Here is a 54,593-nt window from a genome sequence, read left to right as displayed (position 1 = left end):
ATCAAATACATCCATCCATCCTCCAACCGCTTGACGGTGCCATGCTCACCATCCGTGACCTTCGTCGCAACGTCACGGATACTACAGCCCGGCCAGTTTCTGTCGTTGACAGCTGGGTCGCCAAACAGGCGGGGGGCTCGGAACTGGTGCCCCAGCTGTACGTCCGCTCTTCTGTTGACCTGCCCGAGGCCCTGCCCCGCCTGCGTCGGCTGAGTTTGTACCGCACCCTGGCTTATATGCTGGCTGAGCTGGGGGCCGCCGTGCTGCTGTTCACCAACGAAACCATTTTTGGCCTGCTGCGCTCGTTGCGGCCGGGCATGACGTGGCCGCAGTTGGCGCTGCTGCTGAAGGTGGCAGCGGCTACCGGGCTGGTGGTGTTTGGGCGGCGGTTGTGGCGAGCGTTGCGGCTCTACCTCACCTACCGCGACATTGGCCGCGACCTGCAACCCATTGCGCGGGCGCTGCTCGCGGCGCTGGGCTACGCAGGCCTGGTGCGCTCCGGGGCTGGCCTGGAAGCGGTGGTTGAGCTGAAACACGACGGCAGCGCCACCTGCTACCTGCGCGGGGGCAGCACCTACGAAACAGGCCTGTTTCTGCGGACCCTAAGCGAAGTGCTCGACCCGCTCGACAACCCCCGCTACGTGCTGGAGCGCCAGAGCCGCCTGTGGCAACTGGTGTCCCAGCACGACTACCATGCCGTGCCCGAAGTGCTGGGCCGCACCAGAAAAGAAGCCGAAGCCTATGCCCACTTCTGGCAGCGCTACGTGGGGCCCGGCCGGCTCATCTACACCCGCACCCTCGACGGCCGCGAAGAGCTGCTGCGGGTGCGGGGCCGCACCCTGGCCGCCGCCCTGGCCCCCCGCACCGAGGCCCGGAGCCGCTGGCAGTAATAGGTTGGAGGGATTGAGTAGGGTTTCGGCCGAGACGCCGGGGCCACGCAGGCATGCTATTGCGGGCCGTGCTAAAACAGCAGGCGGGCAGAGTAGCGTCTCGCCCTAAGTTGCTCTACGGGCAATTATAGTTTTACTATTCCCAAGGATAGGCAAACAACTATTCCTACTCTAACTTGCCACCTCATTTACCCACCCGCACGCATGGACACCGCGTTGCTGATTGCCAATCTGACCAATCCTACCCTGCTGTTCTTCGTGCTGGGCATCGTGGCGACCCTCGTGCGCAGCGACCTGGAAATTCCGGCCTCCACCGTCAAGTTCATCTCGCTTTACTTGTTGTTTGCCATTGGCTTCAAGGGCGGGCAGGAGCTGGCACATAGTCCGTTTGAGGCCGAAATTATCTACTCGCTGGGTTTCGGGCTGCTGCTGGCCTCCCTGATTCCGCTCTACACGTTCTTCATCCTCAAGCGCCGCCTCACCGTCAGCGACGCCGGGGCCGTGGCGGCGGCCTATGGCTCGGTCAGCGCCGTTACGTTCGTGGCGGCCGTCTCATTTCTGGATGCTCAAGGCCTGGCGTTCAGCGGGCACATGGTGGCCGTAATGGCCCTTATGGAGGCCCCGGCCATCATCGTGGGCATTATTCTGCTGATGCGCTACGACACGCCCGGCCCCGACGAGCCGCCCCGCATGGGCCTGGGCAGCGTGGTGCACCACTCCGTTACCAACGGCAGCGTGCTGATGGTGGTCGGCTCGCTGGTTATCGGCATCATTGCTGATTCCAAGCAGGCCGAGGGCATTAAACCTTTTACCACCGATATTTTCAAGGCTTTCTGGCCATTTTCCTGCTCGAAATGGGCATGATTACGGCCCGGCGCTTCGGCACTTTTAGCCGCTACGGCCGCTTCGTAACGCTGTTTGCCGTGCTCATGCCCCTGTTCAACGGCAGCGTGGTAGCCGTGGCCAGCCACTTGGTCACCAACTCGGTGGGCAACCGCTTCATCTTCGCCATTCTGGCCGCCAGCGCCTCCTACATTGCCGTGCCGGCCGCCATGCGGCTGGCCGCCCCCAAGGCCGACCCCGGCCTCTACATTCCGATGGCGCTGGGCGTTACGTTTCCCGTCAACATCACCCTGGGAATGCCCTTGTACATGGCGCTGGTGCAGCACTCGTAGCGCCTGCCAGACCGGGAAAACCGACGGCCTGCTGCACGGTAACGAGCAGTCGGTTGAAACCCGCGGCTCATCCAACTTTTTTCATTTCCCATCTTGAATATTGTAAATCCGGAGCGTACTTGCGGCCACAAACGCGCCGGGTACTGCCGATTTGCCTCCATGATGACTACCTTTTCCTCTTTCGCTTTACTTGGTTATGCCCGCCTTTCGGCCGGGGCCGGGATGAGCTGTGGGCAGGTAGTCGGCAGCAAGCTGATGGGCAAGAAATCGAAGAAACGCACCCCGACCCGACCGTCGCACTAGTTCACTACACCCGATTCTGAACGTTTTCCGCGCCGGTCCTTTCGAGGGTCGGCGCTTTTTTTGGCGCGGGCGAAGCGGTGTTTCGCCCCACAGTTGTTTCCTATGAAGATTATGAAGTTTGGCGGCACGTCCGTTGGGTCGGCGCCCCGGATGCGCGAAGTAGCGGAGCTGATGCACGCGCCTCACCTGCAGCGGCGCATCGTGGTGCTGTCGGCCATGAGCGGCACCACCAACGCACTGGTGGAAATTGCCGGCCTGCTCGGCGACGGCGACGCGCCCGCCGCCGCGGCCCGCATTGCGTTCCTGCGCCAACGCTACCACGAAGTTGCCCGTGAGCTGTTGGCCGATGCCGCCGAAACCCTGCTACCGACCCTCGACGCACACTTTCAGACACTGCTGAATTTTCTGGCGGCCCCGCTAACTCCCGCCGACGAGCGAATCATTCTGGCCCAGGGCGAGCTACTGAGCACCCGGCTACTGCACGGCTACGTAACGACGGTGCTAGGCCGCCCGGCCGTGCTGCTGCCTGCCCTCGATTTCATGCGCCTTGATGCCGACGGGGAGCCTGACGCGGCTGCTATCCGGCAGGGCCTGGCCGACGCGCTGCTCCCCTACCCCAACGACGCGCTGTTCATCACCCAGGGTTTCATCTGCCGCGACGTGCGCGGCGACATCGACAACCTGCGGCGCGGCGGCTCCGACTACTCCGCCTCGCTGATTGGCGCGGCGCTGGAAGCGGAGGAAATCCAAATCTGGACCGACATCGACGGGCTGCACAACAACGACCCGCGCGTAGTGCCGGGCACCTACCCGGTGCGGGAGCTCTCGTTTGATGAGGCCGCCGAGCTGGCGTATTTCGGAGCCAAGATTCTGCACCCCAGCTCGGTGCTGCGGCGCGGGCCCACGGTATTCCGGTGCGGCTGCTGAACACCATGCAGCCCGATGCGCCCGGCACGCTCATTTCGGCGCGCACCGGCCCCGGCTCCATCAAGGCCATTGCCGCCAAAGACGGCATCACGGCCATCAACGTGAAATCGAGCCGGATGCTGCTGGCCCACGGTTTTCTGCGCAGCCTGTTCGAGGTGTTCGAGCGCCACCGCACGTCCATCGACATGATTACGACCTCGGAAGTGGCGGTTTCGTTGACCATCGACGATGCCGGCCGCCTGCCCCAGATTGTGGCCGAACTGCAAAGCTTCGGCGCCGTGGCCGTCGATGAAAACCAGAGTATTATCTGCCTCGTTGGTAGCCTTACGCAGGACGCCAACGGCAGCGCCCACCGCGCCTTTGCCGCCCTGCGCGACGTGCCGGTGCGCATGATTAGCTACGGCGGCTCGCCCAACAACATCAGCATCCTGGTGAGCACCGAGGATAAGGTGCGGGCCCTACGGGCGTTGAATGCGGGGCTATTTGAGGAGCGAAAATAGCGAAGTAAAAGAACCGTGTCATGCTGAGCGAAGGCGTAAGCCGGAGTCGAAGCATCTCTACTGCAATGGTGACTTTGTCGGTTGATTTCGCTGCTGCAATGAAGTGGTAGAGATGCTTCGACTCCGCTCCGCTTCGCTCAGCATGACGCCGTTCTTTAACCAACGCCTGCTGTCTCAAATCACTCCAGACCCTCAAGAACCCCAATTACCCAACGCCATGTCCTTCCAGCTTCCAGCTGAATTCCAGCATCAGCCTACCCCATTTTACTACTACAACCTTGGCCTGCTCGACCAGACGCTGGCGGCGCTGGCGGCGGCGGCCCGGCCGGGCAATTTCCGGGTGCATTACGCCCTCAAGGCCAACTCCAACCTGCCCGTGCTGGCGCGCGTCCGGCAGGCCGGGTTGGGGGCCGACTGCGTGAGCGGCGGCGAGGTGGCGCGGGCCCTGGAGGCCGGTTTCGGGGCCGATGACGTGGTGTTTGCCGGCGTGGGCAAGTCCGATGCCGAGATAAACCTGGCGCTGGCGGCCGACATTTTCTGCTTCAACGCCGAGTCGGTGCCCGAGCTGCGGGTGCTCGACGAGCTGGCCCGCGCCCAGGGCCGGCGGGCCCGGGTGGCGCTGCGCATCAACCCCAACGTGGACGCCTACACCCACCCCCACATCACGACGGGCCTCGATGCCAACAAGTTCGGTATAAGCCTGCCCGATTTGGCCGGCGTGCTGGAGCAGCTGGAGCAGCTGCCCAACGTGGAGCTGATTGGCCTGCACGCCCACATCGGCTCGCAGATAACCGAGCTGAGCGTGTTTGCCGCCCTCAGCCGCAAGCTCAACGACCTGCAAACCTGGCTCGAAGACCGCGGCCACCACCTGCCCCACCTCAACGTGGGCGGCGGCCTGGGCATCAGCTACGAGCAGCCCGACGAGCACCCGATTCCCGATTTCGCCACCTACTTCGGCCTGTTCAACCAATACCTGCAGCGGCGGCCGGGCCAGCAGGTGCACGTGGAGCTGGGCCGCTCGGTGGTGGCCCAGTGCGGCACGTTGCTCAGCCGGGTGCTCTACGTGAAGGAAAGCCAGCACACGCGCTTCGCCATTCTCGATGCGGGCATGACCGAGCTCATGCGCCCGGCCCTCTACGGCAGCCACCACCACATCCAGAACCTGAGCAGCCAGCTCTCCGAACTGGCCTATGACATCGTGGGACCCATCTGCGAGTCGACCGACACATTCGGCCGCGCCCGGCTGCTGCCCGAAACCCAGCGCCACGACCTGCTGGCCATCCGCTCGGCGGGCGCTTACGGCGAGGTTATGTCGTCGGGCTACAATTTGCGCGAGAAGGCGGCGGCGGTGTACGGCGGTGAATGAGTGAACGGTTGTCGTTGAATAAGACCGGCCCACTCGTACAACGATTCCGTGCAACGGCGGGCGGGGGCGAGCCCCGCCCCTACAGCGTTCAACTCGGTTCTCACCAGTACACCACCCACTTGCCTAGCTTTTCCTGGTGCTGAAACGTGGCCAGCAGCCACTGGCGCTCGGGTTTCAGCTCGTCTTTTACCAGCAGCACCGGGTGTTGGGCCAGCAGCCAGCGGAGCGGGGCGGCGGATTCGGGCTGGTCGAGGTAGAGCAGGTAGCGGTGCCAGCTGGTGCCGAGTTCGAACTGGGTTTCGCGGTTGAGGCTGGTATTGCCGTCGTTGAGGAACACCGGCAGCGTGCCCAGCTCGAAAGCCAGGGAGGGCAGCAGCTGGTCATACACCACTATGGGGCGGGTTTGCAGGCGTTGCTGGGTGATGAACTCGGCCAGCGGACGGCTGCCGTTGAAAGCCAGCTCGTTCTGCTGCATAATGGGCTTGGCCGAAATCAGCAGAAAGACCGTGAAAATAGTGGTGGCCATCAGCAGCCGCGGGGCGACGCGCACTTGGTCCCAGATGCTGAGCGTGAGCACTAGCACGACCACCCCAATAGCCGGCCAGAGCGAGGTGAGCGGACGGAGCTCCAGCCCCAGATCGAATACAGCCGCGAAAATGGGCAGCAGGCACAGAAGCCCCAGCATCAACCCGAAAAAGCCCGTGATGCCCACGTACCAGCGCAACAGTACGTCCTCGGTGCAGCGGCCCAGGTAGTAAGTAGTCAGCAAGGCCACGCCGGGGAAAATGGGCAGCACATAGAGCAGCAGTTTCGACTTAGAGAGCGAGAAGAACAGCAGCGGCACCAGCACCCAGAAGATGAGCACGTTGCGCCACTGCCGCGACACCGTGGCCCAGGGCGTGCGCGCGGCCCGCACCACCAGCGCCACCGCCCAGGGCAGACTGGTGGCCGGGGCCAGCAGCACGTAAAACCACCAGGGCTTACTGCGGTTGAAAGTGGCAGCGTTGGCGAAGCGCTCCACGGTGTGCTCGTACAGGAAGTAGCGCACGAAGGCCGGATTTTCAGCCACCAGATACCCGTACCAGCTCAGTCCCACCACCAAAAAAAGCCCCAGCCCCAGCGCGTGGTGCACCGTGAACGGCCGCCGCGCCAGCCCCGTGCGCTCGGTGGCCGGCACCCGGAAGTAGGCACCCGCCACGGCCATTAGCGGCAGCACGAAGCCCACCGGGCCCTTAGTAAGGAAGGCCAGCCCGAGCCCCAGCCAGAACAGGTACAGCCAGCGCCGCCCACCATCATGGTAGTAGCGCAGAATGCCGTAGGCCGCCGCCAGCTCCAGCGTGGCCAGATACACGTCGGTAGTCACGTTGAGGGCCGAAATAAGCACCACCGGCAGCGTGCCGTAGATGACGGCCGCCGCCAGCGCCCGGGCCCTATCGTTGCCAAACAGCAGCAGGCCCAGCGCGTACACCAGCCCCACTTGCAGCAGCACAGCCAGCACCGGCAGCAGCCGCACACCCACCGTATTCACCCCAAACAGCCCCAGCCCCGCCGCCGTGAGCCAGTACGTGAGGGGCGGCTTGTGAAAATGCTGAATGCCCAGCAGCCGCGGGTGCAGCCAGTCGCCGCCCGTCAGCATTTCGCGCCCGATTTCCGAGTAGCGGGCCTCGCTGCTGTCTAACGGCCCCCAGCTGCCCAGCTGCCACACAAAAGCCCCGCCCAGCACCAGCAGAAACAGCCACAGCCAGCGGCGCGAAGTCATGGGGAAAGGCATGGGGCGGTGCGTGAGGTGATGGGGTAGTGAGGAGGGGATTGGCCAAAGGTATGGGACTGAAGAAAAGAACGTGTCATGCTGAGCGAAGCGGAGCGCAGTCGAAGCATCTCTACTGCTTCGTTGCAGTAGCAAATCAACCGACAGAATTAGCATTGCCGTAGAGATGCTTCGACTGCGGCTGCGCGCACTGGCTCAATTCGCCACATGCTCAGCATGACGTTCTTTTACCCCGCCCTCGCCGTACCTTTGCGGCATGAACCTTCTATCTGCCGAAAATCTTTCGAAAAATTACGCCGACCGTTGGCTGTTTAAAGACCTGAACTTCGGGTTGCTCCAGGGCCAGCGGGTGGCCTTTGTGGGCATCAACGGCACCGGCAAAACCACTCTGATGCGCATTCTGGCGGGCCTCGAAATTCCCGACACCGGTTTGGTGAGCGTGCGCAAGGGCATCCGCGTAACCTACCTGGGCCAGCAGCCGGTGTTCGATGAGAGCCTGAGCGTGGAAGAAACCATCTTCGCCAGCCAGAACGACACGCTCAAGGCCATCAAGGAATACGAGCACGTCGTCAACGACCCCGACCACAAATCCGACGACCTGCAGCGGGTGCTGGAGCGCATGGATGCCCTCCAGGCCTGGGACTATGAAGCGCAGGTGCAGCAGATTCTGAGCCGACTCGGGATTCTGGGCGAGCTGCTGACGCGCAACGTGAGCCAGCTTTCGGGCGGGCAGCGCAAGCGCGTGGCCCTGGCCCGGGTGCTCATCGAGGAGCCCGACGTGCTGCTGCTCGACGAACCCACCAACCACTTGGATTTGGCCACCATCGAGTGGCTCGAAAACCGCCTGTCCTCCCCCAGCCTCACGCTGCTCATGGTCACCCACGACCGCTACTTTCTGGACAGCGTGGCCAACGAAATTATCGAGCTCGACAAGGGCCAGATGTACCGCTACCAGGGCAACTACGCCTATTTCGTGGAGAAAAAGGCCGACCGCGAGATGCGCCAGGCCACCGAGGTAGAGAAGGCCCGCCAGCTGTTCAAAAAGGAGCTCGACTGGATGCGCCGCATGCCCCAGGCCCGCGGTACCAAGCAGAAAGCCCGCATCGACGCCTTCTACATCACCAAGGAGAAGGCCAGCACCAACCTGAGCAAGCAGAACGTGGAGCTGAGCGTGAAAACCACCCGTCAGGGCGGCAAAATCATCGAAGCCAGCCACCTCAACAAGCAGTTCGGCGACAACGTGGTGCTCGACGATTTCAGCTACGTGTTCAAAAAGAAGGACCGCATTGGCCTGGTAGGCCCCAACGGCGCGGGCAAATCCACGTTGCTCAACATGCTTACGGGCAAGCTCGCGCCCGATTCCGGCACCATCGAAGTCGGCCAGACCACCGTGTTCGGCTACTACACCCAGACGGAGCTGGAGTTCGACCCCACCCAGCGCGTGATTGACATTGTGAAGGAAGTGGCTGAAGTAGTGGAGCTGGCCAACGGCGACGTGCTCACGGCCAGCCAGTTCCTGAGCCTGTTCCTGTTTCCGCCGGCCCAGCAGTACACGCTGGCCAATAAGCTCAGCGGGGGCGAAAAGCGCCGCCTGCAGCTGCTGCGGGTGCTTATCCGCAACCCCAACTTCCTGATTCTTGACGAGCCCACCAACGACCTCGACCTGGGCACGCTCAACATCCTGGAAGACTTCCTGCTGCACTTCGGTGGGTGCCTGCTCATCGTCAGCCACGACCGGTACTTCCTCGACCAGCTGGCCGAGCACCTGTTCGTGCTCGAACCCGGCGGGGCCGTGCTCAACTTTCCCGGCAACTACACCGACTACCGCGAGTACCTGGCCGAGCGCGAAACCGAAGCCGCTTTAGTAGAAGAGGAAAAAGCCGCCAAAACGGCCCGCGCCGACGCTAAAATAGCCGCTGCCGCCCCCGCTCCGGCAGCCCCGAAACCCGCCGCTGCCCCCAAACGCCGCGCCTCCTACGCCGAGAAACGCGAGTACGAGCAGCTCGAAAAGGACATGGCGGCCCTGGAAGCCGAGAAGCAGGAAGTCACGGCCAAACTGAATGGCGGCAGTGGCAGCGCCGATGAGTTTACTGCCTGGGGCGCCCGCCTCGGCACCCTCACCCAGGAGCTGGAAACCAAGGAGCTCCGCTGGCTGGAGCTGGCTGAGCTGGTGTAAAGCAGAGTTAACGTACAGGAAAAAGTCCCAAATCACAGCTTCGGGACCTTCATTTTTTCCTGCTGAGCCAGCCTAGTTTACGGGTAAAGCCGAACCGCGCTAGTGCCCGTCGGAGGCCAACACGGACTGCATTTGCCGGGCCGCGTCGAAGTAGGAAAACACAATCGATTGTTGACTGAACAATTGACCATCCAATACGCTTAACCGTAGATTGCTATTTGGTAGCTTATTATTTTCTTCCACTTTCTTTTTCTAAACTCATGAAAACGAATCCCCTTTTGAGATTGATGCTGGTACTGCTCAGCGTTCTGACAGCTACCCAAACCTTTGCGCAGGATAAGAAGGCTCCGGCCAGCCCGCCCGCTACGGCCAATGGCAAAGTGGGCAATGCCACCGTCACGGTAGTTTATAGCAGCCCTTCGGTGAAAGGCCGGCCGGTTTGGGGCCAGCTCGTACCCTACGGGCAGGTATGGCGCGCGGGGGCTAACGATGCCACCACCATCACTTTCGACCAACCTGTAACCGTGGAAGGCAAACCGCTGGCGGCCGGCACGTACAGCCTGTTCACCATCCCCACCGAGAAGCAGTGGACCATGATTTTTAATAAAGAGGCCAAGCAGTGGGGCGCTTACAAGTACGATGAAAAGAAGGATGCCCTGCGCGTGACCGTAACCCCTCAGAAAGCCATTACTCCCGCCGAGCAGCTCATCTACGACGTAACGCCAACGGGCCTGACGTTACGCTGGGAAAACATGACCGTTCCCGTTGCCATCAAATAGTTGCGGTTGTTGCTATTAAAAAAGCCCCTCTCCATCAACTGGAGAGGGGCTTTTTGCTGGACGTTACCTATTGGGGGTGAAGTGGCGAAGCGCCGTGCCGCCGGCTCGGCTGTTGCAGGGCTAATGCTGGCTCGTTTTGCGCAGCTCCTAGGTGAAATCGAACTGCACCGGATGCTCGTCGAAGGCCAGTACGAACCGCAGCTGCCGGGCCGCATCGAGGCGGGGGAAGTAGACGAGGCCCACGGCCCGGTCGCCGGGCTGCAGGGTGGCGCGGCGCAGGCTGCTTACGGCCTGTTCCGCAACCACGGTAGCAAGATGCTGGGCCTGCACGGCCCGCACGACCCGCTGCACCTCAAAAAACGCCTGGCCGCCCTGTTGCCGCACCTGCCGGTTGGTTCTTTCGATTGGCGTTTCGCGCTTATTGACGCTGGCCACATTCTCGGCCGTGCTGGCTACCAGCAGCAGCACCTGCAGCATACTAACGTGGCTTGCCTTATCGGCCAGCTCGTCGCGACGGTGGGCCAATGAATCCAGCCGCATATCGGGGTTGAAAGCCAGCCGGCGGCTCGCTGTAGAAGCCGGGGAAGCGGCCGAAACGGCTGCATTTTTGGCCGCGCTGTCGGGTAGCGGCAGGAAGTAGAAACGCGCTGGGTCAACGGTAACCGGGTGGTTGGCGGCGTTGCTGAACTCGGCCTCAAAGACCAACTCTTTCGGGTCGGCCCGCACAAAATGGAAGCGCACGTACACGCTGTCGGGATGGCTGATGAGACGGGAAACCGGCCCGGAGCCCGCCCCCATCGGCGCGACGCTCAGCGTCTGGCTGGACGCGCAGGCCGTTAGCATTGAGCCCAGCAGCAGCGCCGAAGAACCGCCCAGCAACCGGCGCAGCATGGGGGAAACAGTAAAAATTGGGGGCATAAAATGGCGCTTTAGATTCGGTAGATAAATGACGGGGCGGCCTTACCGGCCCGGCGCTATATAGAGGTTTCGCGCAATAATAATACCGCTTTTATCCTTGCTTTCAGTTCATTACTGCGCCAGCAGCTCCGGTGGCAGCACGGCCGTACCGTAAGCACCTACCGGCAGCGGCCACACCCGGCGCACTGCCCCCAGCGGCACCGGCCCGAACACATGCGGAAACCACGCCTGCCGGCCCGCCGCCCACTCGCGCTCCACCCGCACCCCAGCGGCCAGCAGGGCTTCCTCCTCTATTTCCAGCAGCAGCGCCCCGGGGCTATTGGCGTAGTAAAGCCGGGCCGTTTCCAGCGCCTGCTCCAGCTCCGAAGCATGAATAAAACCCTCGGCCGCCAGGTCGGGGCTGGCAAAAAAGCCGGTCTGTTGCGCCCGTTGCCAATCGTCGGGCTGGCTGATGCGGTAGAGCATAGTTCATCAAGTAAATAGTCAAAGAGCAAAAGCAAAACGGGAGCCGACGACTCATGTCATCAGCTCCCGTTTTGCTTTTTACTTGGCGAAATCTACGCTTTCCACACGTCCTCTTGCACAGTTTTGCCTACCGTGAGCACCAGACGGATGGGGTTGGGCACCAGCGTCAGGCGGGCTTCCTTGCCCGAATATTTCTCCGAATCAATCCAGACTCCCTCCTTGGGGCCGGGCTTGGGGCCGGTGCCGGCGGGCAGGTAGGCAGTGGGCAGCAGCACGTCGGTGTCGGAGCTGAGTTCGTCGTGCACCTTTTCAAGGGCTGCCTCCAAGAACGGACCATACGCTTCGTTGAAGTCGTCTTCGAGGTCGTGGAGTTCCTCTTCTACGTCGTCGTAGCGGGCATCGTCGTAGGTGAGCTTCTGCAGCTCGGCTTTCTTATCGATGAGGGCCACGAGGGCACTGTTCAGCTCTTCCGAATTCATAAGGCTAATGGCAATAGGTTCGCCGGCAAAGGTAAGGGCTGGAAAAGAACTGTCATACGTAGCGAGTGAAAGAACGATGTCATGCGGAGTGGAGGCGCGGCACCTCTACTGCAACCCCAGCCCTGGCGTCAGAAGTTACCATTGTGGTAGAAATGCTGCGACTCCGCTTTGCATGACACTGTTCTGTAACGCAACTACCCCTTCACCAAAAACCTGTATTTTTACCCAACCCAACGAATTCCCCGCTAAACTACCCACCCTATGCAAACCATGACTTCCCCAGCCGTGCAGGCCCATCCGGCCGCCGACTTCCTGCCCCTCAACGGCACCGATTACCTTGAGTTCTACGTCGGTAATGCCAAGCAGTCGGCCTACTTCTACCAGGCCGCATTCGGCTTCGAGCTGGTGGCCTACGCTGGCCCCGAAACCGGCGTGCGCGACCGGGCCAGCTACGTGCTGCAGCAGAACAAAATCCGCCTGGTGCTCACCACTTCCCTCCTCCCCGACTCCGACATTACCCGCCACGTAGCCCAGCACGGCGACGGCGTGAAGGTGATGGCCCTGTGGGTGGACGACGCCCGCAAATCGTTCGAGGAAACCACCAAGCGCGGCGCCAAAGTGGCTTTTGAGCCTTATACCATTGAGGACGAAAACGGCTCGGTCACGCTGGCCGGCATCTATACCTACGGCGAAACCATCCACACTTTCGTGGAGCGCAGCAACTACACCGGGCCATTTCTGCCGGGCTTCGTGGCCCGCACCAGCGCCGTACCGCAGGGCAACCCGGTGGGCCTGCAGGTGGTCGACCATTGCGTGGGCAACGTGGGCTGGGGCGAGATGAACCAGTGGGTGAAGTTCTACGAGGACGTGCTGGGCTTCAAGCTACTCATTACGTTTGACGACGACGACATCTCAACCGAGTATTCGGCCCTGATGAGCAAGGTGGTCAGCAACGGCAACGGCTTCGTGAAATTCCCCATCAATGAGCCCGCCGAAGGCAAGAAGAAGAGCCAGATTGAGGAGTATCTCGACTTCTACCACGGTCCCGGCGTGCAGCACATGGCCCTGCTCACCGACGATATTCGGACCACGGTAACGGAGCTGCGCCGCCGCGGCGTGGAGTTTCTCAACGTACCGGCCAGCTACTACGACAACCTACTGGAGCGCGTGGGCCACATCGACGAGGACCTCGACAGCGTCCGTGCCCTGAACCTGCTCATCGACCGCGACGAGGAAGGCTACCTGCTCCAGATTTTCACCAAGCCGGTGGAGGACCGCCCCACCGTGTTCTACGAAATCATCCAGCGCAAAGGGGCCAAGAGCTTCGGCAAAGGCAACTTCAAGGCGCTCTTCGAAGCCATTGAGCGCGAGCAGGGGCTGCGGGGCAATCTATAGTTTTAGTGCTTAGCTGTTAGTGAGTAGTGCTTAGGTTGATGATTGAACATGCTGTTCGGTCATTAATCTAAGCACTATACATTAGCGGCCTGGCACTCCCTTTACCCCTGTCGCTGCTTCGCTCGTCGTTTAAGTATCAATCCGACCAACCGACCGAAGCGCTATCAACCAAGCCCGAAGCACCAAACCGGCTGCCTGACCTAAGCATTACGCACCAACAACTAAGCACTAAACCAATGCCGCTTTCCGACGACCTGCAAACCAAAATAAACGGCTGGCTGACCGACGATTATGATGCCGATACCCAGGCCGAAATTCGGCAGCTGCTGGCCAATAACCAGGACGACCAGCTGTCCGACGCCTTTTACCGCAACCTGGAATTCGGTACCGGCGGGCTGCGGGGTGTGATGGGCGCGGGCTCGAACCGCATGAACCGTTACACGCTGGGCATGGCCACCCAGGGCCTGTGCAACTACCTGCTGCAGTCGTTTCCGAGCCAGGAAATACGGGTGGCGGTGGCCCACGACTCGCGCCACAACAGTCCCGAGTTTGCGCGCATCGCGGCCGATATTTTCTCGGCCAACGGCATTACGGTGTTCCTGTTTGAGAGCCTGCGGCCCACGCCCGAACTTTCGTTTGCCATCCGCGAGCTTGGCTGCCAGAGCGGCTGCGTGGTTACGGCCTCGCACAACCCCAAGGAGTACAACGGCTTCAAGGTGTACTGGACCGACGGCTCGCAGGTGGTAGCACCGCACGACCAGAATATCATCCGCGAAGTCGAAGCCATCAGCTCGGTGCGGGAGGTGAAGTTCCAGCCCGAGCCAAGCCGCATTCACCTCATCGGGGCCGAGCTCGATGCGGCCTATCTGGCCCGGGTGAAGGGTCTGAGCATCAACCCCGACGCCATCCGGCGCCAGCACGACCTGAAAATCGTGTACACTCCCATCCACGGCACCGGCATTACCATGGTGCCGCCGGCCCTGGCCCAGCTCGGGTTCGATAACGTGCACATTGTGGCCGCCCAGGCTACGCCCGACGGCAACTTCCCCACCGTGCAGTCGCCCAACCCCGAGGAGCAGGCGGCCATGCAGCTGGCCCTCGACGAAGCAAAAGCCCTCGACGCCGACATCGTGCTGGCCACCGACCCCGACTCCGACCGCGTGGGCATCGCCCTGAAAAACCCGGCCGGCGAGTGGGTGCTCGTCAACGGCAACCAGACAGCTGCCCTGCTCACACACTACGTGCTCTCGGCCCGCCGCCAAGCCGGTAAAGCCACCGATAAGGACTTCATCGTCTACACTATTGTCACGAGCGAGGTGCTCGGCGACATTGCCCGCTACCAGGGCGTGAAGGCCTACCGCACGCTAACGGGCTTCAAGTACATTGCCGGCATCATCCGCGAGCTGGAAGGCCAGGAAACCTACGTGGGCGGCGGCGAGGAAAGCTACGGCTACATGCTCGGCGACTTCGTGCGCGACAAAGACGCTATTTCAGCCTGCGCGCTGCTGGCCGAAATGGCCGCCGTAGCCAAAGATCAGGGCCACACGCTGTATGAGGAAATGGTGGCCATGTACCTGCGCTACGGCTTCTACAAGGAGCATCTGATTTCCATCACCAAAAAAGGCCAGCGCGGGGCCGAGGAAATCCAGGAGATGATGCGCGAGCTGCGGGCCAACCCGCCCGCCACGCTGGCCGGCCAGCCGGTAGTGGAAATGCGCGACTTCAAAACCGGCAAAATCAAGGACCTGCGCACTGGCCTCGAAACCGAAACCGGCCTCGAAAGCTCCAACGTGCTCCAGTTTATTCTGGAGGACGGCAGCAAGATTTCGGCCCGCCCCAGCGGCACCGAGCCCAAAATCAAGTTCTACTTCAGCGTGAAGCAGCCCCTGGCCTCGGCCGTGGACTTCGACCTGGCCACCCGCCTTGCCGATGAGAAAATCCAGCACATTATTGAGGATATGGACCTGAAATAAAGCTCGCGCCAGTTGTACCTCTCAACTCTGTTTCACGGCACAGTTACTATCAACGCAAAGCCCCCGCACAGTTCCGTACGGGGGCTTTGCTTTAGCGGGCCGTGGGGCCGGACTTACTTCTTGTTCTGGTCGTCCTTGGCATCCTGGCGGATGGCTTTTTCGTCCACCTGGTCGCTGATGGGGGCGCTGGCGTCGGTTTCGCCGTCGGCGGCGGTAGTCATTACCTTGGTGGCTCCGGTCAGTTCGGTAGCGGTGCTACCGGTTTTGGTCGAATATACTTTATCGTCGTTCTGGTCAGTGGTCTTCTTGGAATCGGACATGGAGCGGGGAAATAATCAATGAATAAATCGAATCGACCCAATACTGGAATAGTAGCCGGGCCAACTATAAAGTCATACGGCTAGAGGCTATTTTGAGGTTATCTTCCGCTCGAAAAATATTCCGACAACCATCCGGCTACTCATGCCCTTACGGCCCCAACCTTCAGATAAACACATCCACCGCCTCCTCCTCAGAGGCACTAGTTATTTGAGAGCCACGCTGCTGGCTGCGGTGGCAATCTTGTGCTTCTACTACCACGAATTCATTTTTGGGTTACTGGCCCTGGCATTAGGTTTAGTAGAAGCTGGGTGGCGGTACGAGCTAACCATCGACACGGCCAGCCACCGCTACCGCTTTGCCAATTACATATTAGGGGTTTCACTCAACAGCTGGCATCCGCTGCCTACCATCGAACGGATCATGATCGTCAATATTCGAGCCTGAGCGGCCACCATACCGACGGTGGAACGCTGGAATACAGTCCTGAAAGCAGCTATTTAGTGCTTTTGTCAGTACCCGGCCAGAAGCTGGCCCTCGAACTACTCAAAACTCCACACTACTCGCAAGCCCTGCGACTCGGTTGCTTTCTGGGCAATGTGCTGGGCCTGCGTGTTTTTGGCTACGACCGTACCAAGCAGGAAGAGCTGCTGCAAGAAATTGAGTGAGCGGCCTTTATCACTCGTTCGGCCCTAAACAGATTCCAGCACCTTATGCAAGCTACTAAAACACGAAGCTGAACGAGGCTTGGTACAACAGGCCCCGCAGGTCACGGCGGCGCTTTTCGAGCAGGATAAAGGAGCTGACCTCGTCGTTGTCAAGCAGAACGTGACGGACTTTGACCGACTCCACGCCCAGACCCAGGTTGAGGTTGGGGATAAAGCTGTTTGCTGCTCATCGTTACGATTGAGGATAAAGTCGCCCACGTAGTAGCTGGCATAGAAGTTAAAAAGGTATCCCCGCCCCAACCGAAGTTACGCAGGTAGAAATCCTGCCCGAAATTGATGACGAACAGCTCGTTGATAAAAGCAGAATCGGTGCTGTTCCGTAGGTTTACAGATGCCCGAATTGGAGTAGCTTTTTTCCCGGGTAAAATGGTGTTTGATGGAGTATCCTCGGTAAAAGCGGTTCCTGAAGCCCGTGCGCGGGTTATCGAGGCGCAGCCGTACTCGATGCCTGGCATGTTAACAAAGCTAACCTCATGGTCGCTGAGTTGGGCCTCAACCATAGGCTGCGCTCCACGGGCCGGGTCCGGCAGCGGCCCGTGGCGGATGGCCTGACCGTTGCGGAAGCGAGCTACCGTAACTCCGGTGGCCTGAACCCGCACGTGGGGGCTTCGGCGGGAGTGGTGCTGCCGCTGGCAGGCAGGCAGGAGATACAGCTGAGCGCCGTTTATCAGCAAATTTTACCGAGCAACCTGCACATCTGGGGCCTGCGGGCGGCTTACATCTTTTTCCGACAATAAGACCCGCGCTCTGTAGCCTACTGTGGCTTGCGGCGGCGGGGCCGGCGGGTGCCCAGCAGCAATAGAATCAGCAGCAGCAGCGCGGCCCCGGCCAGCGCCCACCAGGTTATGGCGGGCAGCCCGCGGTAATAGGGCATTTCCGCCGAGTAGTTGCCCAACAAGCTCAGGCCCGCAAACAGGATGATGGCCACCGTAACGGCCGCCAGAATGCCGCGCCCCACCAAATCGTCGGCTTTGGCCATGAGCAGCTGGTAGCCACTAAGTTCCACGCGCAGCCGCAGGTCGCCGCGCGAGATTTTGCGCACGATTTGCCGCACATCGGTGGGCAGCGTTTGCAGCAGGGCCAGCAGCTGGGTACCGGTATAGAGGGCCTCGTTCTGGATGTTTTCGCGCGAGTACTGCTCGGCAATAATTTTGGCGCCGTAGGGCCGCACGAATTCGAAGGTGTTGAAGCGCGGGTGTAGCACCTTGCCGATGCCCTCCAGAATAACCAGAGCCCGCAAAATCAGGAACACCGCGCCCGGCACCTGCAGCTTGTAGCGGTAAATCACGTCCTGCAGCGAGTCGGCCAAATCCGACATACTCATCTCCTTCACATCGAGCGAGGCGAAATCCTCGATCAGCTGGCTCAGGTCGGCCTCAAAAGCCCGCATATCGGGTATTTCCGAAGTCAGGGCCAGGCGGCGGAAGTTGAGAGCCATGCTGCGCGCATCCTGCCGGGCCATGCCGATGAATACGCCCGCGAAGGCGTACTTCTGCTGCTTGGTCAGGCGGCCCACCATGCCAAAATCGATGAGCACCAGCGTACCATCGGGGCGCACCAGCACGTTGCCGGGATGCGGGTCGGCGTGGAAGGCCCCGAACTCAAAAATCTGAGTCAGATATACGTCCATACCCACTTCGGCCACCTTTTCGGGGCTTAGCCCCCATTCCAGCAACTGGGGTTTGTCGGTAATCTTGCAGCCGCTTACATACTCAATCACCAATATGTGGCTGGTGCTCAGCTCGCGGTAGGGCTTGGGAATGTAGAAGGTAGCATAGTCTTCATACAACAGCCGGAACTGCTCCATGCTGCGGGCCTCGGAGGTGTAGTCCAGCTCCTTGGTCATACTCCGCTCGAAGGCGTCCACAATGTCCTGGGGGTTGCTCAGGCCCTGCTTTTTGAGGAAACCAGCCGTCAGGCGCACCAGCTCGTGCAGTAGGCTCAGGTCGGTGCGCACCTTTTCCTGCACGCCGGGGCGCTGCACCTTCACTACCACTTTCTCGCCCGTCAGCAGCCGGGCGCCGTGTACCTGCCCAATGCTGGCCGAGCCCAGCGGCACCTCCTCAAACTCCGTGAACACCTCCTCCAGCGGCCGGCCCAGTTCGCGCTCAATAATGGCGCGGGCTTCGGCCACCGGGAAGGGCGGCACGTTGCTTTGCAGCTTCTCAAACTCGTCAATCAGCGGCTGGGGCAGCAAGTCGGCGCGGTTGCTCAGGGCCTGGGCCAGCTTGATGAAGGTGGGGCCCAGCTCCTCGATAATCATCCGGATTCGCTCCCAGCGGGTTGTCTCGAACACCGCCTGCTCGCCCTCCAGCCACGAGCGCCGCCGGCTCTGGGGCACCAGCCGCCGCAGGGCCGTGCTCGTTACCACATCCTCAAAGCCGTAGCGAATCAGCACTTCGGCCACCTGCCGGATGCGCGAAAGATTGGAGATAGTGTTCTTGAACATACCGAGGCAAGTTACGGCGAAAGTAGAGCGTAGGGGCGAGGCTTGCCCCTGCCCGCCGTCGAACCAGACTACTGGACAAAAAGCAGGTGTTATCAACGGGAGGCGGGCGGGGACAAGCCCCGCCCCTATCCCACAAAAAACCCCACCCGCGAAACACGGACGGGGTTTTTACGTCACTTCAGCTAAGCTTAAATGCTTACGACTTGTTGTCGTCGGCTTTGTTCTCGGCTTTCTTGGCCGCTCCGGCCGAGCCGGCGGCCGATTTCTGAGTTTTACCGGCGGCAGCGCTGGTTTTATCGGCGGCCTTCTTCACGGTGCTGGCGGCTTTGCTGGTCGCGCTGGCCACTGCTCCTTTGGCGGCACTACCGGCTTTCGAAGGCGCGGCTTTCTTGCTGCCCGAAGCGGCGGTGCTGCCCGTAGCCGACTTTCCGCCGGCTTTGGTGCTGCGCTTGAGCTCCTCCAACTCCGAATTCGGCGCAACGCCAACAGTTTTCAGCATTTTGGAAGCCAGGCTCTGGGCCTGCTTTTCCAGCTCTTTGCGCTTGGCATCGGTATTTTTCTTAAGGTCGTCCATGATTTTGGCACCTTCCTTCTCCGAGAGCTTGCTTTCCTTCACCAACGAATCAATGGTCTTCTGCACCCGGTCGTTGGTCAGCGAAACGAAGCCCACACCGGCGTTTACAAACTTCTTGAACAAATCTTCCATGATAAGTTGGGATTGAGTGAGTGGAAAGTGAAGAAAATCAGTGAAAACTACTGTCTGGCGGGCATCAGGCGGGAAAATAGTATGCAAGCCTACTATTTTCTACAAACCTACGAAATAGCTGCTATATAGTTGAGCTGCAATCTGCATTATTTCTCTCGATACAGCTCATTTTCAGGCTGCTTGCCGCGCCGGAACGGTGCTGGCAGCCGGAGCGGCGGCTGTTTCGGCCCATATTTGCCGCGTGAAATCGGCCACCCGGTCGAGGGCTATATCGGCTTCGGGCACGAAGCGCCAGAACAGGTGCCACCAATGCACCAGCCCATCAAAAATCTGCAGCGTTACGGGCGTGCCGGCCGCGCGGGCCTTTTCGGCAAAGCGGCGCACATCGTCGCTCAGCACTTCGGCATCGGACACCTGCAGCAGCAGCGGCGGCAGCCCGTGCAGCTCGGCGCGGGCCGGCGAAATGAGGGGGTTGCTTAGCGATGTTTCGGCGGCGTAGAGCGGGCCCCAGTTTCGGATTTCGAGCGCCTCCAGCAGCAGGCTTTCGTGGTGGCACACGCTGCGCAGCGTACCGACGGGCAGTTGCAGGTCGGTCCAGGGCGAAAGGCCGATAGCGGCGGCGGGCAGCGGCTCGTCGGCGTCGCGCAGGGCCAGCAGCACCGCCAAGGCCAGCCCGCCCCCGGCCGAGTCGCCGGCCACCATAATGTCGGCGGGCGCGTAGCCCTGGTTCAGCAGCCAGTAATAAGCGGTCAGCGAATCTTCGAGGGCGGCCGGAAACGGGTACTCGGGGGCTTTGCGGTAGTTAATGGCCAGCGCCGTCACGCCGCATTTCTGGGCCAGCCGGCCCACCAGGGCCCGGTGGGTGTTGAGCGAGCCCAGCACGTAGCCACCGCCGTGCAGGTAGAGCAGCACCCGGCCCGTAGCCGCGTCGGCCGGGCGCACCCACTCGGCCGGGATGCCCTCCACGTCGGCATCTTCCACAAATACATCCCAAGGGGCAAACTGCCCGAAGGCCAGCAGCTCGGCAAACAGGCGCATGGCGGGCAGCCGGGGCCGCCGCTCGGCCAGCGGCCCCGTGGCCGCCACTAGAAACTGTTGGAGTATGGCATGTTGGGGCGAGGCCATTTTTTTTGAGTTACGAACTAAGAATTAGGGATTGGGGATTCTCGTCCTCCATCAAACGGCATCCTTTTTATCCTTCTTTCTTACTTCCGGGTGAGGAGGATTGAGGCGGGAACTCAGGGCTTCAAAAGCAATTCTTACTTGTTCTTAATCCGGTGGTTTCGGTAGCCGCGGATGGCGATGGGAATCCAGCCCAGCAACGGAATGAAGAAGGCCAGCGTGAAGGGGTTGCGCCAGAGCATGCGCCAGTAGGCCCCGGGCGTGCGCAGGTCGAGGTCGAAGTGGCGACGGCCGGCGCGGATATACTGGCGCTCAAACTCCTGGTACAGCGCGGGCCAGGCCCACGGCAGGAAAAACGGGAAGTAGCGCCAGTTGGTTTTAACGCGCTGCCACAGCTCGCCCCAGCGGTAGGGCTGCTGCCCGTACTTGGCCACGGCGGCGTCCAGCTCGGTTTGCATGCGCGTGCGCAGCTGCTCCGAAATGGCCCGGTAATCGTCACGGGTGAGGTCGGCGGGGTCCTTATCGGTCATTTCGTAGGGCTTCACGCGGGTGCCCAGCACAAAGGTGAGCTTGGCCGGAAACGCCATGTAGAAAAACCAGGGCTGCAGCAGCACCAGCAGCAGCACCGGCCCCACCGGAATAAACGGAATCCCGATTTTCTTGCTCAGCCGGTTCACCCACTCCCAGCTGTAGGTGTGCGGGTTGAGGTACTCGCCGTTGATGGTGTAGAACGGGATGATATCGGTGCGGTGCTCGATGCCCAGACGCACAATGCTAGTGGCCAGCCGTTGGAGCCGGTACTTGTTGTTGAACCCCTTGCCGATGCCCGGCACGCCCTCGGGATACAGCATCAGGTTGTGGTCGTTGTAGTACATCATCGTCTCGAAATTGAGCGTCGTGGCATCCACGCAGCCGGCCCGCTTCCAGAAGTCTTTCACCAGAAACGGATTCATCAAAATCGATTGCGAGAGCATGGGCGCCGACAGGGGCCGGGGCAGGTCGCGCAGGTCGGGCAGGTAGCGCCACAGGTGCGCCAGGGCCACCATGGCATCCCACGGAAAAGCCATGCCCGAGTGGTTGGAGGCAAACAGCAGGGGCCGGTCGGGGCGGTTGCGCTGGGGGTAGTCGTCGAAACCCACCAGCTCGGAGCGAAACCACACCCGGTCGAGCAGCTGCATAATATTATGGTCGAGCGTTTCGACGAACTGCTCGTCGAAATAATCGGAGTAGATGTGCTGATTGGCCACAATGGCCGGCGGCGGCCCGGCAGGAGTCGCGGCGGCGGGGTTCGTCATAAAGGGCGGGAAGACGGTCGGGCTTCCAATGTACTGATTTTAGCCGCCTCCGAGTTGCGCGCTGGCCCGGCGTTTCGCAAAACAAGGCCGTCCGGCTCCGGCGAGCTGGCGGCGGAGCCTAAATCCGGCGGGTCAGGCGCACGCGGGCGGTTTGCAGCTCGTCGGTGCCGGCACGGCGCACGACAAACAGCAACTGGCGGCCATCGGCCGAGTGCAGCATCCGGCTGATGTCGGTGAGCGAAAAGAACTCTGCCGGAATCAGGTTGATGGATATAATTTCGTCGTTTACTTTCAGTCCGGCCTGTTCGGCGGGGCCGCCCGGCTCTATCCGCAACAATCGGTAGCGCTGGAATCCGGGCCCAAAAGCCAGCAAATCGAACCCACACATGTCGTGTTCAAATGGGTCGCGGAACAGGCTGTTTGGCTTCAGCAGCAGCTGGTTGTGCGGGTAGTCGATGATAGTAGTGAAGCGCTTGAGCAGCTCGAAGCCCAGGTTGCCGTTGCGAAACGTTTCGGCCCGCCCGGCTACATCGGCCGAATCGGGGTAAGACGTGAGCAGGTTGCTGATGCGGTAGCGGCCCAGCTGCAGGGCCTGTACCCGGCCCAGGAAGCCATTGATATTACCATTGAGGCCGCGCCCAAGCTGGGTACGCAAACGGGCCGGGGGCACGCGCAGGCGCGGGTCGGAGGTGGTTTCGAGCGACAGCGCATGGCCGGCACCGGTATCGAGCACCAGCCGCAGGGGCAGTTGCAGCGAGTCGGAAAGCTGCACGGGCAGGTTCAGAAAGGCTTTAGCCCCGTCGAACTCAAGCGGCAGACGGGCCCAGCGGCGGCCGCGCGGGGCCCGGTAGCGGGCCGGGTCGCGGAACACCAGCATTTGCTGCTCGGTATCAACCTGCACTACCAGGTGGCGGAACACATCGGCGCCCAGCAGACCGTGTACGGGCATTCCCACGTAGCCCGAAATATTCAGCACGTCTTCGGAAAGCATTAGAAACGAAGCGCGGGAGGCGCCCACCTGCCCCGAGAGCTGCACAGCCACAGCCGGCACCCGGAAAGCTTCCAGCGCACTTTCTTCGCCGGCACCCGACACCAGAAACCGGTCGGTAGTGGCCAAGTTCAGTTCGCGCCCCACGGCCGGATCGGTAATGAGCGAGCTGGCCAGGCCCGTATCGAGCAGAAAATTGTACGGCCCCTGTCCATTAAGCCGTGCTTCCACCACAATCAGGTTGCGCTGGAGGGCGAAGGGCACCTTGGCCTGCCGGGCCCGCGGCCGCAGCAGCCGAAACACGGGCTCGGTTATCTGCCCGCGGCTTGAAACAACAGGGCCGGCAAGCCCCAGCAACAGCAGCAGCCACCAACGCAGCCGCCACGGCCGGCGCTGGTGGCACGCACGCAATAAGGCCCCGAGTCGCAGCGGCATACAAGGAATAAACTTCCCGAGTAAGGTACTTAAAATTACACATGAAGCGCAACCGCAGGGCTGCCACCCGCCGCTACCCCGGCGCTTCCCAGGCACGGCCGGGTCGTAGTGCAATTTACCTCCCTCAATGCTGAGCGGAGCCACCAGGTTGTTGTGGTAGAGCTGGCCCGTACCCAGTCCCTGCGGGAATCCGGGCAGGGCCACCGTGCCGGCCAGCTGGCTGATGGCGTTCAGGCCCACATTCGACTCAAGGGCCGAAGTTAGCCACCACCCGATACTGTGGCGGTCGGCCAGCGCGGCCCAGTGCTGGCTGGCGGCCAGCCCGCCCAGCAGCGTGGGCTTAAGTACAAGGTAAGCCGGCTGCACCTGTTCCAGCAGCTCGGGCTGCCGCGCCGGCTCAGTCAGGCCAATCAGCTCTTCATCCAGGGCCACTGGTACGGGCGAGTGGCGGCACACCTCGGCCAGCGCCGCCCACTGCCCGGCGGCGATGGGCTGCTCGATGGAGTGAAGCCCGAAGCGCGCCAACTGTTCGAGCTTGCCCAACGCTTCGGCCGGCGCGAAAGCCCCATTAGCGTCTACGCGCAACGTAAGGCGGTCGGGGCCGGCCTGCGCCCGGATGTCGGCCAGAATGCGCAGCTCGGTGGCGAAATCGAGACCGCCGATTTTGAGTTTCAGGCAGTCGAAGCCCGCCGCCAGCTTGGCCTCAATTTGCTCGTGCATAAAGGCGGCGTCGCCCATCCATACCAGCCCGTTGATGGGCAGGCCGGTCTCGCCCCGGCTGAAGGCATTGTTGTAGAGCTGGCGGCGGGCGCCATGCTGGTAATCGAGGGCAGCCGTTTCAAGAGCAAAGCGCAGAGCCGGCCACTCGGGGCCGACCAATTCGGCGGCTTCTTGGGGCAGCAGTTCGCGCAGCTGGCGGTGGTTGAACTCGCGCACAAACCCTTCGAGCGTGGTCGCGAAATCGGGGCCGTAGTCGGGACTGAGGCCGGCCAGTGGGGCAGCTTCGCCCCAGCCGGCATGCTCAGGCGCGGCCGTATCGAAGAGCAGCAGGTAGTGGGCCAAGTGCTCGGTGAGGGCCCCGCGAGATGTGCGGGCCGGAAAGTTGAAGCGCAGGGCGCGGCTAACGGAGCGAAGCTGAAGCATGGCAGAATAAGCAAAAAGCGGCCCACGGCGGCGGATTTTGGGCAATATACAACCCGGCCATCAACGCCAACGCCGCCTTCGGCCCGGATGAACCGGACGGAAGGCGGCGTTGGCGTTGATGGCCGGATTTGCGGTCCGGCTATTAGTCGGCTTTGCTCTTGGCAGCGGTGCTACGGATGGCTTGGCCACCCTTGCGGCCGGCAGCGCGGGCTTCTTCGGAGGTGAAGCGGTGGCCCCGGCCGCTCTGGTGCGAAGCGCGGCCGCCTTCGCTGGCAATGCGGCGCTGGGTGGCAGAGTCCATAGCGGCAAAGCCGCGGGGGCGCTTGGTTACGGCTTTATCAAGAGTAGCTTTGGTGCCGGCAGCTTTGGCAGTTGCAGTAGGAGCGGCGGGGCTGGTAGTGCGGTTGGTATTCATATTTCCAGAAAGAAAGGATGAGTAGATGGCGAGGGAAGCAGAATTCCCAAAGGCGGCTGATGAGAAAATGAGCCCACGGAGTTGTTTAGCTTCTACGCTCAATAAGAATCTTTTGTCCTTTTGTTAGGGGGATTTACCAAGGTAAAACAGTAAAATACCGCTTTCTACGGATGAGCTGATCCGTATAACTACGCATGAGCTTCGGTAAACCCGGATGGTGGTTATCGGCTTTAACCCGTTATAAACCACTCGGCCGGTTTAGCGTTTAGCTATAGCTTCTGTCCCCAACCCGTTCCTGCTTATGCCCGTTTCCCTCGCTCCCACTCTTCTCCCAGCGCTGCAGCCGGCCGGCCGCCTCACCCCCGCCAACCGGTTCGCGGCCGTGCGGGCGCAGTCGGTGGCCCTGTGCCGGCCCCTGCTGCCCGAAGACACTGTCGTGCAGCCCATGCTCGATGTGAGCCCGCCCAAATGGCACCTGGCGCACACCACCTGGTTCTGGGAAACGTTTCTGCTGCGCGAGTACCAGCCCGGCTACCAGGTTTTCCACCCCGACTACGCCTTCCTGTTCAACTCTTATTACAACTCGCTGGGTTCGCGCGTAAACCGGGCCGACCGCGGCACCCTCTCGCGCCCGGCCCTGGCCGACGTATATGCCTACCGCCAGGCCGTGGATGCGGCCATGCAGCAGCTGCTGGCCCAGCAGGCCGATACACTGCCGCCGGCGTTCTGGGAGGTGCTCGAACTGGGCCTTCAGCACGAGCAGCAGCACCAGGAGCTACTGGCCACCGACATCAAATACATCCTCAGCACCAGCCCGCTGGCCCCGGCGTATATAGCGGGGAAACTGGCACCTGCTATTTCTTCGGCCGCCCCCAAAGCCACCTGGCTACCGGTAGCAGGCGGCGTGCACTGCATCGGCTTCGAGGGCGAAGGGTTCTGCTTTGACAACGAGTTGGCTCCGCACGATACTTATGTGGCCGATTTCGAGCTGCAGAACCGGCTGGTTACCAACGCCGAGTACCTGGAATTCATGGCGGCTGGCGGCTACCAGGATTTCCGCTACTGGCTGGGCGAAGGCTGGGATTTGGTGCAGCAGCAGGCCTGGCAGGCCCCGCTTTACTGGCTGGAGCGCGACGGGCAGTGGCTGCGCTTCACCCACCATGGCCTGCAGCCCGTAAACCCGGCCGCGCCGGTTACGCACGTGAGTTTTTATGAGGCCGATGCCTATGCCCAGTGGCGGGGCTGCCGCCTGCCCACCGAGCAGGAGTGGGAAATTGCGGCCCGCCAGTTCGGCCCCGACCCGGCGGCCGGCACCTTTCTGGAAAGCAGCTTATTCGACCCGCAGCCCCTGCCGCCCAACGCCGCCCCCGACCAGTGCCACCAGCTGCTCGGCGACGCCTGGGAGTGGACTTACTCGGCCTACCACCCCTACCCCGGCTACCAAAAGGCGGCCGGCGCGCTGGGCGAGTACAACGGCAAGTTCATGCTGAACCAGCTGGTGCTGCGCGGCGGCTCCTGCGCCACGCCCGAAAGCCATATCCGCCTCACTTACCGCAACTTTTTCCACGCCGACAAACGCTGGCAGTTCACCGGCATCCGCCTGGCCCGCTGAGCTAAGTTAGCTGTTAGCTGTTAGAGCTGTTAGCTGTTAGCTGTTAGCTGTTAGCTGAAGGAACGGAAGCTAACAGCTTTAAAAAAACAACCCTCTATGCCCTACGATACTACTGTTTCGGCCACCGAAGTGGCTCCGTCCACCACCACTATTGCCGACCCTAACCTACTCTTGCGCGACCATGTGCGGGAGGGGCTTAACCGGCCATTCAAAGCACTTTCGTCGATGTATTTCTACGACGATGAGGGCAGCCGGCTTTTCCAGCAGATTATGGGCCTGCCGGAGTACTACCCTACCCGCACCGAGTTTGCGCTGCTTAGCCGCCACCGCGCGGCCATTGCGCGGGCCCTGCGCCCCCATAATCCGGCCGAGCCGTTTTTTCTGCTGGAGCTGGGGGCCGGCGACGGGCTAAAAACCAAGATTCTGCTGCGCGAGCTGCTGGAAGAAGGAGCCGACTTCACCTATGTACCGGTCGATATTTCGGCGGCGGCACTGGACGGGCTGGCCCGCAGCCTGCAGGCCGAGCTGCCCTCTTTGCGCGTGGAGCCTGTGGTGGCCGATTACGCCGATGCGCTGGGCCTGATGGCGGCCCGGCCGGGCCGCAAGGCGGTGCTGTTCCTGGGCTCCAACATCGGCAACTTCAGCCCCGAGGAACGCCAGCAGTTTCTGCAGCGCCTCGCCGGCCCGCTCACCTCCGACGACCGGCTGCTCATCGGCTTCGACCTGCAGAAAGACCCGCGCGTGATTCGGGCGGCCTACGACGACAGCCAGGGCGTAACGGCCGCCTTCAACTACAACCTGCTGCACCGCATCAACCGGGAGCTGGGGGCTGATTTCGACCTCGCGCACTGGCAGCACTACACCGATTACAACCCACTTACCGGGGCCGTACGCTCATTTCTGGCCAGTACCCGCGCTCAAACCGTGCATTTTGCCGAACCCAGCTGGTCGGTCGATTTCAGGGCCTGGGAGATGATCCATACCGAAAACTCTTTCAAATTCACCCGGCCCTCCATCGAGGGTATTGCGCAGGAAGCGGGCCTGCAGGTGGCGGAGTTCTTCACCGATGAGCAGGACTACTTCGCCGACGTGCTGCTGCGGAAAGACGTTTAGCTTGTAGTGCGAAAGTCCATTTGGGTTTTCGCGCTACAACGCCTCTCCGGCCCCCATTCGTCTTCCTTCTAATGAACACTCCTATTTCTTTGGCTTCGGGCTACGGCAACTTTGCGGTGCCTCCCGAAGCTGTTAATGCGGCTGCCCGCGCTTTTCAAACTTCCCCGCTGACGGTGCTGCCCGCCGCCGGTTCTGAGGCGTTGCGGGCGGCGCTGGCCGCCGGCCCCGCCCCGCTGACGCTGCCCCGTTGGGGCCGGCCAACGTGGTCATCACCCCCGGGGCCAAGGCGGCGCTGTTTGCGCTGCTGAAAACCGTACTCCGCCCCGGCGACGAAGTGCTGCTGCCCACGCCCAGCTGGTTTGGGTTCGATGAGCTCGTAGCCCGCGCTGGCGGCACGCTCCGCACCCTGCCACTCAGCCCCGACGATAACTATGCCCTGCCAGCTGAACAGCTGCGGGCGGCGCTGTCGGAGCGCACGCGGGTGCTGCTCTTTACCAACCCCGGCAACCCCACCGGCCGCCGCTACAACCGCGCCGAGCTGGCCGGCTGGCTGCAGGTAGCCGCTGATTTCCCCGACCTTTACCTGCTCAGCGACGAGATTTACGACCTCATTTATTTCGAGCCCGAGCCGCCGGTTTCGCTGCTCGATTTTCCTGATCCGCACGACCGGCACCTGGTGGTGAATGGGTTCAGCAAGTCGCTGGCCCTTATTGGCTGGGGGCTGGGCTACCTGGTGGCCCCGGCCCCTATTGCGGCGGCCTGCGCTGCCCACCAGCACGCCACCGGGGCGGCCGTGCCCGCGCCCCTGCAGGCCGCGGCGCTGGCCGTAACCGAAGCCGCCGCCGAAGTAGCCGGCCGCCTGATAGAACAGTTGCAGCCTACCCGAACCTACCTGCGCGATTTTCTGGCGTCCCTGCCGGCTTCCGGGCAACCGCTCATGCCGGCGGGCACCTACTACGCCTTCCCCGACCTGCGGGCCTACCTGAGCCCCGGCTTACCGGCGGCCCCAGCCTCGGCCGAGCTGGTGGGCCGTCTGCGCACGGCCGGCGTAGAGGTTGTGGACGGGACCGGCTGTCACGCGCCCGGCTTTGCGCGTCTCTCCTATGCCGTTGCCGAGGCCGATTTGGCAACGGCGTGCGAACGAATGGCAGCGGTGTTGAGGTAAAAGTGAGTTGGTGAGAGGGAAGAAGAACGTCATTCTTCGCTTCACTCTGAATGACGTTCTTCTTCCCTCTCACTACCCTTCCCAAAGCCGTACCTTTGCGAGTCCTTTTGCAGCCCGGCTATGATTCCCTCCACCTTCCGCTCCCATCTCAACCCCACGCTCAGCCTGGCCTATCCGGTGGTGCTCAGCCAGTTGGGCCACGTTATGGTGAACGTGGTGGACAGCATGGTGGTGGGCCATACGGGCAAAATTCCGCTGGCGGCCGTGTCGTTGGCCGTGAGCGTGAGTACCGTGGTGATGGTGCTGGGCCTGGGCCTGACGATGGGCATTACGCCGCTGGTAGCCGCCGCCGATGGCCGCCAGGATGTGGCCGCCAACGGCCGCCTGCTCGTGAACGGCGTGTGGCTGAGCACGGTGGCCGGTCTGGTGCTGGCCGCGCTGGGCTTTCTGGTGCCGGCGCTGCTGCCCCATCTGGGGCAGCCCGAGGCGGTGGTGCTGCTGGCGGCACCCTGGGTGAAGGTGCTGTTCCTGTCGTTTTTCCCGCTGATGATTTTCCAGGGCTTCAAGCAGTTTGCCGAAGGTCTGGGCCTCACCCGCCAGGCCATGTCGCTTTCGATACAGACCAACGTGGTAAATGCCGTGCTATGCTACGGACTTGTGTTCGGTAAGCTGGGCATGCCCCAAATGGGCATGATGGGCGCTGCCTGGGCCACGCTGGCGGCCCGCGTGCTGATGGCCGCGCTGATGGCCTGGTACGTGCTGCGGGCCAAGCGGCTGCAGCCCTACCGCCTGGCAGCGCACGCCAACCTGCGGCCCGATACGGCCGGCCTGCGCCGCCTGCTGGGCCTGGGGGCGCCCATTGGCGTGCAGATGACGTTTGAAATGGGCGCGTTCAGCTTTTCGGCCATCATGATTGGCTGGCTCGGGGCCACCCAGTTGGCGGCCCATCAGATTGCCATCAACGTGGCCTCGGTCACCTACATGGCCGCCAGCGGCATCGGGGCGGCGGCTACCATCCGGGTGGGCAAGTTTTTCGGGGCCCACGATGGCGTGCGGGCCCGGCAGGCAGGCCTGATGGCCTACCTAATTACCCTCACCTTCATGGGACTGATGGGGCTGGTGCTGGTGCTGCTGCGCAACTATTTGCCGTTCTATTACAACAACGACCCCGCCGTGGTGGCCCAGGCCGCCACGCTGCTGCTGATTGCCGCCGCTTTCCAGATTTCCGACGGCCTGCAGGTGGTTGGGCTGGGCGCGCTGCGGGGCCTCGAAGACGTGAAGGTACCCTCGGTAGTGGCGCTGTTGGCCTATTGGGTGATAGCGCTGCCGCTGGGCTATGTGCTGGGCTTTAAGCTGCAATGGGGGGCGGTAGGTGTCTGGCTGGGCCTGCTCAGCGGCCTGACGCTGGTGGCCGGGTTGTTGCTGTTGCGCTTTTACCGCCGCCCGCTGCTGGCCGCTGCCGATGCTGCCTCCATGAACGAACCAGCACTGGCCGTACGTTAAGCGAGCGGTTAGCCCCCACTAAACGAAAGCTGTCGGCGAATGGCAACCAGCTAAAAGCTCAAAAAAATGCTCTTTACTGCTCCTTTCTGGCTGCTAAGCCTGCTAGTGCCGGCCGCGCCGGCCCAGGTTACCCCGCCGGCGCCCAAAATTACCTGGAGCGCCACCCGGCCGCTTACCTGGGCCGACTTCCGGGCCCGCCCCAACACCGACCGGCTGGCGGCCCTCACCTCATCCACTATTGACGCCACCATTGGCTGCCTCGATTTCAAGTTTTCGGGGAAGGTGCAGGCCACGTTTGCGCCCTCCGAATCGTGGGTGCGCAACGCGGCTCAGGCGTCACCTTCACTGCTGCGTCACGAGCAGGTGCATTTCGACCTGACGGAGGTGCACGCCCGGATGTTGCGCCAGAAGCTGGGCCTCATCAAGTTCGATTGTCTGCACCTGCAGCCGGCCTTCAACAACATCACGAAAGTGGCCTTCCTGGCCTGGCAGCGCGACGAAGCCCGCTACGATCAGGAAAGCAACCACGGTCTCAACGCCCCCAAACAAGCCGAGTGGGAGCAGAAAACCCGCCTGCGCCTGGAGCAGCTCGCCGCCTTTGCCGAATAAGGCCTGGTGGCTCAGGATGAAATAGCGGGTTTAATGTTCAAAAGCGCAACTTGCGCCGTCAGGTCACTCAGGCAGCCATTTCATCATCTCACCTTATGCTAACCTGGGAGGAATTCGAGCGCGTGGATATGCGCGTGGGTACCATTGTGGAGGCGCACGAGTTTCCGGAGGCGCGCCAGCCGGCCTACCGGCTGCTGATTGACTTGGGCCCCGAAATAGGCCTGCGCAAGTCCAGCGCCCAGATTACGCACCACTACCGAGTAGCCGACTTACCGGGCCTGCAAGTGCTATGCGTGGTGAACTTCCCACCCAAGCAAATAGGGCCGCTGCGCTCCGAGGTGCTGGTTACCGGCGCCCCCGATGCGGCCGGGCACATTGTGCTGGCCACCCTGGCGGCCCCTCTTCCCAACGGCAGCCGCCTCCGGTAAAAGCGCGTTCACCGCCTTACTTCGCCACCTTCTCGCGGGCGGCAAGGCTGTCGATGACTGATAGGTAAATAGTGTTCAGCTCCTTGCCCCGAACGGCGTAAAAGCGGAAGCTTTGGGTGAAGATGGAATCTGTCACGCCGTGGCGCCAGTAAACTTTCTTTTTCTCCTGCCGAAACAGAACCCGGCTGGAATCGGGCGGCAGCGCGGCCGCCTCGGTGCGGGCTTCCAGCGTGTGCAGCTCAATCAGCAGGCTCACCATTTTATCGGGTGGCAGCAACTGGGCGGGCGCCGGCACCTCGTCGGCCTTCTGGCAGGCGCTGGCAATCAGCAGTAAACCCATGAGCAAAACTGAAAGCCGGGCCAGTGGCAAAGCCTGGCAGGCAGCGGAAAGGCAACGGGAAATTCGTTTCACGAAGGCAAAGTTAGGTCAATGCTGTAGTTTAGGCCGAATGAAACCTGCCGATTCGCCTTTCCAGCAGCTCGTGCGCCGCCTGCGGCAGATGGAAATCCGCATCCTAAAGGCTGTGGATGCCCAGTTGCAGGGCAATTTTCACTCCGTATTCAAAGGTACGGGCCTGGAAGTGGATGAGGTGCGCCTGTACCAATATGGCGACGAAGTACGGGCCATCGACTGGGCCGTGAGCAGCAAAGGCCACGGTACGTTCGTGAAAACCTACAAGGAAGAGCGCGAGCAGCAGGTGCTGCTGCTGCTCGATGTGAGTGCCTCGCAACAGGTGGGCGCGGCCGGCCGCCGCAAGCTCGATATGGGCCGCGACATTTGCGGGGTGCTGGCCCTGGCCGCCGCCCGCCAGGATGCCCAGCTGGGCCTGCTGGCCTTCTCCGACCAGAAGGAGCTGTACCTGCCTTCGGGCAAGGGCAACCACCACGCCTACTCGCTCATCAAGCGGCTGTATGAGTTGGAGCCCCAGCACCGGCAGACGGCGGTGGCGGCCGGCATCAAGCAGGCGCTGGGGCTGCTGAAGCGGCGCAGCATTGTGCTCCTTATTTCCGATTTCATCGATGCCGATTACGAGCGGGAGCTAACTATGCTGGCCCGCAAGCACGATTTGGTGGTGCTGCAGCTGCTCGACCAGCGCGAGCAGGAATTCCCACCCTTGGGCATAATCCCGCTCCACGACCAGGAATCGGGCCGCACGGTGTGGACGAACACCTCGTCGGAGGCCTTCCGGGCCCGCTACCGGGCTACCTACGAGCAGAACCGGGCGCAAATCGGCCAAGTTTGCCGCCGCCACCGCACCGAATTCCTGTCCATCAGCACCGCCGACGATTTCGTTCCCCAGCTGGTGAACCTGTTCCGGCGGCGCAACCAGCGCGGAGGTCGTGGGTAAGGGCGCAGGTTTGAACTGGTATTGGCCACAACGCTTCGACCAACGGTTTTCGGCAACGGTGGCCCTGCTGCTGCTGGCTTGCGCGGGCGCCGCGCAGGTGCCGGCGCCCGCCGCAGCTGCGGCAGCCGACGCATCGGCGCCGCAGCAGGAGGCGGTGGCGAAGGGCCAGTTTCGGAAGGCGACCGTGCGGGTGGGCGAAATCATTGAGTTCGAGCTGACCTCGGACCACGCGCCGGCACTGGAAATCATCTTCCCCGACTCGGCGGCCAGCTTCGCGCCCTTCGAGTACGTGGGCCGACGCTACCGGCCCACCCGCACCCGCCAGGGCCGCAGCCTCGACCAGGCCGTGTATCGCCTGCGCACCTTCAGCCTCGATTCGGTACAGACGCTGAGCGTGCCCATAACCGTGCTGCGTGGCCGCGACACGCTGGTGGTGCCCACGCTGCCGGTACAGGTACGGCTGTTGCGTACTGCGCCGGTTGTTGTGGCAGCAGTCGAGGTGCCGGCGCTGCGCCAGAATCTGCAGTTGCGGCCTGTGGCGACCCGTTTCAACTACCCCTACTGGCTGGCGGGGTTGGCGGGGCTGCTGCTGCTGGCCGGCGGGCTGGTGCTGGGCTTCCGGCAGCGCCTGCGCCTGCGCTACCGCCGCTACCGCCTCCGGAAAAACCACGCCTATTTTCTGGCCCAATATGCCCGCCACGTCGAGCGGTTCACGCTTTCCCGCTCGCTCAACAACATGGAGCGGGCCATTACGCTCTGGAAAAACTACCTCTCCACGCTCACCAACTTCAACATCACCAGCCTCACCACTCGCGAAATCGTGGCCCGTTACCACCACGACCCCGATGTGCGCCAGGCCCTGATGCTGGCCGACCGGGTTATCTATGGCAACCAGTTTTCGGAAGAAGACGCCGAAACCGACCCCATTTTCGACCTGCTCCGCCAGTTCGCCGAACGCCAGTATGAGTTGGTGATGCGGGTGGAAGGCGAGTGAGTGAACAGAGAAATGAGGAGCCCAGAAATTAAAAACGTCATTCAGAGCGAAGCGAAGAATCTCACATGCTGACGTTGTAATGCCGCTTTAGCGGTGCCATGCAAGATTCTTCGCTCGCTCTGAATGACGTTCTTTGCTTGCCAACTCCTTTCTTCACGCTCTCCTCCACCATAAATGCAAGAACTGCTCGACAGCCTGCGCTACGCCACGCTGGCCGGCTACAGCTGGGAGCAGCCGCGCCTGCTGCTGCTGCTGCCGCTGGTGCCGCTGCTGTTCGTGCTGCGCTGGGCGCTGGCGCGACGGCGGCGGGCGCACTTGGATGTGGCCTTCGTGGCCGGCGAGCTGCGGCGCGACTGGAGTGCAGCCCTGCGCTTCCTGCCCGATGTGGTACTGGCCCTGAGCCTGGGTTTCGGCATCGTGGCGCTGGCGCGGCCCCAACGCACCGACGAGCGGGTGGTGCAGACTGGTCAGGGTATCGACATCATACTCGTAATCGACGTGTCGGCCTCGATGGAGCTGCAGGACCTGCGCCCCAACCGCTTGGAAGCCGCCAAGCGCGTGGCCCTAAACTTCCTCGACCGCCGCCGCGGCGACCGGGTGGGGCTGGTGGTTTTCGCCGGCGACGCCTACTCGATGGCCCCCCTCACCACCGACTACGAGCTATTGCGCGAGAACCTGCAGAGCCTGCGCCTGGGCCTGATTGCCAACGACGGCACGGCCATCGGCACGGCCCTGGGCGTGGCCACCAACCGCCTACGCGACTCGCCTTCGCGCACCAAAGTGTGCATCCTGCTTTCGGATGGCGAGAACACGGCCGGCTCGCTCGACCCGCTCACCGCCGCCCAGCTGGCCCACGCCTACGGCCTCAAGCTCTACACCATCGGGTTGGGGCAGGATGGGGTGGTGCCCTATGGCACCGACGAGAACGGACGCCCCCGCTTCGTGGAAACCCGCCTCGACGAAACCACTATGCGCCAGATTGCCCAGGCCGGCGACGGCCGCTTCTTCCGCGCCACCGACAACGCTGGCCTGCGCCAAATATTCGAGCAGATTAATAGCTACGAGAAGTCCGAAATCAAGCAGACCCGCTACCGCAACACCCAGGACTACTACCGCACCTACCTCTACTGGTGCCTGGGCTTCTGGCTGCTCTGGCTGGGCCTGCAAAACACCTTCCTGACCAACGCGCTGGAGGACTAAATCACCGATTTTCGCTGGTTAAACTGATTTGATATTTTTCGCCGACGCTGCTGTAACTTAAGCACCCCGCCCGAACGATTCGGGCAGGGCGGCTCTCTCTCCTTCAAACGATATATTTATGAAACTCTTACTATTCATCCCGTTTCTATTACTAGATACCTGCAAATCTAATAAAGAAGTTGATGCAAATGGAGTAATCAGAAAAACTGGAATTATACTAATTGACTATTCAAGAAACCATGACAGCTTTGACTTATTCATTCCTTGTAAAATAAATGACACGTTGACTTTAGTTGAAAATTTGAGAAATATAAAGCCAGGGGTTGCCATCAATTTCAGTCAATATGACCTTGCATTTGATATTAAGCGAAGTGGTCAAGTAGTTACTGACCAAGAACTGAATCCTAAGGGTCGTATAGCACGTCGACTACAAGTAGTTTGCGCTGCCGATATAGCATATAGAGAGGACTATTCTTTTTCCAATAAGGGAAATATCTATAAAAGCTATATAAAGATAGGTGGAATTCCCGTGGCTGATTATTGCAAACCCAACCCGATTAACAGGGTATTGAGTATCAAACACTATCTCCTGCCACGAAATTTAGTCTACGTTGACCCTAATTCCCCACCACCTTAAACAGCGTACCGGCGCTGAGCTTGTCGGTGGTTGTCATGCCGTTCAGAATAGCCAGCTCCTGGTGGCGCTTGGTGGAAACGCCGTTGGCGCTCAAAGCCTGGGCCAGCGTCTGGCCGGCTTTGGCGGTGCGGATGCGGATTTTCTCGCTCTGGCGGTTGAGCTTGTTGGCGTCGGTGAGGCGGCGGAAACCTTGGGCAGTGCGCTGGAACGCGGGGCCGTAGCTGTTGAGCGTGCCGGGGCCGCAGAGGCCGATGAGGGCGTATAGCGTTTTGCCATCCTGAATGACGTAGGAGAGCGTGCTGGCCTGGATACCCTGGCGGCCCTGCTGGTCCTGGCCCACCTGGTCGCCCTGCAGGGCAATGGCGGGCAGGCCGTTGATGGTAGTGCGGGTGGCTTGGGGCGAACTGATGTTGAGTTCCTTGGCCAGCGCTTGGGCCGCTTCCTCGGCCGAGTTGCCGGGCGCCAGCGTCAGGATTTGCACGGCTTTGCCGTTAGGCTCGGCCATCTGGAACTGCTGGGGCGAGTTCTGGCTTTTCCAGCCCTGGGGAATTGGAAACTGGAATTTCAGCTCGGGGTGGTAGAAAACGCCGCCTTCTACGAAGCCCTGACGCGGGTCGTCGCCGTAGGCCATTCCGTCAATCATCTGCAGGTAGCCGTTGCGGTTCACGGTGAGGGCCCGGCCACCCTGCTGCTGCTTGGCCTGCGAGGCCAGTTGCTTCACGGTGCTGTAGCGGTCGGCCGAGTTGGGGTGGCTGCTTAGGAATGTGGGCATGCCGCCGGCCCCGCTGGCCTGCTCCTGGCGCTGGAGCGTGAGGAAGAAATCGGCCATGTGGGAGGCGTCGTACCCGATTTTGCTCGAGTAGGCCACGCCCAGCTTGTCGGCTTCGCGCTCATCGTCGCGGCCGTATTTGAGAAACAACAGGCCCGCACCCTGCGACAGTGGCTGGGCAATGGAGGCCACCCGCTTCGAGAGGATGGAGCCCAGCAGCAGCGCCCCGGAAGTTATGGTGGAACGGGTTTTCTGCTTCTCGCCGTGGCGGGCCGTTACGTGGCCCAGCTCATGGCCCAAAACGCCCGCAAACTGCGCCTCATCGTTGAAGTGCGCCATAATGCCGCGCGTAAAGTAGATGTTGCCATCGGGCGCGGCGAAGGCGTTTATCATGGGCGAATCCAGAATGGTAAACTGGTAGCCGAAATCGGAGCGGCTGGACACGGCGGCCATCTGCTGGCCTTTTAGGTCGATGAACTTCTGCAGGGCCGAATTATTGAGCAGGCCGAACTGAGCCAGCACCTGCGGGTCGGGCTCCTTGGCCGGGGCCGGCGGGCGGAAACCGGCCGAGCCGGCCAGCGGCAGCAACGCCAGCGCCAACGCGCCGGTACGGAGAAAGGGATGCGAGAGGAAGGTTTTCATGACAGAAACGCTAAGTAGAAAAAGTTGGCCGGTGCCCCGCGGCGCCGCTATGGTAGCGGCACCAGTAAGCAGGTGGCCCACCCGGTAGTAACCAAAGACCCCGCCAGTTCTACTTCCCGACCACTTTAAACAGCATCCCGCGACCGAGCTTGTCGGAGAGCTGCATACCGTTGAGGATGGCCATTTCTTCGTGGCGCTTGGTAGGCACGCCGTTGGCGCTCAGGGCCTGGGCCAACGTCTGGCTGGTTTTGGTGGTGCGGATGCGTAGATGCTCGGGCTGACGGTTGAGCTTGTCGGCGGACGTGAGGCGCTGGAAACCTTCCATAGTGCGGGTGAACACGGGCGCGTAGGCCGCAAAATCCTGGGGGGAAGTGCCGCCAAGCAGCACATAAAGCGTTTTACCGTCTTGGATGATGTAGCTCAGCACCTGCATCCCCGTTTGCTGCTGGCCAGTTTGCTGGTCCTGCTGCACCTGCGTACCCACGAAAGCCAGGGCCGGGAAGCCGTTTACCGTCAGCTCGCGCGACTCGGCTACCTGCAGGCTCAGCTGCTTGGCAACGGCCTGGGCGGCTTCCTGCACCGAGCTGCCGGGGGCCAGCGTGAGCAGCATCATGGCTTTGCCGGCCGGGTCGGCCATCTGGAATTGCTGGGGCGAGTTCTGGGTTTTCCAGCCCTGGGGCACTGGAAACTGGAATTTCAGCTCGGGGTGGTAGAAGGCGTTGTCTTCCACGAAGCCCTGGCGCGGGTCTTCGCCGTAGGTGATGCCGTCGATGAGGCGCAGGTACTGGTCGCGGTTGATGGCGAGCGTAGTGGGCGTACCCGGCTTGGCTTTCCACTGGGCCGCCAGCTGGTTGACGTGCTCGTAGCGGTCGGCGGGGTTGGGGTGGGTGCTCAGGAAATCGGGGATGGCCTGGCCGCCGGCCTGCTGCTGCTCGCGCTCCAGGGTGCGGAAGAAATCGGCCATTTCGGCGGCGTTGTACCCTATCTTGGTCGAGTACTCCACGCCCAGCTCGTCGGCCTGGTTTTCATCGTCGCGGCCGAACTTGAGGGTCAGCAGCTGCAGGCCCTGCATGGCCTGCTCGCCATACTGGGCAAACCGGGGCGAGGCAATCATAGCCCCCATCAGGCCTACCTGGCTGAGGATGGAGGTGGTTTGCTGCTTGGCCGAGTGCCGGGCCGTCACGTGGCCGATTTCGTGGCCCAACACGCCGGCAAACTGCGCCTCGTTGTTGAAGTTGGCCATGATGCCGCGCGTAAAGTACACGTAGCCGCCCGGCACGGCAAAGGCATTAATCACCGGCGAATCGACGATGCGAAACTGGTAGTTCAGCTCGGGGCGGTGCGACACCTTCCCCATCTTGTCGCCCATCGTGCTAATGTACTGCTGCAGCTTGTCGTCTTTGTACAGGCCGAACTGCGCAATAATGGCTGGGTCCGACTGTTTGCCCATCGCCAGCTCCTGCCCTTCCGACACGAGCATCACTTCTTTTTTACCCGTCACCGGGTTCACGGCGCAACCAGTTAGCAGCAGGCCGGCGAGTAGCAGGGAAGGAATAGAACGTAGCAGCATGGAAGTGGGAATTGGTGAGAGTTGGGTTCTTCAACGCAACTTTTCCCGCTTGTGTTGACCCTCTATGCTCAGCTGGCCGCTCCTTTGGGCTGCTCCTGCTCTTGCTGCTGCACCTCCTGCTCTTCCTGCTCCTCGATTGTGAGGCGGCCCTGGCGTCGGTCGAGCCAGTTCATAACGGGTGTGGCCAGGGTGCCGTGCAGCACAATGGACACGAGCACCGTGAAGCCGGTAGTGGCCCACAGCTCGCGGCTGTTGGGGAAATAGCGGGTATCGAGGGCAAAGGCGAGGTAGAAAAACGAGCCGATGCCGCGGATACCGAAAAACGACACAATCAGCCGCTCGCTCCAGTCGAGGCGGCTGCCCCAGAGCGTGAGCAGCCCCCCTAAGGGCCGCAGTACCAGCAGCAAAATCAGGCCCAGCGCTACGCCCGTCCAGTTCAGGTGGTCGAACAGGCCCCAGGCAATAGAGCCGCCGAATAGTATCAGAATCACCACAATCAGCAGGCGCTCCAGCTGGTCGGTGAAGTCGTGCATCTCATCCTGGTGTTCGTGGCTGCGCTCGTGGCGGCGCAGCGTGACAGCGGCCACAAATACGGCCAGAAAGCCGTAGCCATGCACCAGCTCGGTGAGCCCGTAGGCCACCAGCGTTACGGCCAGCGCCACGAAGCCGTAGGCATTGGGCCGGATGCGGGCGCGGCGGGGCAAATCGAAAATCAGGTACGACAGCAACCGGCCCGCCAGCCAGCCAACCAGCACCCCCATGGCCACGCGGTAGCCCATATCCATCCAGGCCCAGTGCCAAAGCCGCTCGCTCAGGCTTTCTTTGGCAATGGGCAGCAGGGCCAGGGCCAAGTACACGAACGGGAAGGCCAGGCCGTCGTTAAGCCCCGCTTCGCCAGTCAGGGCGAAGCGCACGTTGTCTTCGCCGCCCTTACCGGGCTCCCCCACCTGCACATCACCGGCCAGCACGGGGTCGGTGGGCGCGAGGGTGGCGGCCAACAGCACGGCCGAGGCCAGCGGCAGCCCGAACACGCCCCAGGCCACGCCCACAAAACCGGCAATCGTGAGCACCATCAGCACCAGTACCAGCAGCAGTGGAATGCGCCAGGCTTTCAGCGAAAACCGCTTGTCAATTTTGAGGCCGGTGCCGGTGAGGGCCACCGTCACGCAGATTTCGGTGAGGTGGGTGGCGAAGGTGGAAAACTCTACCGGGTCGGGGTCGGGCAAACCCAGCGGCAGGGTGAAAATCAGCATCCCCAGCCCCACAAACAAAATCGGATACGAAAGCGGGTACTTCTTGAGCAGCGACGGCAGCCAGGCCACGCCCAGAATGGACACGCCGAGCACGACGAGAATGGTGTTGTACATATTGGGTGATGGTAGGAGTTTGGAGGCGGCTTAGGACCGGATTAACGTAGGAACGTCATTCAGAGCGCAGCGAAGAATCTCGCGTGCTGACGCAGAATTGGTATCTCAACGACTGCACGCGAGATTCTTCGCTGCGCTCTGAATGACGTTCCTACGTTAGCCAAGCCCCCAAGTTCCCTGTAACCCCTACGGCCGCCGGCTGTTCACATCCAGGCGCTGGTAGCCGATGAGCAGGTCGGTGCGGGTGCCGGGCGGGCGGTAGTACACCAGCAGGTCGTACTGGTTTTCGGTTTCCTGGTGGCTGCCTTCCCACGGAATACTGTTGGCCCCGGTGGGGGTTTGGGTGGCGTAGTAATAGTTGTAGTAGCCCTGCTTGAGCAGCGCGTGGCCCCGGTACACGCGGTTTTGGGCGTCGTAGGTCATCTTGAACTCGTCGCGCAGCTGCCAGTCGCTCAGGGCCCCGAGCACATACACTGGGCCGGGGGCGGGCGCATCGGCGCGCAGCTGAAACGTTACGTCGAGGTATTCGGTATTGGTGTTCGGGTCGCCGGGGTACTCGCGGCTTTCAATCAGGCGCTGGCCGTTGATGTCGTCATACTGGGTGTACCGCTCGCCCGCCCGCGAGGCTTCGGGTAGCAGCAGCGCGGCACGGGGCGTAGTGGTGGCATCCAGACTGGCCACGCCGGCCCCCGCCGAGCGGAAGGTGCGCAGGTCTACAAACCGGAACTCGCTCAGGCCGGGAAAGGCGTTTTCGAAGTTGAAATATTGGTAATCGAGCTGCTGCTCGGCGTCGCGCACAAAGGTGGGCCGCAGGTTGTAGTGGGCGTTATCCCAGCGGAAGTTCTGGCGCAGCACCACCTTCACCTCCTGGGCCGGATTGACGAGGGCCATGTTGTAGCGAATCCCGAAGTCAATCTGCTGCCAGCGGAAGCGCTCCTCCCCCGCCACCGGAATGCCCTGCTTTAGGGCAATCTGCACGGCGCCATCCTCGAACACCAGCACCCGGCGGCTCAGCAGCGGCGTGCCGCCCGCGCCCTGCACCACCCACAGGTAGTTGCCCGACAGCTTCACACGCGGCATCTGCACCTGGTAGTGCTGGTAGGGCACTTTGGTGCTCACCGAGGGCCGATAGTTGTTGATGAGCTGCTCGTTGATTTCGCTCAGGAACTGCATGTCGGTCAGCATCGAGGGCTGCCAGTTCAGGTCGCAGTGCACGAGCTTGGCCGTGAGCCGCTGCCCCGACCCGCCCAGCACATCGAACTCCAGCACCGGCGACTGGCCCTGGCTGATGGGCACCACCGGCGGGTTGAACACCTGCCCGGCCTGGCCCGTGGGCACGTAGCAGAGCACGGTGCGCACGTTGGGGTCGTAGATGTAGTCCTCGTAGCGCAGCTTTTTATCGGCGTAGTACTCAGTAGGCACCTGGCCGGGCGTGGCGGGCCGGCGGGCGGCGTTAGGGTCGGTGATGGGCGTACCCAGCGGCACGCAGGCCGGGGCCAGCAGCAGCAGTAACGGCAGAAAGCGGGAAGGAAGGCGCATAGTTGCGAAGGTACGGTCAACTCAGTATCTTGGAGCGGCTATCGGCTGCAGAAGCTGGCGACATTCGTTTGAGTGACTCAGATATCGAAAAGCTATTCACAAAAAATAAATCAGCTAATTAAAAAAAATGAAATGAAAAAAGCATTCCTTTTTATCACATTTCTTTTTTACGGACTGACACTGCAAGCTCAAACCGTAAACGATGTTCCATTAAAAGATATTGATGTTGAATACGTACAGATTGTAGGGACTTCAAAATTAATGAGCACAAAATTGACCATTGAAATTGATTTTGGACAAAAGACAAAGTTCTTTTCCTCAGGTAAAGAAACTATAGTAAAAGACGCAGATGGGAAAGCTGTTGATTTTAACTCAATGATTGATGCTCTAAACTTTATGTCAAAGAATGGATATATTTTTGTAAATGCTTATGCAATTACCGTGTCAAGTCAAAATGTTTTTCACTACTTATTAAGAAGTGAAAAAAATAAATCTGAATAATTTCCTCATTTTAATCTCAGAATAAACATCACCGTACTGTTCCACCAAAAAGCCCCGCCCGAAGCATGCAGCTTCAGGCGGGACTTTTGATTTCTGGCAGTTGCTGCCGCAGTTGAGCGGCGGGCAGGACGGCCAATACCGGCCGCTAAATCTTCTCGGGTAGCCGGATAGCGTCGCCGAAGTTGCCCAGGATGGGCTTGTCGCCTTCCGTTACGGCTTCGACCAGCAGCGCGCCGCCCACGAAGGCGCCCTTCCACGACTCGCCCAGGCCACCGAACACCTCGGCCCGGTCGCCGCGGGAGCGGAGCTGGTTGAGGCCCACTTTGAAAGCGCGCACCTCCTTGGCCGTGCGGGCGGCCAGCTTGGCATCGTCGGAGGCAATGGCGGCCACCAGGGCCCCGTTGCTGATGTTCATCTCGCCCACCAACTCCTCCACGCGGTCCACGAGAATGATGCTGTCGATGGGGCCGAAGGGCTCCTTGAAGTACAGCTCGCTCTGGCGCGGCAGGTTCACCAGGGCCCGCGGGGCGCGGTAGGCACTCCGGTCCTGGCCGGGCAGGAACAGCGCGTCGTCGAGCTGGCCCTCGTAGATGGGCGTGGCGCCGGTTTTGAGCGCGTCGGCGTACAGGCGGTCCAGGTCCTGGGCCTGCTGGGCGTTGATGACGGGGCCGAACGCCAGGTCGGGCAGGGCGTCGCCGGGCGCGTCCACCAGCGTGGGGTTACCGATTTTCAAGCCCTTGATGGTGTTCCAGTACGTTTCGAGGAACTGCGGGAACAGGCGGCGCTCCACCACGAAGCGCACGTAGGCCGTGCAGCGCTGCTTGCCGTAGTCGTAGCCCTTGCGCAGCTGCTGGGCCATGGCGTCCCAGTCGGAGTAGTCCCAGATGCCGTAGGTGTTCACGCCCTCCATTTCCAGCATGTAGCGCTTGTCGTTCTGAACCAGCGCGTCGGCAATGTTGCGGCCGTTGTAGCGCCCACCCACGAAGCTCAGGCAATCCACGGCCACGTTGCGCACCAGCACGTCGCTCAACTCGCCGCCCGAGCCGCTCACCAGCGTCACGGGCAGGCCGCAGCGGCGGGCAATGGCGAAAGTCAGGCTCAAGGAAATAAAGCCGCCATCGGTGGGCGTTTTGGCAATTACGGCGTTGCCGCACAGCGCCTGCACCAGCACCGCGTGCAGCAGCACCGACATGGGGTAGTTCCAGGAGGCAATGTTGCTCACCAGCCCCAGCGGCTTACGCTTCCCGAGCATGCCCTCAATATTGTCCACGTACCACTGCACGCCATCAATGGCGCGGTCAATGTCGGTGAAGCCCAGCTTATAGGTTTTGCCGATTTCCCACATCAGCAGCTTGCCCACCAGCTCTACGTGGGGCTGCAGCTGGGTCAGGCAGTCCTGCACCCGGCGCTTGCGCTCATCCAGGTCGGTGCCGGCCCATGCGGCGGCTTCGGCCTTGGCGGCCAGCACAGCGCGCAGGGCGGTGGCCTCATCCAGCATCGGCAACTGGCCAATCATGCTGCCATCAATGGGCGAAACAAAGTCGCGAGGCTTGCCCGGCTCCTGCCAGCGGCCTTCCATCAGGTTCAGGTAGCCGGTGCCGTCGGGCGCGAAAATTTCGGGCGTGGCGGCTTTGGTCTGGGCCAGTAGGTGGTTGAACTCGACCTGGGGAGAAACGATTTTAGGCATGGGAGAACGGGGCGTTTGGTTGGGTCGGGCCGAAGAAACGGCCTTGGTGGCGGCGCGTCAAGGTACGCGCTTCGGGCGGTTTGCCCGAACCTGTTTACGCAAACGGTTAGGCCGCTCGTAAACGTCTTGTACACTTGAGCTTATTGAACAGCTCTGTACCGCAATAGTTGGCGGCGTGCTGCTGCCGGCATCAGCTGGTTGACTATTCGAACTGTTTACTAGCGGAACTCCGACTGCGGCGGCGCTACCCGCCCAGCCGCCGCCACAGTGCCAGCAGCAAACTCAACACGGCGCTGATGAGCAGCATCGACACCCACGGCACGTATAGCCGGAACCCCGGCCGCTCTACCCGCACGTCGCCCAGCAGCCGCCCGAACCAACTGAACCACCCCGAGCTGCCACCCAGCCACAACAGCGCCCCCAGCAGCATCAGGCCCAGGCCAAGCAGAAAAAGGGTTTTACCGAGTTGGGGAGGCATAATCGGTTATTTTTTGCGAAAAACTCTGCTTGGAATTTCAGTCGTATTCCTGCCTTCGTATGCTAACTGGGTGTTGTAATAAATAGCAACAGTTTCAAATTCGGAAAAACCACACTCGTTTCTGCGCAAACGAAAAGAAGCATCAATGGTATCTTGGTCGGCGCGGTTTAGATAAAGAATGAAGCGGCGTTTCACCGGCGAATTGTAAGGCAATGCTGTCAAATCAGCTACACTTCCATAGATAGAAAAGGCTACTTCGCCGAGGAAATTCACCGGCCCTTTGAATTGGGGCTTTCCATTTTCATCATAGACCATTACTGAATCAGAAGAGTACAGCGACCTATTATCCGGCGTTTGAGCCAGCAAGTCTTGGCCCGTGCGCGCATTAATCAAATGAAAATTCAGGCCGCCACCTTCGCTTAAACTGTTTATACTGGGGTCACATGATTCATTGTTACAGGCAAAAAACAAGAGAAGTCCTGCCAATAGAAATACAGTATTTTTAAGAATCATGGCAGTCGATTTTGGGCAATTTACATTCTTATTATACCCCTCTTCCCGCAATCTCACCCCTGCCCAAACACCGGCTCAATCCGTCCCTCGGCCCCGATTTGCAGCACGGCTTCGTAACGGTTGCCAGTCTTAGTCGAAACGAAGCCGCGGATGACGCCGGTTTTACCCTTGCGCAGCAGCTGATTCATCTGGGCATCCGTCAGGGTTTTGCCACCCCAGGCGAAGGGCACGCGGAACTGGCAATCCTCGCGGAAGCGGGAGCAGCCCCAGGCGCTGCTGCCGCGCAGCATCTGGCCCAGCCGGCAGACGGGACAGGGTATCTGGCCGGGGTCGGTGGGTGTAGTGGGCTTGCTTTCGGCGGCCCGCGCCAGCTCCAGCGTGCGGGCGGGCGTGAGCAGGATGGCCGCGTCGAACTTGTTGCCGTCGTCGTCCAGAAAGCCCTTCATCACCTGGGTGCGGCCCTTTTTGAGCAGGTCGCCTGCCTGTTTGTCGGTAATTTTCTTGCCCTCGAACTCGGTGGGCAGCCGGAACTGGCAGCCTTCCTTCCAGCGCGAGCAGCCAAACGCCGCCTTGCCCCGCAGCACGTGGCCGGTACCGCAGGACGGACAAGTCCCAAGTGCTCCGGGCATGGCTGGGGTAGCTGCCGCTTTGGGAACTGGTGCCGCGGCTTTACCGGCCGGGGCTCCCGCTTTCCCCGCCGGAACGGAACCAGCGGGCGGGGCCGTGGTGCTGATAGCGCGGCCGGAGCCGTCCTGCTTCACCTCCTGCACCATTTCGCGCACCAGCTGCTTTAGCTCCCCCAGAAACTGCTCCTGATCTAGCTCGCCACCTTCAATCTGGCGCAGCTTCTTTTCCCACTGCCCCGTCAGCTCCGCCGATTTCAGCGTGGGGTTGCGGATGAGGCCAATCAGCTCGACTCCGGTGGGCGTGGGCACGATTTTCTTTTTGTCGCGGATGATGTAGCCGCGCTTGAACAGCGTTTCGATGATGGCGGCGCGGGTGGAAGGGCGGCCGATGCCGTTTTCCTTCATAGCCTGGCGCAGCTCGTCGTCGTCCACGTTGCGGCCGGCCGTTTCCATGCCGCGCAGCAGCATGGCCTCGGTGTAGTCGCGCGGGGCCTGGGTTTGCTTGGCGTCGAGGCGGGGCTGATGGGGGCCGGTTTCGTCCTTCACGAAGGCCGGCAGCACGGTACCCACCACGTCATCGTCGTCGCTGCTACTGCTGCTCCGCTTTTCGTTCGCCACGGTCTGCTTCTCGGGGTCGCCGTACACCTCGCGCCAGCCGGGACTTAGAATCTGGCGGCCCCGGACGCGGAACGTGAGTCCGGCCACGTCTGCCGTCACGGTCGTGTTCGACACTTCGCAATCGGGGTAAAAAGCGGCTAGGAAACGGCGCACGATGATGTCGTACACCCGCTGCTCGTTGCCGCCCAGTCCGCCCGCGCTGGCCCCGGTCGGGATGATGGCGTGGTGGTCGGTGACTTTATTGTTGTTGAACACCTTGGCGCTCTTGCGGATTTTAGCGGCCAGCAGCGGGGCCGTGAGGGCCGCGTAGCCGCCCAGCCCGCGCAAAATGCCCGCAATTTTGGGGTACTGGTCATCGGGCAGAAACGTGGTGTCGACGCGCGGGTAGCTCACCACTTTCTTCTCGTAGAGGCCCTGCACCGTTTTGAGCGTGTCCTCGGCCGAAAGGCCCAGCTGGTTGTTGCACTGCACCTGCAGCGAGGTCAGGTCGAAGAGCGCGGGCGGGCTCTCCAGGGCCTTTTTGATGATGACGCTGGTGACGGTCAGCGGCTGGCCGGTTACGCGGGCCAGTGCGTCGTCGGCTTCCTGCTGGGTCACGAAGTAGCCGCGGGCCTTGAGGCGCGCTTTCTCGTCGGGCTCATCGTCGTCCTTGCCCGGCTTCACCACGGCCACGTGGCTGAACATCGTGCTCCGATATTCGGCCCGCAACACCCAGTAGGGCTCGGGCCGGAAGTTCTGGATTTCGTGGTAGCGGTCGACCAGTAGCGCCAGCGTGGGCGTTTGCACCCGCCCGATGCTGAGCACCTGCCGCTGGCCGGGCGCGTACTTGAGCGTGAACAGCCGCGTCGCGTTCAAACCCAGCAGCCAGTCGCCTACCGCCCGGCTCTTGCCAGCCTGGTAAAGCGAGTCGAACTCAGAGCCCTCGCGCAGATTCTGGAAACCCTGGCGGATGGCTTCCTCGGTGAGCGAGGAAATCCAGAGGCGCTTGGTGGGCTTGCGGTATTTGGCCTCCATCAGCACCCAGCGCTGAATCACCTCCCCTTCCTGGCCGGCATCACCGCAGTTTATTACGTCATCGGCGGCGGCCAGCAGGCGCTTTATCACGCCGAACTGGCGTACCACGCCATCGTCGCGGAGCATGAGCTTGATGCCGAACTGCTCGGGCAGCATGGGCAAATCGTGGATGCTCCAGCGCTTCCACTCGGGGCGGTAATCCTCAGGCTCGCGCAGCTGGCAGAAGTGGCCGAACGTCCAGGTTACCTGGTAGCCGTTGCCCTCGTAGTAGCCATCCATCCGGCAGTCGGCGCCGAGCACGTTAGCAATTTCGCGGGCCACGCTGGGCTTTTCGGCAATGCAAACAATCACAGATTTCGCTGATTTTAGGCGCTGATTAAGCTGATTTAGGAGTCAGCGCGGAATCAACAAATATAGCGCGCTAAAAGGTCGGGTGCGCTGTTGGGTCGGGCAAGGCTGATCCAAGCGGTGTTACCCACTCGCAATGGGACTAAACGAAAAAACCCTTTCTACGAGGCGTAGAAAGGGTTTTGGTGATCCCGCTGGGATTCGAACCCAGGACCCATACATTAAAAGTGTATTGCTCTACCAGCTGAGCTACAGAATCAGTTTCTTTGTACCGGCAATAAGCCCGTGTGGCTGATTGTGGCACAAAAGTAGAGTCCCGGATTTAACTGTGCAACTGTTTTGCTCAAAAAAGCCCCCCTTTTTTTCCTGCTCCTCCTGAGTTTCGCCCAACCGATTCAGGCCCAAAATGTTAGTCCGGCGCTCCAAAAAGCCGATTCGTTGTACGAGGCCGGGCAGGTAGCCCGGGCCTACCCCTTGTACCGGCAGGCCCGCGACTACGATGGCCTACAATCGGGCCGGCAGGCGCTGCGCATGGCCTACACCCAGGAGGCGCTGGGCCATTATCCGGCTGCCCTTTACTACCTGAGCGTGTCGCAGAGCCTGGAGCCACGTTATGCTACCTGGCAGAAAATGGTGAGCCTGGCCCAGGAGCACCGCCTCACGGGCTACCCCGACACTTGGCGGCAAAACCTGTTTATTGCGCTGCAACGCTACTATTACCGCCTGCTACAGGGCCTGCTGCTGCTGGCCGTGGTGGCAGGGGCAGCCCTGCTGCTACGCCGCCGCACCGCCGACCGGGTCTGGTGGGCCGTGTACGGCAGCTACCTGCTGGGCGTGGGCCTGGCGCTGAATGTGCTGGCTCCCGGCCGGGTAGGCTTGGTGGCGCGGGCGCGGGCCCCACTCATGGCCGGCCCTGGCGCCGGAGCTACCTGGCTGACCACAGCCGCCGCCGGCGACCGGTTTGAGGTGCTGGGCCGGCAGGACTTATGGTACCGGGTGCGCTGGCAGGATCGGGAGGCCTACATCCGCCGCCGCAATCTGCTGCTGGTTGAATAGCAACCCAAATAGATTACAGCATCAATTATTAATCATAAATACTTTACAATCAATAGTTTAATATAAACGATAAAAAAATGAGTCAATGGTTTAACGGGGAAATTTAAATTTTTAAAAGGCGGTTTTTGGCCTGCATCGACGCAAAGTGGCATCGGAGTTGCAAATGCTCCATCACAAGCCCAAAGCCAGTTCGGCTGGCAGTCGGTCATCATTTCCACCAACTGAATCTTCCCCTTACATACGCCATGAAAAAGCTCCTCATCCTTCTTGCCGCCTTCTCGATTTCGGCCGCCTCTTCGGCCCAGACTACTCCGGTAAAAACCGTCCGTGGCCAATACCAGAAAGCCCAAAAGCAGGACCTCACCCCTGAGCAGCGCGCCGACCGCGCCGCTCAGAAGCTCACCAAAAGTCTCAACCTCTCGGCCGCTCAGGGCCAGCAGGTGCGCCAGCTACAGTTGGCGCGCATCCAGCAGCAGCAGGCCAATAAAGGCCAGGCCGGCACAGTCGCCAAAGCCGATAGAAAGGCGCGCCACCAAGCCATGAAAGACCAAAAGGCGCAGTACGACGCCCAGCTCAAGCAAATCCTGAGCGCCGACCAATACACCAAATACGCGCAGATGCAGGCCGACAAGAAAGCCAAGCATCAGGCTAAGCGCCAAGCCAAAGGCTAACTCAATCCGCTTACCAGCTAATAGCCGAAAGGGCCCCGATGAATAATCGTCGGGGCCCTTTCGGCTATTTGGCTACTGCTGCCTCCCTCCTGGCTGTGCTGGCAATGCCTGCCGGCGTTGGGGCTATAGCGCTTGCCGCGCTGCTTCGGCCCGCGCCTGCTGGCCCAGCTTGCTGTGCCGGCGGCCGTAGCCGTAGTAGATTGCCAGCCCGATGGCCAGCCAGACCGCCAACCGTAACCAGGTTTCCCAAGGCAGCGACAACATCATCACTACGCAGGTGAGAATGCCCAGAATGGGCACCAGCGGAACCCAAGGTGTACGGAAAGGCCGGGGCGCATCGGGCTCGCGCTTGCGCATGATGAGCACGCCCGCGCACACCATCACGAAGGCCAGCAGCGTGCCAATGCTCGTCATTTCCCCTACCACCGAGATGGGCACGAAGCCCGCGAACAGGGCAATGAACAGGCCCAGCAGCAGGTTGGACTGCAGCGGCGTGCGGAACCGCTCGTTAATGCGGGCAAATACCGGGGGCAGCAGTCCATCTTTGGCCATGCTGAAAAACACCCGACTCTGGCCCAGCAAATCGACCAGAATGACGGAGGTGTAGCCGATGATAATGGCCAGAATAACCGCCCCCGACAGCCAGGCGTAGGGCGTTTTCTCGATGGCAATGGCTACTGGCGCGGCGCTGTTCTTGAACTCGGTGTAGTTGGCCAGGCCCGTCATCACGTAGCCGAAGAGCACGAACAGCACGGTGCAGACCGCCAACGAACCGAGAATGCCGATGGGCAGGTTGCGCTGCGGGTTTTTGGTTTCCTGTGCCATGGTGGCCACGATATCGAAGCCGATGAACACGAAGAAAATGACGCCCGCCCCGCGTAGCACCCCGCTCCAGCCAAACTCGCCGAACGTGCCGGTGTTGGCCGGAATATAGGGCTGGTAGTTGGCGGGGTCGATGTACTGCCAGCCCAGGCCGATGAACACCAGCACCACGGCCACTTTCAGCGTAACGACCAGCGCATTGAACCACGCCGAGCCGGCCGTGCCCCGGATAATGATGAGCGTAATGGCCAGCACAATGAGCATGGCCGGCACGTTCACCAGCCCATGCACCTCGGCCCCACTGGCCAGCGTGGCCGTTTCAAACGGCGACATAACCAGCTGTGGGGGCAGATGAATACCGTACTTGCCCAGGAAATTGAGCAGATACTGCGACCAGCTGATGGCCACCGTAGCCGCGCCCACCGAATATTCGAGCACCAAGTCCCAGCCGATAATCCAGGCAAACAGCTCGCCCATGGTGGCGTAGGCGTAGGTGTAGGCCGAACCAGAAACCGGCACCATGGAGGCAAACTCGGCGTAGCACAGGGCCGAAAACGCGCACCCAACGGCCGCCACGATAAACGAGAGCGTAATGGCCGGGCCGGCGTTGTTAGCGGCGGCAATGCCGGTGAGCGAGAACAGCCCGGCCCCGATGATTACGCCGACGCCGATGGTGATGAGGTTGAAGCCGTTGAGGCTTCGTTTGAGGGTGTTGCTGCCCGTTTCGGCCGCTTCCTGCCGCAGCAGTTCCAATGATTTTTTAAGCATAAAAAAAGGAAGAACAGATGCCGCTGGCCGCAACACCCATTCGGGTAAAAGTAAACCGGACCAATGGTGGCCGGCGGTTTTGTTCAATCTGGCCGGCATGCAGCCAGCCAGGTCCGAGAAGCTCCCTAGTGCTTCCCCTCACCCCTACCGCCAGGCACAGCGTGCGGGCAGCAGTGTGGCCCACGGCACCGGGCAGTTCGGCCTCAGCAACCTGCACCAAGAAAACAGCCGGGATTACTGACTTCGATGCTCCGGCAAGGGGGAAGTGGAGAAACCGGCGGCGCGGCGGGAAACAGGTTGGCGCTTACTCAGCGGCCCGGCAGGCTAAACGGCCCGCAACCGGTACTCAGGTCCGGCAACAACAGCCACAACAGCACACACCGGGCCGGTGCCGGAACAGGGCGGGCGCGACTGTAAGGGTGGCAGAGGAAAGCAGGGCGTTGTTGGAGGCGTCCACGGTAACTTGTTTTTATATGGTCAGGACTTGGCACCGTGCCCGCAGTTGCGAATGGTTGCCGACGCTTCATCGAGCCTGTCTCTCAGCGCCTCTTTATAAAAACAATCCTTCGGGGAGGAAGGAATTGATGCCTCAAAGGTAAATCCGGATTGCTGCCCCGGCAACCAGCCACCCGCCCGCGCCACTTCTTCAGCGCCCATTAAACGCGTAGTCGGCCTCACAAACGGCGGCAGAAAGCATGGTTTAGCTCTCTTATTCAATGCAATACACACACACAAACACCCCCATGGCAACCGCCGGGGTGTTTTTGATTTTTTCCTCAGCAGACCGGGACTATTCGGGCAACACGGCGGGCGGGACAACCGACGGCAGCTCATGCGCTTCGGCAAACCAGCGCAGGCGGTAGGCCATAATGGCCGTTTCGCCGAGCTGGGCCAGCAGGCGGTAGTTGGCCACTGCGCCCACCGCCGCGCCCACCACGGGCAGCAGCTGGGCCATTTTGGCCAGGTCGATGTAGTCGCGGTACTCCTGCTGAAACTGGCGCCAATCGAAGGTTTCGGCCGTGGCAGTGGCTTCGGTGGCGGGCCAGTCGGCCAGCTGGCGGTAGGTTTCGCGGCGGGTGTGCTGGCTGCTGAAGGCCAGTTGGAAGATGTGCAGCAGGTAGAGCCGCTCGGAGAGCTGGCGCACATCGTGGCCGTAAAGGGCGGCAATATCGAAGAGCAGCTTGAGCTTGATGCCGAGTAACAGCGGGAAATCGGCCAGGCCCAGCAGGAAGCCGGCGGCCCCGGTGGCCCCGCCCTCCACGGCCGCTGCGTTACGGTAGTTACGGATGCGGCCGCACCCGCGCCTCGCGCTCGGCCAGCGTACTCACCTGCACCGGCTGGCGGGTGGTATGCTGCGAGCCGAACAGCACGCCCTCCACCATTTTCTGGATAGTGGCCGTGAGGGCGCGGTGCAGTTTTTCGGGCAGCATCGCGTTGAGCCGGGCCTGCAACTGGCGCGTGAAACGGTTCAGCAGCGTGGGCTTCTGTCGCATCCGCTGCTGCCAGTCCCGGAGGTCGGCTTGGGCCTGCTGGTCGTAGGGGTCAGGAGTAAGCATCAGAGGTGAATGTACGGTTCGGCTGGTACAATAGCCGCTTACCGCAGCGCGTAAATCCGCTCAATCATTTCCACCACTTTCAGGCCTTCCAGCGCGTTGGTGGTGGCTACGCCGCGCTGTTGGATGGTTTCTACCACGTTGTCGATGACGTGGACGTGGTTGGCGGCCGAGCCCTGGTAGGGGCCGTACTGGTTGGCGGGGTTGGTGGGCGGCAGCGCGGGCAACTCGTATTCCTGCAGGTGGCAGTATTCCACTTTGTCCATGTACTGGCCGCCCAGGCGCAGGCTTCCGCGCTCGGCTACCACCGTCAGCGAGCTTTCCAGGTTCCGGTCCCATACGGCGGTGCTGTACTGCAGCGTGCCGCTGCCGCCGCGCACGAGGTCGAAGGTTACCAGGCCCGAGTCCTCGAACTCGGTGAGATGCTCGTGGGTGAAGTCGCGGAAGCGGGCCGAGATGTTGGTGATGTCGCCGAACACCCAGTACAGCAAATCGACGAAGTGGCTGAACTGGGTGAAGAGCGTACCGCCGTCGGCAGCGCGGGTGCCGTGCCAGCTGCCGGGCGTGTAGTACCGCTCGTCGCGGTTCCAGAAGCAGTTGAGCTGCACCAGAAACACCTGCCCCAGCCGGCCTTCCTCAACCACCTGCTTGAGCCAGGCGGCGGGCGGCGAGTAGCGGTTCTGCATCACCCCAAACACAAAGCGGCCGGTTTGCAGCGCCGTATGCACGATGTCCTCAGCGTCGGATTTGTGCAGGGCCAGCGGCTTTTCGACCACCACGTGCAGGCCCGCCCGCAGGCCCCGGATAGCCTGCTGGGCGTGCAGACCGTTGGGCGTGGCCACCGTCAGCACGTCGGCGGCGGGGCCGTGGCTGAGGTAGTCGTCGAGGCAGGCAAAGAACGGGACACCGGGAAAATCGGCGGCCAGCGCCGGGGCCAGCTCGGGCCGGATATCGACCAGCGCCACCAGTTGGGCCTCGGGGTGGGCGGCCACCAGCGTAGCGTGGCGGCGGCCGATGTGGCCCACCCCGCAGATAATAAAACGAACGGCTGATTTCATGGGTGAGCTTCAGGCTTCAGGCCGCAAGCTACAAGCTTCGGCCAATACCCTTTGGCCGCTACACCGCTTGTTATCCTGAGTACAACAAAAGGGTGGCCCGCAGCTTGTAGCTTGCGACTTGAAGCTCACCAACGCAGCGTACAAACATGGAAATTGCCGGCCTTAAAATTGACCTCGTGCGCCAGCGCATGCGCAGCCTGCGCCTGACGGTGTACGCCGGGGGCCGCATCCGGGTGGCGGTGCCGCTGCACACGCCCACGGCGGCCATCGAGGCATTCGTGCAGGCCCGCCGGGCCTGGATTGAGCAGCACCAGCAACGGTTTGCGGCCCGCGAGCCGGCCCCAACGCCGCGCTACGAAACGGGGGATACCGTACCTTTCCTCGGCCAGGCCTACGCGCTGGAAGTGCGCCCCGCCGCCCGGCCCCGCGTGGAGCTGCAACCCGGCACCCAGCAGCTGCACCTCTACGCCCCCACCGACAGCACCGCCGCCCAGCGCGAGGCTATTCTGGCGGCCTGGTACCGGCAGCAGCTCCGGCAACGGTTACCCGAACTACTGGCCAAATGGGAGCCGGTAGTGGGGCGCACAGCTGCGGCCTGGGGCATCAAGCAGATGCGCACCCGCTGGGGCACCTGCAACATCGGGGCGGCCCGCATTTGGCTGAACCTGGAGCTCATCAAGCGCCCCCTACCCTGCCTTGAATACGTGCTGGTGCATGAGCTGACCCACCTGCACGAACGGCTGCACAATGCCCGCTTCTGGAGCTTGGCAGATCAGTTCATGCCCGACTGGCGTACGCACCGGGCCGAGCTGAACCGGGTTTTGCTAGCCCCCAACGCTTCGCCCGATGCGGATTGAATTGCACCGCATGCTAGTTGCTCAGGCATGCTTGCCGGGGCTCCAACCCCGGCCGGCGAGGTGCTGCTGCCCGCCGGCAACTGCGCCTTCTTCCAGGTAGGTGCCCATTGAGTCGTTCCAGCGGTTGAGGTACCCAAACAGGCTGATTACGCCCAGAATTTCCACAATTTCACCCTCCGTCCAATGCTGGCGCAGCGCCTGGCCGATAGCCTCGCTCACGGCATTCGGCACGGCCGAGGCGGCCACGGCAAACGCCAGCGCCGCCCGCTCGGCTTCCGAAAAAGCCGGATGCGTGGAGTACTCCCAAATATGGTCGAGCTGCTGCTGTTCGGCCCCGTAGCGCTCTGCGGCCAAAATGGTGTGCGCCTGGCAGTACTGGCACCCGGTCGCGTGGCTGCTGATGTAGCCGATAAGGCGTTTCAGGGCGCTGGTTACCCGGCCCTGGTTGGCCATTACGGCTTTATTGAGCTGAATAAAAGCCGTAGCAATGGCCGGACGGTGCTGCATTGTGAGCACACTGTTGGGGCAGAACCCCAGCGTTTCGTTGAAGAATGCCGCCAGCTCCGCCACCTCTGGGTTGGCATCGGGAGCAAGCGGAGTTACGAGCGGAGTATGCATAAGTAAGGGAGCTGGGAAAAGCTAGGTGCCGGCGAAAGTACGCGTTTAAGCCAAGGCGTATGGCCAAATAGCAAACCCAAGTTGCGAACTACAAACCGACTTGGTGTAGTGCGTGGGCAAAGATGAAAAGCACTATTTTTAAGGCGAAGCCGGCCGCTGTTACGGCATGAATCTGCTTGGGAAAGCGCGCTGTCA

50 protein-coding genes, 1 tRNA gene, 3 pseudogenes and 1 riboswitch are annotated in these 54,593 nt (G+C 61.6%); of the genes and pseudogenes, 26 read left to right on the top strand and 28 right to left on the bottom strand.

Going from position 1 to position 54,593, the window contains the following annotated elements:
- The 4 genes and pseudogenes from D0N36_RS15290 to lysA form a co-directional block, all read left to right on the top strand.
- Window positions 1-890 (top strand): hypothetical protein (locus D0N36_RS15290; RefSeq protein WP_207190729.1); only part of this gene is annotated, 890 nt, incomplete at its 5' end.
- Between the two features lie 204 nt (window positions 891-1,094).
- Window positions 1,095-2,065: pseudogene (locus D0N36_RS15285) on the top strand (sodium-dependent bicarbonate transport family permease).
- 405 nt (window positions 2,066-2,470) lie between these two features.
- Window positions 2,471-3,795 (top strand): annotated as a pseudogene (locus D0N36_RS15280) (aspartate kinase).
- 217 nt (window positions 3,796-4,012) lie between these two features.
- Window positions 4,013-5,161 carry a diaminopimelate decarboxylase gene (gene lysA, locus D0N36_RS15275; protein WP_116942710.1) on the top strand — a complete coding sequence of 383 codons (1,149 nt, stop codon included), beginning with the start codon at window positions 4,013-4,015 and terminating at the stop codon, window positions 5,159-5,161.
- Window positions 5,162-5,261: 100 nt separating this feature from the next.
- On the opposite strand, the gene D0N36_RS15270 is transcribed toward lysA, so the two are convergent.
- Window positions 5,262-6,932, bottom strand: a complete 1,671-nt coding sequence (locus D0N36_RS15270) for an ArnT family glycosyltransferase (RefSeq protein ID WP_190242707.1) — start codon at window positions 6,930-6,932, stop codon at window positions 5,262-5,264.
- Between the two features lie 253 nt (window positions 6,933-7,185).
- On the opposite strand from D0N36_RS15270, the gene D0N36_RS15265 reads away from it, so the two are divergent.
- Window positions 7,186-9,105, top strand: a complete 1,920-nt coding sequence (locus D0N36_RS15265) for an ABC-F family ATP-binding cassette domain-containing protein (protein WP_116942708.1) — start codon at window positions 7,186-7,188, stop codon at window positions 9,103-9,105.
- A 260-nt stretch (window positions 9,106-9,365) separates the two neighbouring features.
- The gene (locus tag D0N36_RS15260; RefSeq protein WP_116942707.1) at window positions 9,366-9,884 is read left to right on the top strand and encodes a DUF2911 domain-containing protein; all 519 of its coding nucleotides are present in this window, start codon (window positions 9,366-9,368) and stop codon (window positions 9,882-9,884) included.
- A 147-nt stretch (window positions 9,885-10,031) separates the two neighbouring features.
- Here D0N36_RS15260 and D0N36_RS15255 read toward each other — a convergent pair whose 3' ends face one another.
- From D0N36_RS15255 to D0N36_RS15245, 3 genes are all read right to left on the bottom strand, one after another.
- Window positions 10,032-10,802, bottom strand: a complete 771-nt coding sequence (locus tag D0N36_RS15255; protein WP_207190728.1) for a hypothetical protein — start codon at window positions 10,800-10,802, stop codon at window positions 10,032-10,034.
- 111 nt (window positions 10,803-10,913) lie between these two features.
- The gene (locus D0N36_RS15250; protein WP_116942705.1) at window positions 10,914-11,267 is read right to left on the bottom strand and encodes a DUF952 domain-containing protein; all 354 of its coding nucleotides are present in this window, start codon (window positions 11,265-11,267) and stop codon (window positions 10,914-10,916) included.
- 92 nt (window positions 11,268-11,359) lie between these two features.
- A complete protein-coding gene (locus D0N36_RS15245; protein WP_116942704.1) occupies window positions 11,360-11,746 on the bottom strand; it encodes a hypothetical protein in 387 nt (128 codons plus the stop codon).
- 261 nt (window positions 11,747-12,007) lie between these two features.
- On the opposite strand from D0N36_RS15245, the gene hppD reads away from it, so the two are divergent.
- Together hppD and D0N36_RS15235 are read left to right on the top strand one after the other, a co-directional pair.
- Window positions 12,008-13,141 (top strand): 4-hydroxyphenylpyruvate dioxygenase, encoded by a 1,134-nt coding sequence (hppD, locus tag D0N36_RS15240; protein ID WP_190242706.1) that lies wholly within the window; start codon window positions 12,008-12,010, stop codon window positions 13,139-13,141.
- A gap of 236 nt (window positions 13,142-13,377) precedes the next feature.
- Window positions 13,378-15,114 (top strand): phospho-sugar mutase, encoded by a 1,737-nt coding sequence (locus D0N36_RS15235; RefSeq protein ID WP_116942703.1) that lies wholly within the window; start codon window positions 13,378-13,380, stop codon window positions 15,112-15,114.
- A 113-nt stretch (window positions 15,115-15,227) separates the two neighbouring features.
- Here the strand turns inward: D0N36_RS15235 and D0N36_RS15230 are convergent, their stop codons facing one another.
- Complete coding sequence (locus D0N36_RS15230) at window positions 15,228-15,434, bottom strand: hypothetical protein (RefSeq protein ID WP_116942702.1); 207 nt, start codon at window positions 15,432-15,434, stop codon at window positions 15,228-15,230.
- 208 nt (window positions 15,435-15,642) lie between these two features.
- Between D0N36_RS15230 and D0N36_RS15225 the strand changes: the two genes are divergently transcribed.
- Window positions 15,643-15,879 carry a hypothetical protein gene (locus D0N36_RS15225; protein ID WP_147320933.1) on the top strand — a complete coding sequence of 79 codons (237 nt, stop codon included), beginning with the start codon at window positions 15,643-15,645 and terminating at the stop codon, window positions 15,877-15,879.
- A gap of 62 nt (window positions 15,880-15,941) precedes the next feature.
- Window positions 15,942-16,100 carry a hypothetical protein gene (locus D0N36_RS15220; RefSeq protein ID WP_190242705.1) on the top strand — a complete coding sequence of 53 codons (159 nt, stop codon included), beginning with the start codon at window positions 15,942-15,944 and terminating at the stop codon, window positions 16,098-16,100.
- Between the two features lie 55 nt (window positions 16,101-16,155).
- Here D0N36_RS15220 and D0N36_RS20000 read toward each other — a convergent pair whose 3' ends face one another.
- Window positions 16,156-16,284, bottom strand: coding sequence for a hypothetical protein (locus tag D0N36_RS20000; protein WP_262895329.1), 129 nt, complete (start codon window positions 16,282-16,284; stop codon window positions 16,156-16,158).
- A 349-nt stretch (window positions 16,285-16,633) separates the two neighbouring features.
- Between D0N36_RS20000 and D0N36_RS15215 the strand changes: the two genes are divergently transcribed.
- Window positions 16,634-16,897 (top strand): hypothetical protein, encoded by a 264-nt coding sequence (locus D0N36_RS15215; protein ID WP_116942700.1) that lies wholly within the window; start codon window positions 16,634-16,636, stop codon window positions 16,895-16,897.
- 17 nt (window positions 16,898-16,914) lie between these two features.
- Here the strand turns inward: D0N36_RS15215 and D0N36_RS15210 are convergent, their stop codons facing one another.
- From D0N36_RS15210 to D0N36_RS15185, 6 genes are all read right to left on the bottom strand, one after another.
- Window positions 16,915-18,609, bottom strand: a complete 1,695-nt coding sequence (locus D0N36_RS15210; RefSeq protein WP_116942699.1) for an ABC1 kinase family protein — start codon at window positions 18,607-18,609, stop codon at window positions 16,915-16,917.
- Window positions 18,610-18,805: 196 nt separating this feature from the next.
- On the bottom strand, window positions 18,806-19,315 hold the full coding sequence (locus tag D0N36_RS15205; protein ID WP_116942698.1) for a phasin family protein: 510 nt from the start codon (window positions 19,313-19,315) through the stop codon (window positions 18,806-18,808).
- 171 nt (window positions 19,316-19,486) lie between these two features.
- Window positions 19,487-20,440: an alpha/beta hydrolase gene (locus D0N36_RS15200; RefSeq protein WP_116942697.1), complete on the bottom strand. Its 954-nt coding sequence runs from the start codon at window positions 20,438-20,440 to the stop codon at window positions 19,487-19,489.
- Between the two features lie 134 nt (window positions 20,441-20,574).
- Window positions 20,575-21,732 carry a lysophospholipid acyltransferase family protein gene (locus D0N36_RS15195; RefSeq protein ID WP_242478942.1) on the bottom strand — a complete coding sequence of 386 codons (1,158 nt, stop codon included), beginning with the start codon at window positions 21,730-21,732 and terminating at the stop codon, window positions 20,575-20,577.
- Window positions 21,733-21,850: 118 nt separating this feature from the next.
- Window positions 21,851-24,298, bottom strand: a complete 2,448-nt coding sequence (locus tag D0N36_RS20140) for an enolase C-terminal domain-like protein (protein ID WP_116942696.1) — start codon at window positions 24,296-24,298, stop codon at window positions 21,851-21,853.
- A 142-nt stretch (window positions 24,299-24,440) separates the two neighbouring features.
- Window positions 24,441-24,713, bottom strand: coding sequence for a KGG domain-containing protein (locus tag D0N36_RS15185; RefSeq protein WP_116942695.1), 273 nt, complete (start codon window positions 24,711-24,713; stop codon window positions 24,441-24,443).
- A gap of 301 nt (window positions 24,714-25,014) precedes the next feature.
- On the opposite strand from D0N36_RS15185, the gene egtB reads away from it, so the two are divergent.
- The 7 genes from egtB to D0N36_RS15150 all read left to right on the top strand — a co-directional run bounded on the left by egtB (window position 25,015) and on the right by D0N36_RS15150 (window position 31,143).
- A complete protein-coding gene (egtB, locus tag D0N36_RS15180) occupies window positions 25,015-26,325 on the top strand; it encodes an ergothioneine biosynthesis protein EgtB (protein ID WP_262895328.1) in 1,311 nt (436 codons plus the stop codon).
- 96 nt (window positions 26,326-26,421) lie between these two features.
- The gene (gene egtD / locus D0N36_RS15175; protein WP_116942694.1) at window positions 26,422-27,438 is read left to right on the top strand and encodes an L-histidine N(alpha)-methyltransferase; all 1,017 of its coding nucleotides are present in this window, start codon (window positions 26,422-26,424) and stop codon (window positions 27,436-27,438) included.
- A gap of 71 nt (window positions 27,439-27,509) precedes the next feature.
- Entirely contained in the window at window positions 27,510-27,746 is a 237-nt protein-coding gene (locus D0N36_RS15170; protein ID WP_190242704.1) for a hypothetical protein, read from the top strand.
- Window positions 27,701-28,603: a pyridoxal phosphate-dependent aminotransferase gene (locus D0N36_RS15165; protein ID WP_190242703.1), complete on the top strand. Its 903-nt coding sequence runs from the start codon at window positions 27,701-27,703 to the stop codon at window positions 28,601-28,603. The genes D0N36_RS15170 and D0N36_RS15165 overlap by 46 nt, the downstream gene beginning before the upstream one ends.
- Window positions 28,604-28,723: 120 nt before the next feature.
- Window positions 28,724-30,106, top strand: a complete 1,383-nt coding sequence (locus D0N36_RS15160) for an MATE family efflux transporter (protein ID WP_116942692.1) — start codon at window positions 28,724-28,726, stop codon at window positions 30,104-30,106.
- Window positions 30,107-30,172: 66 nt separating this feature from the next.
- On the top strand, window positions 30,173-30,715 hold the full coding sequence (locus tag D0N36_RS15155) for a DUF922 domain-containing protein (protein WP_116942691.1): 543 nt from the start codon (window positions 30,173-30,175) through the stop codon (window positions 30,713-30,715).
- A gap of 95 nt (window positions 30,716-30,810) precedes the next feature.
- Window positions 30,811-31,143, top strand: coding sequence for a tRNA-binding protein (locus D0N36_RS15150; RefSeq protein ID WP_116942690.1), 333 nt, complete (start codon window positions 30,811-30,813; stop codon window positions 31,141-31,143).
- Between the two features lie 16 nt (window positions 31,144-31,159).
- On the opposite strand, the gene D0N36_RS15145 is transcribed toward D0N36_RS15150, so the two are convergent.
- Window positions 31,160-31,483 (bottom strand): DUF4296 domain-containing protein, encoded by a 324-nt coding sequence (locus D0N36_RS15145; RefSeq protein ID WP_116942689.1) that lies wholly within the window; start codon window positions 31,481-31,483, stop codon window positions 31,160-31,162.
- Between the two features lie 109 nt (window positions 31,484-31,592).
- Here D0N36_RS15145 and D0N36_RS15140 point away from each other — a divergent pair, with 109 nt between their 5' ends.
- The 4 genes from D0N36_RS15140 to D0N36_RS15125 all read left to right on the top strand — a co-directional run bounded on the left by D0N36_RS15140 (window position 31,593) and on the right by D0N36_RS15125 (window position 35,323).
- Window positions 31,593-32,492, top strand: a complete 900-nt coding sequence (locus D0N36_RS15140; RefSeq protein WP_116942688.1) for a DUF58 domain-containing protein — start codon at window positions 31,593-31,595, stop codon at window positions 32,490-32,492.
- Between the two features lie 10 nt (window positions 32,493-32,502).
- Window positions 32,503-33,486: a hypothetical protein gene (locus D0N36_RS15135; RefSeq protein WP_190242702.1), complete on the top strand. Its 984-nt coding sequence runs from the start codon at window positions 32,503-32,505 to the stop codon at window positions 33,484-33,486.
- Between the two features lie 174 nt (window positions 33,487-33,660).
- Window positions 33,661-34,686: a VWA domain-containing protein gene (locus D0N36_RS15130; RefSeq protein WP_116942686.1), complete on the top strand. Its 1,026-nt coding sequence runs from the start codon at window positions 33,661-33,663 to the stop codon at window positions 34,684-34,686.
- A gap of 118 nt (window positions 34,687-34,804) precedes the next feature.
- Window positions 34,805-35,323, top strand: a complete 519-nt coding sequence (locus D0N36_RS15125; RefSeq protein ID WP_147320931.1) for a hypothetical protein — start codon at window positions 34,805-34,807, stop codon at window positions 35,321-35,323.
- On the opposite strand, the gene D0N36_RS15120 is transcribed toward D0N36_RS15125, so the two are convergent.
- The 4 genes from D0N36_RS15120 to D0N36_RS15105 form a co-directional block, all read right to left on the bottom strand.
- Entirely contained in the window at window positions 35,304-36,734 is a 1,431-nt protein-coding gene (locus tag D0N36_RS15120) for a M48 family metalloprotease (RefSeq protein ID WP_116942685.1), read from the bottom strand. The two genes, D0N36_RS15125 and D0N36_RS15120, sit on opposite strands and share 20 nt — an antisense overlap.
- 109 nt (window positions 36,735-36,843) lie before the next feature.
- On the bottom strand, window positions 36,844-38,304 hold the full coding sequence (locus D0N36_RS15115) for a M48 family metalloprotease (protein ID WP_190242701.1): 1,461 nt from the start codon (window positions 38,302-38,304) through the stop codon (window positions 36,844-36,846).
- Window positions 38,305-38,372: 68 nt separating this feature from the next.
- Window positions 38,373-39,671 carry a cation:proton antiporter gene (locus D0N36_RS15110; RefSeq protein ID WP_116942684.1) on the bottom strand — a complete coding sequence of 433 codons (1,299 nt, stop codon included), beginning with the start codon at window positions 39,669-39,671 and terminating at the stop codon, window positions 38,373-38,375.
- A gap of 186 nt (window positions 39,672-39,857) precedes the next feature.
- Window positions 39,858-41,210, bottom strand: a complete 1,353-nt coding sequence (locus D0N36_RS15105; protein WP_116942683.1) for a type IX secretion system plug protein — start codon at window positions 41,208-41,210, stop codon at window positions 39,858-39,860.
- A 132-nt stretch (window positions 41,211-41,342) separates the two neighbouring features.
- Between D0N36_RS15105 and D0N36_RS15100 the strand changes: the two genes are divergently transcribed.
- Window positions 41,343-41,711 (top strand): hypothetical protein, encoded by a 369-nt coding sequence (locus D0N36_RS15100; protein ID WP_190242700.1) that lies wholly within the window; start codon window positions 41,343-41,345, stop codon window positions 41,709-41,711.
- Between the two features lie 145 nt (window positions 41,712-41,856).
- Here D0N36_RS15100 and D0N36_RS15095 read toward each other — a convergent pair whose 3' ends face one another.
- From D0N36_RS15095 to D0N36_RS15075, 5 genes are all read right to left on the bottom strand, one after another.
- The gene (locus D0N36_RS15095; protein WP_116942682.1) at window positions 41,857-43,398 is read right to left on the bottom strand and encodes an aldehyde dehydrogenase family protein; all 1,542 of its coding nucleotides are present in this window, start codon (window positions 43,396-43,398) and stop codon (window positions 41,857-41,859) included.
- 244 nt (window positions 43,399-43,642) lie between these two features.
- Window positions 43,643-43,876, bottom strand: coding sequence for a DUF2905 family protein (locus D0N36_RS15090; protein ID WP_116942681.1), 234 nt, complete (start codon window positions 43,874-43,876; stop codon window positions 43,643-43,645).
- A 6-nt stretch (window positions 43,877-43,882) separates the two neighbouring features.
- Window positions 43,883-44,389, bottom strand: a complete 507-nt coding sequence (locus D0N36_RS15085; RefSeq protein ID WP_147320930.1) for a hypothetical protein — start codon at window positions 44,387-44,389, stop codon at window positions 43,883-43,885.
- 53 nt (window positions 44,390-44,442) lie between these two features.
- Window positions 44,443-46,998: a type IA DNA topoisomerase gene (locus D0N36_RS15080; RefSeq protein WP_116942680.1), complete on the bottom strand. Its 2,556-nt coding sequence runs from the start codon at window positions 46,996-46,998 to the stop codon at window positions 44,443-44,445.
- Between the two features lie 180 nt (window positions 46,999-47,178).
- Window positions 47,179-47,254 (bottom strand) — tRNA-Lys (locus D0N36_RS15075).
- Between the two features lie 80 nt (window positions 47,255-47,334).
- On the opposite strand from D0N36_RS15075, the gene D0N36_RS15070 reads away from it, so the two are divergent.
- Window positions 47,335-48,051 carry an SH3 domain-containing protein gene (locus D0N36_RS15070; protein ID WP_116942679.1) on the top strand — a complete coding sequence of 239 codons (717 nt, stop codon included), beginning with the start codon at window positions 47,335-47,337 and terminating at the stop codon, window positions 48,049-48,051.
- Between the two features lie 245 nt (window positions 48,052-48,296).
- Window positions 48,297-48,722 carry a DUF4890 domain-containing protein gene (locus D0N36_RS15065; protein ID WP_116942678.1) on the top strand — a complete coding sequence of 142 codons (426 nt, stop codon included), beginning with the start codon at window positions 48,297-48,299 and terminating at the stop codon, window positions 48,720-48,722.
- A gap of 123 nt (window positions 48,723-48,845) precedes the next feature.
- Here the strand turns inward: D0N36_RS15065 and D0N36_RS15060 are convergent, their stop codons facing one another.
- From D0N36_RS15060 to D0N36_RS15050, 4 genes are all read right to left on the bottom strand, one after another.
- Window positions 48,846-50,312, bottom strand: coding sequence for an amino acid permease (locus tag D0N36_RS15060; protein WP_116942677.1), 1,467 nt, complete (start codon window positions 50,310-50,312; stop codon window positions 48,846-48,848).
- A gap of 466 nt (window positions 50,313-50,778) precedes the next feature.
- Window positions 50,779-50,871, bottom strand: a riboswitch (SAM riboswitch).
- Between the two features lie 231 nt (window positions 50,872-51,102).
- Window positions 51,103-51,573 carry an EcsC family protein gene (locus D0N36_RS20135; protein WP_317191485.1) on the bottom strand — a complete coding sequence of 157 codons (471 nt, stop codon included), beginning with the start codon at window positions 51,571-51,573 and terminating at the stop codon, window positions 51,103-51,105.
- A 19-nt stretch (window positions 51,574-51,592) separates the two neighbouring features.
- Window positions 51,593-51,868, bottom strand: a complete 276-nt coding sequence (locus D0N36_RS20130) for an EcsC family protein (RefSeq protein ID WP_317191484.1) — start codon at window positions 51,866-51,868, stop codon at window positions 51,593-51,595.
- A 38-nt stretch (window positions 51,869-51,906) separates the two neighbouring features.
- The gene (locus D0N36_RS15050) at window positions 51,907-52,923 is read right to left on the bottom strand and encodes a Gfo/Idh/MocA family protein (protein ID WP_116942676.1); all 1,017 of its coding nucleotides are present in this window, start codon (window positions 52,921-52,923) and stop codon (window positions 51,907-51,909) included.
- 146 nt (window positions 52,924-53,069) lie between these two features.
- Here D0N36_RS15050 and D0N36_RS15045 point away from each other — a divergent pair, with 146 nt between their 5' ends.
- Window positions 53,070-53,780, top strand: coding sequence for a M48 family metallopeptidase (locus tag D0N36_RS15045; protein WP_116942675.1), 711 nt, complete (start codon window positions 53,070-53,072; stop codon window positions 53,778-53,780).
- A 21-nt stretch (window positions 53,781-53,801) separates the two neighbouring features.
- Here the strand turns inward: D0N36_RS15045 and D0N36_RS15040 are convergent, their stop codons facing one another.
- Window positions 53,802-54,398, bottom strand: coding sequence for a carboxymuconolactone decarboxylase family protein (locus tag D0N36_RS15040; RefSeq protein ID WP_116942674.1), 597 nt, complete (start codon window positions 54,396-54,398; stop codon window positions 53,802-53,804).
- Window positions 54,399-54,486: 88 nt separating this feature from the next.
- Window positions 54,487-54,593, bottom strand: a pseudogene (locus D0N36_RS20350) (IS982 family transposase); the annotation flags it as partial.

The sequence above is a fragment of the Hymenobacter lapidiphilus genome, from assembly GCF_003417065.2.
GTDB lineage: Bacteria > Bacteroidota > Bacteroidia > Cytophagales > Hymenobacteraceae > Hymenobacter.
The sequence above is the reverse complement of the archived record's forward strand: the minus strand, read 5'-3'. Positions and strand labels throughout refer to the sequence as shown.

What these genes read in the sequence shown, in the direction of transcription:
- D0N36_RS15100 (WP_190242700.1), top strand. Translation starts at nt 41,343, where the DNA reads ATGAAAAAAGCATTCCTTTTTATCACATTTCTTTTTTACGGACTGACA.
- D0N36_RS15045 (WP_116942675.1), top strand. Translation starts at nt 53,070, where the DNA reads ATGGAAATTGCCGGCCTTAAAATTGACCTCGTGCGCCAGCGCATGCGC.
- D0N36_RS15095 (WP_116942682.1), bottom strand. Translation starts at nt 43,398, where the DNA reads ATGCCTAAAATCGTTTCTCCCCAGGTCGAGTTCAACCACCTACTGGCC.
- D0N36_RS20130 (WP_317191484.1), bottom strand. Translation starts at nt 51,868, where the DNA reads ATGCTTACTCCTGACCCCTACGACCAGCAGGCCCAAGCCGACCTCCGG.
- D0N36_RS15255 (WP_207190728.1), bottom strand. Translation starts at nt 10,802, where the DNA reads ATGCCCCCAATTTTTACTGTTTCCCCCATGCTGCGCCGGTTGCTGGGC.
- D0N36_RS15065 (WP_116942678.1), top strand. Translation starts at nt 48,297, where the DNA reads ATGAAAAAGCTCCTCATCCTTCTTGCCGCCTTCTCGATTTCGGCCGCC.
- D0N36_RS15230 (WP_116942702.1), bottom strand. Translation starts at nt 15,434, where the DNA reads ATGTCCGATTCCAAGAAGACCACTGACCAGAACGACGATAAAGTATAT.
- D0N36_RS15250 (WP_116942705.1), bottom strand. Translation starts at nt 11,267, where the DNA reads ATGCTCTACCGCATCAGCCAGCCCGACGATTGGCAACGGGCGCAACAG.
- D0N36_RS15245 (WP_116942704.1), bottom strand. Translation starts at nt 11,746, where the DNA reads ATGAATTCGGAAGAGCTGAACAGTGCCCTCGTGGCCCTCATCGATAAG.
- D0N36_RS15215 (WP_116942700.1), top strand. Translation starts at nt 16,634, where the DNA reads ATGGTCGCTGAGTTGGGCCTCAACCATAGGCTGCGCTCCACGGGCCGG.
- D0N36_RS15130 (WP_116942686.1), top strand. Translation starts at nt 33,661, where the DNA reads ATGCAAGAACTGCTCGACAGCCTGCGCTACGCCACGCTGGCCGGCTAC.
- D0N36_RS15200 (WP_116942697.1), bottom strand. Translation starts at nt 20,440, where the DNA reads ATGGCCTCGCCCCAACATGCCATACTCCAACAGTTTCTAGTGGCGGCC.
- D0N36_RS15090 (WP_116942681.1), bottom strand. Translation starts at nt 43,876, where the DNA reads ATGCCTCCCCAACTCGGTAAAACCCTTTTTCTGCTTGGCCTGGGCCTG.
- D0N36_RS15125 (WP_147320931.1), top strand. Translation starts at nt 34,805, where the DNA reads ATGAAACTCTTACTATTCATCCCGTTTCTATTACTAGATACCTGCAAA.
- D0N36_RS15210 (WP_116942699.1), bottom strand. Translation starts at nt 18,609, where the DNA reads ATGTTCAAGAACACTATCTCCAATCTTTCGCGCATCCGGCAGGTGGCC.
- lysA (WP_116942710.1), top strand. Translation starts at nt 4,013, where the DNA reads ATGTCCTTCCAGCTTCCAGCTGAATTCCAGCATCAGCCTACCCCATTT.
- D0N36_RS15195 (WP_242478942.1), bottom strand. Translation starts at nt 21,732, where the DNA reads ATGACGAACCCCGCCGCCGCGACTCCTGCCGGGCCGCCGCCGGCCATT.
- D0N36_RS15205 (WP_116942698.1), bottom strand. Translation starts at nt 19,315, where the DNA reads ATGGAAGATTTGTTCAAGAAGTTTGTAAACGCCGGTGTGGGCTTCGTT.
- D0N36_RS15155 (WP_116942691.1), top strand. Translation starts at nt 30,173, where the DNA reads ATGCTCTTTACTGCTCCTTTCTGGCTGCTAAGCCTGCTAGTGCCGGCC.
- egtB (WP_262895328.1), top strand. Translation starts at nt 25,015, where the DNA reads ATGCCCGTTTCCCTCGCTCCCACTCTTCTCCCAGCGCTGCAGCCGGCC.
- D0N36_RS15115 (WP_190242701.1), bottom strand. Translation starts at nt 38,304, where the DNA reads ATGCTGCTACGTTCTATTCCTTCCCTGCTACTCGCCGGCCTGCTGCTA.
- D0N36_RS15085 (WP_147320930.1), bottom strand. Translation starts at nt 44,389, where the DNA reads ATGATTCTTAAAAATACTGTATTTCTATTGGCAGGACTTCTCTTGTTT.
- egtD (WP_116942694.1), top strand. Translation starts at nt 26,422, where the DNA reads ATGCCCTACGATACTACTGTTTCGGCCACCGAAGTGGCTCCGTCCACC.
- D0N36_RS15050 (WP_116942676.1), bottom strand. Translation starts at nt 52,923, where the DNA reads ATGAAATCAGCCGTTCGTTTTATTATCTGCGGGGTGGGCCACATCGGC.
- D0N36_RS15160 (WP_116942692.1), top strand. Translation starts at nt 28,724, where the DNA reads ATGATTCCCTCCACCTTCCGCTCCCATCTCAACCCCACGCTCAGCCTG.
- D0N36_RS15040 (WP_116942674.1), bottom strand. Translation starts at nt 54,398, where the DNA reads ATGCATACTCCGCTCGTAACTCCGCTTGCTCCCGATGCCAACCCAGAG.
- D0N36_RS15145 (WP_116942689.1), bottom strand. Translation starts at nt 31,483, where the DNA reads ATGGGTTTACTGCTGATTGCCAGCGCCTGCCAGAAGGCCGACGAGGTG.
- D0N36_RS15270 (WP_190242707.1), bottom strand. Translation starts at nt 6,932, where the DNA reads ATGCCTTTCCCCATGACTTCGCGCCGCTGGCTGTGGCTGTTTCTGCTG.
- D0N36_RS15265 (WP_116942708.1), top strand. Translation starts at nt 7,186, where the DNA reads ATGAACCTTCTATCTGCCGAAAATCTTTCGAAAAATTACGCCGACCGT.
- D0N36_RS15060 (WP_116942677.1), bottom strand. Translation starts at nt 50,312, where the DNA reads ATGCTTAAAAAATCATTGGAACTGCTGCGGCAGGAAGCGGCCGAAACG.
- D0N36_RS15185 (WP_116942695.1), bottom strand. Translation starts at nt 24,713, where the DNA reads ATGAATACCAACCGCACTACCAGCCCCGCCGCTCCTACTGCAACTGCC.
- D0N36_RS15260 (WP_116942707.1), top strand. Translation starts at nt 9,366, where the DNA reads ATGAAAACGAATCCCCTTTTGAGATTGATGCTGGTACTGCTCAGCGTT.
- D0N36_RS15140 (WP_116942688.1), top strand. Translation starts at nt 31,593, where the DNA reads ATGAAACCTGCCGATTCGCCTTTCCAGCAGCTCGTGCGCCGCCTGCGG.
- D0N36_RS15110 (WP_116942684.1), bottom strand. Translation starts at nt 39,671, where the DNA reads ATGTACAACACCATTCTCGTCGTGCTCGGCGTGTCCATTCTGGGCGTG.
- D0N36_RS15105 (WP_116942683.1), bottom strand. Translation starts at nt 41,210, where the DNA reads ATGCGCCTTCCTTCCCGCTTTCTGCCGTTACTGCTGCTGCTGGCCCCG.
- D0N36_RS15170 (WP_190242704.1), top strand. Translation starts at nt 27,510, where the DNA reads ATGAACACTCCTATTTCTTTGGCTTCGGGCTACGGCAACTTTGCGGTG.
- D0N36_RS15120 (WP_116942685.1), bottom strand. Translation starts at nt 36,734, where the DNA reads ATGAAAACCTTCCTCTCGCATCCCTTTCTCCGTACCGGCGCGTTGGCG.
- hppD (WP_190242706.1), top strand. Translation starts at nt 12,008, where the DNA reads ATGCAAACCATGACTTCCCCAGCCGTGCAGGCCCATCCGGCCGCCGAC.
- D0N36_RS15150 (WP_116942690.1), top strand. Translation starts at nt 30,811, where the DNA reads ATGCTAACCTGGGAGGAATTCGAGCGCGTGGATATGCGCGTGGGTACC.
- D0N36_RS20140 (WP_116942696.1), bottom strand. Translation starts at nt 24,298, where the DNA reads ATGCTTCAGCTTCGCTCCGTTAGCCGCGCCCTGCGCTTCAACTTTCCG.
- D0N36_RS15235 (WP_116942703.1), top strand. Translation starts at nt 13,378, where the DNA reads ATGCCGCTTTCCGACGACCTGCAAACCAAAATAAACGGCTGGCTGACC.